Consider the following 57,671-nt stretch of genomic DNA (forward strand, 5'->3'; position numbering starts at 1 on the left):
CCCCCCCCCCCCCCCCCCCCCCCCCCCCCCCCCCCCCCCCCCCCCCCCCCCCCCCCCCCCCCCCCCCCCCCCCCCCCCCCCCCCCCCCCCCCCCGGTGCGCGTCAGTGGGTCTGCCGGAGCGCGGCCGCGAGCCGCTGGAAGGCGGTGGGCCGGGGCCGGTCCGGCAGGAAGTCCCGGATGCGCAGGGCGCACTCCTCGGGGGAGAGCAGGCTGGTGTCCACGTCCAGGTCGTGCAGGCCGTGGGAGTGGACGTGGTCGAACTGCAGGGCGGCCAGCCCGACTTGCCGGTCTCCGCGGTCACGTTCACGGCGCTCCAGCTCGGGCAGCGGACAGCGGACCCCGACCAGCACCGTGTCCTCGGGCACGAGCAGACCGATGAGGTCCAGCAGGCGCCAGCGGCGGCTGAGCGGATGGTCGACGACGACGTTGTTGCCGCCCGCGGCCATCCCGGCCACCGCGCGATGGAAGCCCTTGACGGTGCGGTCGATCTCCGCCTGGAGGTCCTGGCCGGGGACCGGATTGCCGCCGCGCATCCCGTGGAAGGCGTCCACCGGCAGGTGGAACCAGGTGCCGTCGAGCAGGTCGAGCAGGGCCCGCGCGATGCTGGACTTGCCCGAGCTGGACGTGCCGTTGAGCAGGATGACCGTGCCCCCGGCGGCGGTGCGGGGGATGCGCGCGTGCTCCGGGTCCGCCGTCGCGGGGACCGCCTCGGTCGCCATGGTCTCGTCCTTCCGTCCGCGGAGGTCCGGGCCGGGCCCGGTGCCGTGATCATCGCATGCGGCGCGCCGGCCCAACCTCCCCCGTCAGGCACGACGTTGAGCCCGAGGCATTGACGCGGCCATGCTCACACCCTAGCGTCTGACCGATTCATCGAACCTTGTTCGATATATCGATCAGAGTGTATCGATAGAACCGCGTCCCCCTCCGCGCGCCCCGACCGTCCTTGGGCCCCGCACATCCCTTGGAGCACGTATGGCCTCCCGCCTCCCCCTGGCCCGGCGTTCCTTCCTCGGCATGGCCGCCGCCACTCCCCTGGCCATGACCGGCGCCCTGAGTCTCGGCGCCGGTACCGCCCAGGCCGCCGGCTCGGCCTACGCGATGGCCTACTTCACCGAGTCGCCGAACGGCACCGGCACCGACTACGGCCTCCATCTGGCCGTCAGCACCGACGCGCTGAACTGGATGCCGCTGAACCAGAACAAGCCCCTCGTCACGCCGACCGAGGGCGCGCTGGGCCTGCGCGATCCCTTCGTCCTGCGCAAGCAGGACGGCACCTTCGTGGTCCTCGCCACCGACCTCAAGGGCACCGACTGGAGCTACGTCAGCCAGTACGTGCACGTGTGGAACTCCACCGACCTGCGCACCTTCACCGGCTACCACCGGCTGAAGCTGCACGACATGAACACCCACGCCTGGGCGCCGGAGGCGTTCTGGGACGCGGGACGGGGCCAGTACGCGCTCATCTACTCCGCCGTCGACTCCAGCGGCCACAACGTGATCATGGTGAACCACACCACCGACTTCGTCACCGCCTCGGCCCCGCAGGTCTTCTTCGACCCCGGCTACGACGTGATCGACGGCGACCTGGCCGTCGGGGTGAACGGCGTCAACTACCTGTACTTCAAGAAGAACCAGACGCTGGTCGGCGCCCGCTCCACCAGCCTCGACCCGGGCAGCTTCAAGGAGTTCAGCACGGGCGTGGCGCACGGCGGCACCGAGGCGCCCACCCTGGTGAAGTCGCAGACCTCCGGCACCTGGTACCTGTGGGGAGACACCTACACCCCGAACGGCGTCTTCTACGCCTGGCAGAGCACCGACCTGTCCTCGGGCACCTGGACCGCGCTGGACCAGAAGACCTACACCCAGCCGGTGAACTCCAAGCACTGCGGGATCACCCCGCTCAGCACCACCGAGTACGACAACCTCGTCGCACAGTGGGGCGCCCCCGCCTGGAACCGGCTCAAGTCCTACAACTACCCGGCCCGGTACGTGCGCCACTCCGACTACGTGGGCCGCATCGACCAGTACCCCTTCGACCCGTACACCGACTCCCTGTGGCAGCTCGTGCCCGGCCTCGCCGACAGCACCGGAGTGTCCTTCCAGTCGGTCACCTACCCGACCCGCTACCTCAGGCACTACAACTACCAGCTCCGACTGGACCTCAACGACGGCACGTCGACGTTCGCCGCGGACGCCACCTTCCACCGCACGGCGGGTCTCGCGGACGCGAGCTGGTCGTCGTTCCGGTCGCACAACTACCCGACCCGGTACATCCGCCACTCCGACTTCGTGCTGCGGATCGACCCGATCTCCACGGCCACCGACCAGCAGGACGCGACCTTCCGCGTCGGCTACTGAACCCCCACGCCCCAGACCTGAGCAGGGAACGCCTCCATGACGCACACCGTACGACCGCGCCGGCGCGTGAGACGCCCGGCGGGCCGGCTCGCCGGACTCACCGCCGCCTCCGTCGTCCTGACCCTCGCCGCCTCCGCCGCTCCGGCGCAGGCGGCGGAGGCGGCCGGGACGGCACCTGCGGCCGGGTCCGCCGAGATCACCGACGGCCTGGCCCTGTGGTACAAGCTCGACACCGGCTCCGGCAGCAGCGTGCCCGACGCCTCCGGGCACGGCCGGACCGGCACGGTGAACGGCACCGCCGACTGGTCGGCGTCCGGTCAGGGACTCGCCTTCAACGGTTCGGACACCTACATCAAGGTGCCCGACGACATCATGAAGGGCATGGACGCGATCACCGTCTCGACGGACGTGCTGATCGACCCCGCGCAGAGCACGCCGTACTTCCTCTACGGGTTCGGCAACTCCAGCGGCAGCAACGGCAACGGGTACCTGTTCGCCACCGGCAACTCCCTGCGCACCTCGATCGCGACCGGCAACTGGTCGACGGAGCAGACCACGAAGCCGGCGGACGGGCACAGCCTGACCCGGGGGGTGTGGAAGCACCTCAGCTACACCCAGACCGGCTCGACGGGTGTGCTCTACGAGGACGGCGTCGAGGTCGGCCGCAACACCACGGTCACCATCACGCCGGGCGCCATCGGCTCCGGCAGCACCACCGCCGACTACATCGGCCGGTCGGTCTACTCGGGCGACAAGCTGTTCAAGGGCCGCATCCGCGACTTCCGGGTCTACGACCGGGCCCTGTCCGCCTCCGAGGTCGAGCAGCTCGCCCTCCCCGTCGCCACCCAGGGCGTCGCCGACGACAAGGCGGCCCTGAGCCTCGGCGACACCAGCGCCGTCACCGCCGACCTGGACCTGCCGAAGACCGGCACGGCCGGCGGCTCCACGATCAGCTGGGCCGGCGACAACCCGTCCGTGGTGTCCGACAGCGGCAAGGTGACCCGTCCCGCCGCCGGCGAACCGGACGGCCACGCCACGCTCACGGCGACCCTGAAGAAGGGCACCGTCAGCGACACCAAGTCCTTCGACGTGACGGTCCTGCCCGCCTTCGACGACAAGACGGCCACCGAGCAGGCCGCCGAGGCCCTCACCGTCCACAACCTCGACGACGTACGCGGCAATCTCACGCTGCCCGCGCAGGGCGACTTCGGCACGGACGTCACCTGGTCCTCCGCCGATCCGGACGTGATCTCCGCCGACGGCATCGTCCACCGCCCCGCGCACGGCGACGGCGCCACCAGCGTCGACCTGACCGCCACCGTCACCAAGGGCGAGGCGAAGACGACCCGCGCCTTCACCGCGAAGGTCCCCGAACTGCCGAAGAAGGAAGCCCTCAAGGGCTACATGTTCAGCTACTTCACCGGCGAGGGCACCGCGGACGGCGAGCAGCTCTACGCCGCCCTGAGCAAGGGCAACGACCCCCTGCACTGGCGGGAGCTGAACGACGGCAAGCCGGTCCTGACCTCCACGCTGGGCGAGAAGGGCCTGCGCGACCCGTTCATCATCCGCTCCCCGGAGGGCGACAAGTTCTACCAGATCGCCACCGACCTGAGGATCTACGGCAACGGCGACTGGGACGCCGCCCAGCGCACCGGCAGCAAGTCCATCATGGTCTGGGAGTCCACCGACCTGGTCCACTGGACGAACCAGAGGCTGGTGAAGGTCTCGCCGGACAGCGCGGGCAACACCTGGGCCCCTGAGGCGTTCTACGACGCGAAGCTCGGCGAGTACGTCGTGTTCTGGGCGTCGAAGCTGTACGACAACGACGCGCATTCGGGCGACACGTACAACCGCATGATGTACGCGACCACCCGTGACTTCTACACCTTCAGCGAGCCCAAGGTCTGGATCGACCGCGGCTACTCGGTCATCGACTCCACGATGATCCAGCACGACGGCACCTACTTCCGTCTCTCCAAGGACGAGCGGAACAACACCTCCTCCACCCCCAACAGCAAGTTCATCTTCGAGGAGAAGAGCGACTCGATCCTGGGGTCCTGGAGCCCCGTCGCCGAGGGCATCGGCAAGGGCGCGATGAGCGCGGCCGAGGGTCCGCTGGTGTTCAAGTCGAACACCGAGGAGAAGTGGTACGCGTTCCTCGACGAGTTCGGCGGGCGCGGCTACATCCCCTTCGAGACGACGGACCTCGCGTCCGGGAACTGGACCCCGGCCACCGGCTACGACCTGCCGGCCAAGCCCCGCCACGGCACGGTCCTGCCGGTCACCCAGGCCGAGTACGACCGCCTGCTGCGCGCCTACCAGCCGGACCAGCTGGTGGAGAGCGTCGAGGACGTGCCGGTGAAGACGCGGATCGGTGAGGCGCCGGTCCTGCCGGCCACCGTGATCGCCACCTACGCCGACGGCGTCAAGCGTCCGGTCGCCGTCACCTGGGAGGACGTACCGGAGTCCCGGTACGCGCAGGCCGGCACCTTCACGGTGACGGGCAGCCTGCCGGACGGCGCCGCGACACCCGTCCAGGCCCGGGTCACCGTGTCCGAGGAAGGCCCCGACGTCCCGGCCGACCTGCTGCTGCACTACCGCTTCGACGAGAGCGGCGGCACCATCGCCCGCGACTCCAGCGGCCACGGCTACCACGGCACCTACGTCCACACGCCCGACTTCGGCACCGGCGTCGAGGGCGGCTCGTTCAGGATGTCCGGCGGTTCGAGCTCCTCGGCCACCTCGCCGTACGTCCGTATCCCGAACGGCGTGCTGAAGAACGCGAACAGCGTGACCGTGTCGACGTACGCCAAGTGGAAGGGCGGCGACAACTTCCAGTGGCTGTTCGGGCTCGGCCCCGACAGCGACAAGTACCTCTTCGCCACCCCCTCCAACGGCGGCTCCAGCCTCTACTCGGCCATCACGAAGGCGAGTTGGTCGGCCGAGTCGAAGCTGACGGCCGGCTCGCGGCTCACCCCCGGCGAGTGGCGGCACGTCACCGTCACCCTCGACGGCTCGACCGGCACGATGGTCCTCTACGTCGACGGCGTCGAGGCGGCCCGTACGACGACCACCATCAAGCCGTCCGATCTGTACGACGCCGGCAAGGACTACACCGGCTACATCGGCAAGTCGCTGTACTCGGCCGACCCGTACTTCGGCGGTGAGGTCGACGACTTCCGCATCTACGACCGGGCTCTCTCGGCCGCCGAGGTCATGGAGCTCAGCGGCAACACCGCGGGCATCGCGAAGGCCACCCACCCCGCGCTGAAGGTCGACGCGATCATCGACGACGCCGACAGCAGGATCACGCTGCCGATGAAGGAGGGCACCGATCTCACCGCGCTGGCCCCGGAGTTCACCCTCGCCCACGGCGCGGCGATCAGCCCCGCCTCCGGCAGCGTGCAGGACTTCGGCAAGCCGGTGACGTACGAGGTGACCGGGTCCGACGGGAAGAAGCGCACCTGGACGGTCTCCGCGCTCGTCATGAAGAGCCCGGTGCTGCCGGGCCTCAACGCCGACCCGAACATCGTCCGCTTCGGCGACACCTTCTACCTCTACCCGACGACGGACGGCTTCGAGGGCTGGAGCGGCACGCAGTTCAAGGCGTACTCCTCCACCGACCTGGTCCACTGGAAGGACCACGGCGTCGTCCTCGACCTCGGGCCGGACGTGAGCTGGGCGGACAGCAGGGCGTGGGCGCCGACGATCGCGGAGAAGGACGGGAAGTACTACTTCTACTTCTGCGCCGACGCCAGCATCGGGGTCGCGGTCTCCGACTCCCCCACCGGCCCGTTCAAGGACGCCCTCGGCAAGCCGCTGCTCACGGCCGGGGAGCGCCCCGGGCAGATGATCGACCCGGCGGTGTTCACCGACGACGACGGCCAGTCCTATCTGTACTGGGGCAACGGGCACGCGTACGTGGCGCCGCTGAACGCCGACATGACCTCGATCGACACCTCGAAGCTGAAGGAGATCACGCCGAGCGGCTACAACGAGGGCTCCTTCGTCATCAAGCGCAAGGGCACCTACTACTTCATGTGGTCGGAGAACGACACGCGGGACGAGAACTACCGCGTCGCCTACGCCACCGGCCCCTCCCCCACCGGCCCCTGGACCAGACGGGGCGTGATCCTCTCCAAGGACCTCTCCCTGGGCATCAAGGGCACCGGCCACCACTCCGTCGTCCACGTGCCGAACACCGACGACTGGTACATCGCCTACCACCGCTTCGCCATCCCCGGCGGTGACGGCACGCACCGCGAGACCACCGTCGACAGGCTGGAGTTCGACGCGGACGGTCTGATCCGGCCGGTCGTCCCCACGCTGACGAGCATCGACCCGGTGACCGTCGTCCACGCGGGACCGGACGCGCACGGCACCGAGGGCGACGCGATCCCGGTCACCGGCACCCTCTGGGGAGCCGGCGGCCCGGTGTGGACGGTCGAGGACGGGGCACCGTGCACGTTCTCCGACCCGGCCGCCCTCGCGACCACCCTCACCTGCACGGACGACGGCACCTACACGGTGACGCTGACCGGCGGCCGCAGCCATGACACGCTCACCGTCACGGTGGGCAACGCGTCACCGGTGATCACCGCGGCCACGGGCCCGGAAACCCCGGTCGCGGCCGGGCACCGCGCGGTCGTCACCGCCCGGTTCACCGACGCGGGCTCCCGTGACAGCCACACCTGTGCGGTCGACTGGCGGGACGGCACCGCGCCCACGTCCGGCACCGTCACGGCGTCCGGCTGCGAGGCCGCCCACCGCTACGCCGGTGCGGGCATCCGCCGTCCGGTGATCACGGTCGTGGACGACGACGGCGGCTCCGCCGGATCGACGCTGCCCGAGCTGATCGTGTACGACCGTGCCGCCGGACCGGCGGCGGGCGCCGGCATGATCGCCTCCCCGGCCGGGGCCTACCCGGCCCGGCCCACGCTGACCGGGCCGGCCACCTTCACCTTCGGCGCCGCGTACCGGACGGGGGCGACCGTGCCGAGCGGCGGAGCGGCCTTCCACTACCCCGCCGCCAGGCTGAGCTTCCGGTCTACCGGCTCGGACTTGCTGGTCGTCACGGGCTCCGAAGCCGATTACCAGGGCTCCGGCACGGTCAACGGCAGCGGGGGCTATGCCTTCCGCATCACCGTCACCAACGCGCCGGACACCTTCCGCATCAAGATCTGGAAGAAGTCGACCGGTGCGGTCGTCTACGACAACCTCACGGGCGCCAGGACCCATGGGATCACCTTCGGTGGCGCCGGTCGGCCTCCAAGGGCTGGGCACGGGCGATGAGGAGGGCCACGTCGTCGTACGCGGCCGGGCACCGCAGTTCCTGCAGCAGCCGGTCGCAGGTCTCCTCGGTGGAGCGGTCCGGCCGTGACAGCAGGCGCAGCAGGTCGGCCAGGCGCTCGTCGATGGGGTCGTGCCGGGTCTCGACCAGCCCGTCGGTGTAGAGCACCAGCTCGTCGCCGGGCGCCAGGTCGAGGGAGGTGGTGGCGAAGGGGACGCCGCCGACTCCCAACGGGGTGCCGGTGGGCAGGTCGAGCAGTTCGGGCGGCCTGCCCGCCCGCACCAGGACGGGGGGCAGATGGCCGGCGGAGGCCACCTGCAGCCGCGCGTGCCGCGGGTCGTACACCGCGTACACGCAGGTCGCGATGTAGGGGTCCAGGCCGTGGGTGATCCGGTCGAGGTGGGTGACGATCCGGGCCGGGTCGAGGTCCAGCCCGGCGAGGGTGGAGGTGGCGGTGCGCAGCCGGCCCATGGTGGTGGCGGCGGGGATGCCGCTGCCCATGACGTCGCCGACCGTGAGGGCGGTCCGGTCGTCGTCGAGGGCGATGACGTCGTACCAGTCGCCGCCGACCTCGCTGAAGGCCTGCGCCGGCCGGTACCGGGCGGCGACCTCCAGCCCGGGGTGGCGGGGCGAGAGCTGCGGCAGCAGGCTGCGCTGCAGGGTCTCCGCGGCGCTGCGGATGTGCTGGTGCAGCACGGCGTTGTCGATGCTCAGCGCGGCGCACGCGGCAAGTTCGCAGGCGAGGGCGAGGTCGTCCTCGTCGAAGGGCATCGGGTTGCGGGCGCGGGCCAGGCCCATGACGCCGATGGTCTGGCCGCGGGCGATGAGGGGCACGGCCATGTCGGTGTGCACCCCGGCCTGGGCGAGCATGCGGGCGGCGTCGGAGTCGGCGGCGATGCGGTCCAGGTCGCTGCCGCCGAGGTGGGTGATCAGCAGGGGGCGGCCGGTGCGGAGGCAGTGGGCCGCCGGGTGGTCGGTGTGGTACGTCGTGAGGCTGCCGGGCGGGACGAGGGCCTGTGCGGCGTCGGTGGGATAGGCGGTCTTCACCGCCAGGGCGCGCAGCAGCGCCGGGCCGTCGCCGATGTCGGTGCGACCGGTGCGCAGGAAGGGGTCGAGCAGGTCGACGGCGACGAAGTCGGCCAGGTCGGGCACGAGGACGTCGGCCAGTTCCCGTGCGGTGCGCTCCACCTCCAGGGTGGTGCCGATGCGGGCGGAGCCGGTGGCCATCAGGCGCAGCCGTTGCTGGGCCCGGTCGGCCTGTTTGGCCGCCTGGTAGCGGTCGGTGACGTCCACGACCACGTTGGCGACGCCCAGCACGTGCCCGAGGTGGTCCTCCAGCCGGTAGAAGGACACCGCCCAGGCGTGGTCGTGCTCCGGGTCGGCGGCGGTACGGCCCACCACCTGCTGGTCCACCATCGGCACGCCGGTCGCCAGGACCTTCTGCATGGCGGCCTCGGCGGGCAGGAACCACGGGCCGGAGAGGACCTCGCGGAAGCTGCGGCCCACGTGGTCGTCCACGGGGAGGCCGTGCATGGCGGCGAGGGCCGGGTTGACGACGACGTACCGCAGGTCGGTGTCCAGGACGGACAGCCCGATCGGGGCCTGGGTGACCAGCCGGGTGGAAAGCGCCAGGTTGCGCTCCACCTGCCACAGGGTGGAGCGGTCGGTGGCCAGGCCCAGGGCGTAGTGGTCACCGAGGTTGTCGGTGAGGCGCATGTTGCGGAACTCGACCATCCGCGTGCTGCCGTCCTTGGTGCGGACGGGGAAGGACCCCGCCCAGCCCCGGCCGGTCTCCATCACCTCGGCGAACAGCCGGATCGCCCCCTCCTGGTGCTCGGGGTGCAGGAGCAGCGGCGCCGCGTACTGCCCGACCGCCTCGCCGCGGGTGTACCCGAAGAGCTCCTCGGCCTGGGGGCTCCACATGTCGACCCTGCCGTCGGCCTCCAGCAGCACCGCGGCGACACCCAGCAGGTCCATCAGACCGCTGGGGGTCGGCCCCCACTGCAGCGGGGAGTCCGGCTGCTCCGGACGCCGGTTGGCTCGGCTCATCGCACTCGCTCCTTCCACCTGCCGACCCCGCCGGCGCGCCCGCATCGGCGCGTGCGGCGGGTGGAGCGGTCTTCCCGCAGGTCAGCAGCCCCGTCCACGATGCGGCACGGAACGTTCGGCGGCCAGGGTGACGCGCCGGGGCGGCACATGCGCCGGCCGGGCCCCGCATATCGGGCAACCACAACAGCCATGGTGCGCTCATCTCGCCGGGCCGGCCCGGTTTCTCACTCCCCGCCTACCCCGCACCGCGCGGTCCGTGTCCGGCTCGGGCGTCCGGGCGGGGTCAGCCGCGGGGCGGGGCGGTGCTGTTCCTGATCACCAGGCGGGTGGGGACGAGGTCGGTGCCGGGCCGGGAGCCGCCGCCGGAGCGGATCTGCCGCAGGACGCCCTCGACGCAGCGGCGGCCCACCTCGGCGAAGTCCTGGTGGACGCTGGTGAGGGGCGGGATGAAGAAGGCGGCGTCGGGGGTGTCGTCGAAGCCGACGACGCTGATGTCGGCGGGCACGGACAGCCCGCGCTCGTGGAAGGCGCGCAGCAGTCCCAGGGCCATCTGGTCGTTGGCGGCGAACACGGCGGTGCAGCCGGGTTCCGCGGCGAGCGCGAGGCCGGCCGCGTACCCGGACTCGGCCGACCAGTCGCCGTGCAGCGGCGGCGGGACCGGGCAGCCGGCCTCCTGCAGGACGGTCCGCCAGGCCTCGGTGCGGCGCTGGCCGGCGAAGGAGGTCTCGGGGCCGGTCACGTGCCACACGGTGCGGTGGCCGAGCTCGAGCAGGTGCCTGACGGCCTTGCGGGTGCCGTCGGCCTGGTCGGTGTCGACCACGCTGTAGCGGTCCCCGGCGTCGGAGTCCACGACGAGGACGTGGACGCCCGGGGGCAGCTGCACCGTGGCGGTGTCGAGCAGGTGGATCTCCATGATGACGATGACGGCGTCCACGGCCAGCTCGCCCATGCGCGTGAAGGCCCCCAGCACGTTGTCCTGCGTGGGCACGTCGACGGGGATCAGGGTGATGGCGTACCCCTCGGCCGCGGCGTGCGTGGCGATCGCCTCCACGGTGCGGCTGTTGCCCGTCGAGGACAGGCTGAACAGGATCACGCCGATGGTGTTGAACCGGCCGTACCTCAGGGCGCGTGCGGCGCTGTTGGGACGGTAGCCCAGCTCGCGCATCGCGGCGAGCACCTGCTCCCGGGTCGACGTGATCACCCCGGCGTGGCCGTTGGCGACGCGGGAGACCGTCTGCGACGACACGCCCGCGAGCCGTGCCACGTCCGCCATGGAGACGCCCTGCTTGCGGCGCCCGCCGGGCACCCCGGAGCCACCCCGCCGCGCGCCACCCGCGGGCTGCGCCACCCGCTGCTCCGGCTCGTTCAGATCCATCGGCCCACCACTCCCGCCTCCGCCTCGCACCGGATGGTACGCGTGGGAAACCTTGACGGCCGCTGGGGCGGATGCCACGATTCCGAGGCCTTCGAGTTTACGTAAACATCGCCGCGTGACCAGCCCGGGCGGAGATCCCGCCCGTTCCTTTTCGCGGGCCATGTTCACGTAAACATGGCGCCGTGGCCGGGTCGCACGACGACGCCCCCTCGTCCCCGCGAGCCCCCGGCCCGGCGTCGAGCCGCCTCTCCTGAAAGGGCACGTCCGATGCGCAAGACCCCCACCAGAGCCCGCCTCTCCTCCCGGGCCCGCGCCACCCTCGTGGCGGCTGCGATCGCCGCGCTCAGCGGCACGACCCTGGCCGCCACCCCCGCCACCGCCGCGGTGCCCGGCCACGGCACGACCCAGTTCCGGGGCGTCAACTGGGCCGACCCGCGCGACAACTACGCCAATGACCCCGTGGTGCTGTCCGGCCTGTCGCTCTCCGACAGCTACGCCCGGACCTACACCAAGGCGACCCGGGTGATCGCCGCGTTCCGGGCCAACCTGGGCGCCAACACCGTACGGATCCCCATCAACCCGTACACGGTGAACGGCTCGTACTGGAAGTCGTACCGCGGCGTCATCGACGCGGCGACGGACCAGGGCTTCAAGGTGATCGTCTCCTACTGGGAGGGCACGGGAGCCGACAAGGACGGCTTCATCGACGACGAGGCCACCTACTGGCCCATGTGGAACACCGTCGTCAAGGCCTACCAGCACAACCGGCACGTCTACTTCGAGCCGATGAACGAGCCGCACGGCTACACCGACAGCCAGTGGGCGGACATCGCCGCGAAGTGGCTGTCGACCTACCCGTCGGTCCCGCACGACCGGGTCTTCGTCAGCGGCGCCGGCTACAACGACCACGTCACCTCGGTCTGCGCGGACCCGCGCCTGAAGGGGACGTATCTGTCGCTGCACCACTACGGCTTCTGGAAGAGCTACGCGACGTACGACCAGTGGGTGGCCGACCTCAAGGAGCGCATCGGCGACTGCGCGGGCCGCACCGTCGCCGACGAGTTCGGCGCCCCGATGACGACGGGCCTCGACTACAACAGGCCGGCCCCCGACGACAACTACGTCAACTTCATCCAGGCCGACACCGACACCTTCCGCAAGCTCGGCATGGGCTCGGTGTACTGGCCCGGCCTGCGCACCGACGACACCTACTCGATCCAGAAGCTGATCGGCGACCCCGCCCGTCCCTGGCTGGCCACCACCAACCGGTCCGGCGCCGACCGCCTCGCCTGGGCCTGGGGCCGCGGCAAGCCGGTGCGCCCCTGACCGTCCCTTGCCTCCCGGCGGCCGCGCTGCTCGTCGAGCACCGCGGCCGTCCGCGTCGCTGCCCCGCCGGACCCTTGGCAGCACCGCCGCACCGCGCGGTGCTGCCTGCTGAACAGCGCGGCCCGGGCCCTCGAAGTGCTTCTCCATCGTCGCCACCCCGACCGGGAGCCCGGTCGGCGACCGGGTCCGACAATGCCCGGCTGCTGGATGATCGACGGACCTGGAACCTTCCCCGGCCTGCCCGCATCTAGCTGTGCGGTGAGTGAGGCAGGAGCGGTGACACCCGGGTCCCGCGGAGGAGCCTCACCCGGGGGGATGTCTCATGGTGAGGCGTGCAGCGGCGGTCGCGGCGCTCGCTCTCGTGGCGCTGCCGGCCGCCGTCGGCTGCGGTGCGGTCGACAGCACCGGCACATCGTCGGACACCCCGCTCGCCGCCTGCGGAACGCACCAGCTGAGCTGGAGGTTGACTCGTCTCCCGGGCGAGCCGGACCACACGCCGACGGCCACGCTGAGCGCCACGAACAAGGGGGCGAAGGACTGCGCCTTCGACGGCTACCCGGCGCTCGACGTCTACGTGGGCAAGGGGCCGGACGTCGCGGCGCGGCCGAAGAAGGGCGCCAAGCCGGTCCATCTGGTGCTCCGGCCGGGCCACGGGGTGACGTTCCCGGTCTTCTACGCGCCGTCCGCCCTCCCGGACGGAAGCTGTTATCTCCCGGCCGGCGACACCCCCAGCATCTCGGTGCGGCCGCCGCATCCCACCGCGCGTGACGGCTCCCTCCTCCGGCTGTCCGACGCGAAGGGACGTCCCGAGCGGGTGCAGGTGTGCGGCCTCGGCATGCGACTCGGCTCGCCCGAACCGCGCTGAGCGGCCGCAGCCCCTCCGCCCGTCCCTCGAACGCCGCGGGCCGTCCGGCCCGCCCTTCTGGAGAAGTCTGAATTGCTCGCCACACGCATACGGTTCGGCGCCGTCGCAGCGCTGAGCGCCGCCGCCCTGCTGCTGGTCGACGCCGCGGCGTCCCGGGCCGGCACACCCGGCCCCTCGGCACCGGGGGCGTCGGCCTCCCCGCCCGCCGCGGGGTCCACGGCTCCGGTCACACCGCTGCCGGCCGCCGACGACGACTGGACGGGCGAGGCCGCGATCCGTTTCTGGACCAAGAAGCGGATGGGGGCGGCCACCGACCCCTCGGGCCGCGGCGCACCGCCCCGGGGCTGGACGGCGATCCGGCAGCAGGCCTCCTCCGGAGGGCTCACGGGGCAGCACTTCAAGGGCATCAAGTCCGTCGGCATGCTCTTCGACACGGGCCTCGGCATGCGGGGGCACGCCTGCTCGGCCGCCGTGGTGCGCAGCACCGGGCACGACCTCATCCTCACCGCCGGGCACTGCGTGGGACAGCACGCCATGTTCGTGCCCCGGTACGACGCCACCAAGTCGGCGGCGAACCAGCCGTACGGTGTCTGGGCGGTCAGGAAGTGGTTCCGCGACAAGAGGTACGCCTCGGACAAGAGCAAGAACTCCGACCTCGACTTCGCCTTCGCGAGTCTGAAGCCCAACGGCACGCGCAAGGTGCAGGACGTGGTGGGCGCCAACACGCCGGCGCGCACGCCCGGTTTCGCCAACAAGGTGACCGTCGTCGGCTATCCGAAGGTCGCACACAACCCGCAGGACCAGGCGTTCCGCTGCCCGGACGTCACCACGACCGCCGCGCTGCGGGGGTACGACCAGATGCGGATCGACTGCGGCGGCATGTGGGGCGGGGTCTCCGGCGGACCGTGGTTCTCCCGGTTCGACGCCTCCGGCGACACCGGCACCATCATCGGCAACGTCGGCGGCTACAACGGCGGCGGCCCGGCGGTGCCTCCCACGGATCCCCGGTACAACGAGATCACCTACAGCCCGCTGTACGGCGACCGCTTCTTCCAGCTCTACGCCGACGCCCAGCAGGGCATCAACCCCGACCACGGCCCCTACACGCAGCCGCCGCTGCCGTACACCATGGGCTTCGGGTCGACCTGGAAGCACGCGAAGCTGCTGGCGTCGGGCGACTTCAGCGGCACCGGCCGCAGCGACATGGTCGTGGTGTGGGACGACGGCGAGACGACCCTGTACACCGGCGACGGCGAGGGCCGCTTCGTGCGCGAGCGGCGGCTGCTGGCGAAGAACTCCCGCTGGAAGGACGCCAGGGCGATCACGGCGGGCGACTTCACCGGAACGGGCCAGTTCGATCTGCTGGTCCGGTGGGTGGACGGCGCGGTGACGCTGTACGGGGACGTCGGCGCCCGGGGCCTGGACCGGGCCGGCACCCGGATGACCGGGCCCGGCGGCACATGGAAGCACGCGGTCCAGATGACGGCGGGCCGCTTCACCGCAGGCGGCCGCGTCACCGACCTGATCGTGCGCTGGAGCGACGGCGAACTGACCCTCTACACCGGCGTGGGCGCCGGCACCTTCGGCCGGGAGCACCGGCTCAAGAGCCCCAACGGCCCGTGGAAGAAGGCCTCCCTGCTGACGAGCGGCCAGTTCTCCGGCCACGACACCTGGGACCTGCTCGTCCAGTGGTCGGACGGTGAACTCGACACCTACCCCGGTACCACCGCCTCCGGCCTCGGCACCGAGTCGCGCATCAGGAAGCCGAGCGCACTGTGGACCCGCAGCAAGGCGATGACCACCGGCGACTTCACCGCCGACGACCACACCGACGACCTCGTCGTCCGCCGGGACAACGGCGAGACCACCCTGTACCCCGACACCACCACGAGCCGCCTCGGCAAGGAGACGCCCCTGGTCCCATCGTCCTGATCCGCCCGCGAAAGACGGGTGCCGAACAAGTACCTGCTGAAGCTGTCCCCGCTCCGGCCGGAGTTCCGCCGGGGCATGCTCCACGCGGTCAATCCGGTCGGTGTCGTCTCCTTCGTGGCCGCCTCGGGCCTGTCGATCGCCCTGTACTTCCACCTGCTGGGTGACACCCCGCAGCCGTACTCCCCCGTCGCGGCGGCCGTGATCGACTTCGTCGTCACCCCGCTGATGGCGGTCGTCACCCAGGGCAGGTACTACCTGCGCCGCACCGACGACGGCATCGCCGAGCCCCTGCTGGACCCGGACGGCAACCCGAGCGCGGTCACCCTGGACTGCCATGTCTGCCACCAGCCGTACGAGCGCCCGGACCTGGCGGCCTGTGCCACGCACGACGCGGTGGTGTGCTCGCTGTGCCTGAGCACCGACACACTCGGCGACCACGTGCTCCCGGCCACGGCTGCCGGCCGTCACCCGTCGCCGTAGTCCTCCACCAGGGTGCCGATGAGCGCGAGCAGGGCGCCGGCCCGGTGCCGGTCCTCGCGCTGGGCACGCAGGGCCTCGTCGGCGGCCCGGAGCCGGGCCAGGGCGACCGGGTCGCCGTCGTCCAGGGCGTCGAACAGCGGCTGGGTGACCAGGTCCAGGCACTCGGTGAACAGCCGGCGGGTGGCGTCGGCCGGCGGGGCGGGGTCCGGGTCGGTGAAGCCGGTGGTCAGGTACCGGACCGGGTCGGTCAGCCGCCAGCCGACGACGGTGCCGTGCTGGACCAGGAGCGCCACGTCGCGTGCGATGCCGATACAGGCCTCCAGTGGCGCCTCCAGGACGTCGAGATCGCGCAGGCAGACCAGCATGCCGTCCCCGGGAACACGGCACATGGCCAGGCACATCTCCAGCCGGAAGTCCCGGGCCTCGTCCGCGTGGAGGCCGCCCGGGCGGACCGCGGGGATCACCGGGACGCGCCTGGAGGTCTCGGCCTCCGCGGTCACGTACGGCAACTGGAACTCCGCACCGACCAGTTCCCGGCTGTCGGGGTCGAACCGGGCCACGTCGGGGGTGTCCCACAGCCATGGCCCGCTGCCGAACGTCGCCGCCAGGAACCGTTCGCGTTCCTGCGCGTCCGCGTAGGGCCCGAGGTCCAGGGAGTTGCCCGCGAAGCGAGGGGTGATCTGCAGCGGAGCGTCCGTCACCGTGGCACGCCAGTCGCCGTCGAAGGTCAGTTGCATGGTCAGTGCTGCCTCATTTGATCTGTACGGCGGGGGGCATGAATCCGTCCTTGCCCGGGATCCTTCCCTCCACGATGTCCTCGTGGGTGATCGGCGCGCCGGGGTCCGTGGGCTTGCCGCCCAGCGCCGTCGCTCCGGACTCTCCCCTGATGCCCGACGGCCCGTACGCCGTGATGGCCTGGCCCGCTTCGGAGCCGGGGCCATGGGTCACGACGACGTCCTCGCCCTGCCGGAAGATGAGCTTTCCGGCCGAGCCCGACGACTGGTACACCGCGTCCGGGTTCTTCAGGATCTCCAGGACCCGTTCGTCGCTGAAGCCGTGCATGCTGTCCCCGTGGTACTTGGGGTGTTTGCGGAACGTGCCGTCCTGCGCCCTCTCGATGACCCCGTCGGCGGTCTTGACGCTCCGTTGCCTGGCCTTCTCCTCCTTCGTGTACTTGGGCATCAGCCCCAGCGGGTCGCACCCCGCGTACGGGTTGTCCGCATAGCCGACGGGGTTCGGCGCGGGGGCCAGGCCCAGCGGGTCCGGGGAGGCGTAGCGGCCGGTCTCGGGGTCGTAGTGGCGGAAGCAGTTGTAGTGCAGGCCGGTCTCGGGGTCGTAGTACTGGCCGGGGAAGCGGAGCGGGGTGTAGGCGCTGCTGTCCGCGGCCCAGGCGGTGGTCCCCCAGAGCGTGCTCCGGGTGCGCCAGGCGATCTCGCCCCTGTCGTCGATCAGTTCGGTCGGCGTGCCGATCAGGTCGGTGGCGATGGCGAAGAACCGCCGGTCGATCTCCTGCTGCCGGCTGTCGGCCGTCAGGAGGCGCTCGGTCTGGGCGAGGGGTACGACGTCCCGGTGGTCCCAGGTGAGGGCGACCGTGTGCGGCAGGTCCGGCCGGTGGCTGGTCTGTTCGCACAGGGTGAGGCCGTCCCAGGTGAAGCGGACCTCCTCGACCACGCTCTCGCCGTCGGCCGCGAGGCGATCCACCGCACCCCGCCCGAACGCACCGACCACAGGCCCCCGTCGGCCACCGGCACCAGCAGCACCGAGCGGCGCATCTCACCGACCAGGGCGCGGGGGTCGTCGCCTCCCCTTCTCCGCTCGGCGATGCGCTCGACGAGCGCCGCGTTCGGCTGTTGCACGGTTCCTCCCCTGCCGTAGGTGACGGACGACACCGTAGTTGGGGACGCGCGGGAAAGAGCGCGTGGTTCACCCGGAGGCCGGCCGGGTCGCGGTGGACCGCGCCTGGCCGTCCGCGGTGTCGCCGGTGACGTCTCCCGGCGTCACGCGACCCAGGCGTCGGTGAGGTTCTGGACCGCGGAGCCGTCGGTGTCGGCCAGCTTGGTGGCGACGAAGGCGCGGGCCCAGTCGGAGGTCTGGATCCTGAACGCGGGCCGGTCGGCGCTCAGAGCCTCCAGCACCGCCTGAGCCGCCCCGGCCGGGGTCTGCGCGCTGCCGTCCAGGAACTGCGGGACCGTGCGGTCGATGTAGTGGCGCAGCGCGTCGGAGTAGGGGCCGGCGTCGATCGGGGCGTCGATGTCGAAGCCGAGGTTGTTCACGAACTCGGTGGCCACGGCACCGGGTTCCACGAGGGACACGCTCACCCCCAGCGTCCGGGCCACCGGGGCCAGACTCTCCATGTAGCCCTCGACGGCGAACTTGGCGGCGCAGTACGCCTCGTTGAACGGCTGGCCGATGACGCCTCCCACGCTGGTGACGGTGATCAGACGGCCGCCGGTGGCGCGCAGGTGCGGGAGCGCAGCCTTGGAGACGTTCAGCACACCGAAGAAGTTGACCTCCATCACCGCGCGGACGTCCGCGAGGGAGTCGTTCTCCAGGGTGCCCACATGGCCGGCGCCCGCGTTGTTGACGACGGCGTCCAGGCGGCCGTGGTCCGCGATCACTCCCTCGACGGCTGCGGCGACGGAGGTCTCGTCGGTGACGTCGAGCCGACGGATGTCGAGCTCGACGCCCGCTTCGGCGGCGGCCTTGCGCAGCGCGTCGGCGCGGGTGGTGTCGCGGAGGGTGGCGACCGTGCGCCAGCCACTGCGGGCCGCGGCGACGGCGGCGGCGAGGCCGATGCCGGAGGAGGTGCCGGTGATGAGGACGGTGCGGGGGGTGGTGGACATGGTGATGCCTTTCAGCCGTTTATGTGCGTGCACACACAACCATAGAGATATGTGTGTGCACACGCAACCCGCTTATACTCCCGCCATGCCGAAGAAACTCCCGCAGGCCGAGATGCCCGCCGCCGACTACGCCTTCTACGGCCTGGTCTGGGCCGGGACCGTGCTGACCGAGCGCGTCGACCGGGCCCTCACCAAGGCGCACGACCTGCCCGTGTCCTGGTTCGAGGTCATGCTGTGGCTCGCGTCCAGCCCCGAACCGGTGCCCGCCTCCGTCCTCGGCAACAGCACCATGCTCAGCCGCAGCCAGGTCTCCCGGGTCGTGGACGCCCTCCAGGCGCGAGGGCTGGTGGCCCGCACCCCGTCGGCACGGGACGCGCGGTCGGTAGAGGTCTCGCTGACCGCCGAGGGCCGCCGGGTCTTCGCCGAGGCCGACGCCACCCGCCGCGAGATCCTGGCACCGGTCTTCACCGACCTCCTCGACGCCGAGGACCTCGAGGCCCTCGGCACGGTGTGGCGCAAGCTCAAGGCGGAGAAGGAGCGGCTGACGCAGGAGCCGGCGGCCGACCCCGGCCGGTCCCGCCGGTGAGCGAGGCCGATCAGGTTCGGGGGGCGGGGACGCCGAGGGCGAACAGAGCCGTGTCGTCGTTGAGGCCGGTGCCGAAGCCCTTGAGCAGCTCGGTCAGCGCGGCGATCACCACGTCGGGCGCGGCCGGCGCGTGCTCGGCGGCGAAGGCGAGCAGCGCGTCCTCGCCGTAGAGACTGCCGCGGGTGGGGCCGGTACGGGCCTCGGTGAGGCCGTCGGTGTAGAGCAGCAGGGTGTCGCCCGGTCCCAGGGTGGTCTCCGCGGTGACGAAGGGCGCGGCCGGCAGGGCACCGACGAGGAGGCCCCCCGGGGTGGGCAGGAAGCCGGCCCGGCCGTCGGCGCGCAGGACGAGCGCCGGGGGGTGGCCTCCGGAGGCCAGGCGGACGGTGGCGCGGTCGTGGCCGGGCGCCGGCTCGACGATGCCGAAGATGCAGGTGCAGTAGCGGGGGTCGCCGTCGGCCGTGTACCGGTCGTGCAGAACGGTGTTCAGCGTGGTGAGCGCGGCCTCGGGCTCGGGGTCGTGATGGGCGGCGGCGCGCAGGGTGTAGCGGGTCAGCGAGGTGAGGGTGGCGGCCTGGGGGCCCTTGCCGCACACGTCGCCGAGGAAGAAGGCCCACCGGTCGCCGCCGATGGGGAACAGGTCGTAGAAGTCGCCGCCGAGCTGGTCGGGAGAGGCCGTGTGGTAGTGGACGGCCGTCTCCAGCCCGGGCACGGCCGGGAGGATGTCGGGCAGCAGCGACTTCTGCAGCACGGCGAGCGCGTCGGCCAGCCGCTCACGGTCGGCCTCGGCCTGCCGCCGGGCCCGCTCCGCCTCCGCACGGGCCTGTTCGGCCTCGCCATGGGCGCGTTCCGCTTCGGCGCGGGCGCGTTCGGCCTCGGCGCGGGCCTGTTCGGCGTCCTGGCGCCGGCGCAGCAGTTCCTCTTCGTAGGCGCGCCGGTCGGAGGCGTCGACGACGGTGGTACGGATCAGCAGGGGCTCGCCCTCGCTGCCGTACTTGACGACGGAGGAGACCAAGACCGGCAGCCGGCCACCCTGGGAGGTCTTCAACTCCAGCGCGATGCTGCGCAGTTGGCCCTGCATGCGCAGCAGCGGCGCGAAGTGCGTCTCGTGGTACATCTTGCCGCCGACCGTCAGCAGGTCGGCGAAGCGCCTGCGCCCCACCACGTCCTCGCGGCGCAGCCCCAGCCAGGTCAGCAGCGTGCCGTTGACCTTGGCGATGGTGCCGTCCATCAGCGTGGACAGGTACCCGCAGGGCGCCGATTCGTAGAGGTCGTCGGCGCTGTCCTCCAACAGGGCGGTGAAGGCCGCGTCCACGCCCTTGTCGGCCTCCCCGCCGTCGTTGCCGGGGGGATCGGGCGGGCCGTTCGTTGGGCACATCACGGCCGGCTCTCCAGGAAGTCGAGAATGGCCTCGGCCGTGGCCTCCGGGGCGCTCAACTGGGGGCAGTGTCCGGTGGCGTCGAGAGTGACCAGGCGGGAGGTGGGGATCGCCGCGTGCACGTAGGCGCCGACCTCGCGCGGTGCGATGACGTCCTCGGTGCACTCCAGGATCAGTGTCGGCACGGACACCTTGTGCAGATCGTTGCGGCTGTCGGACAGGAAGGTGGTGCGGGCGAAGACGCGGGCGATGTGGGGGTCGGTGGCGCAGAAGCTGTTGGTCAGCTCCTGGCCCAGCTCCGGCCGGTCCGGGTTGCCCATGATCACCGGGGCCATGGCGGAGGACCAGCCCAGGTAGTTCGACTCCAGGGAGGCCAGCAGCTCGTCGATGTCCTGCGCGCTGAAGCCGCCGTGGTAGCCGTCGCTGTCGATGTAGCAGGGCGAGGGCGTCACCATCACCAGCGCCCCGATCCGCTCCGGTGCGGCCAGGGCGGCCAGGACGCCGACCATGGCGCTGACCGAGTGCCCCACGAAGACGGCGTGCTCGAGGTCCAGCGCCGCGCAGACCTCGATCACGTCCTCGGCGTAGCCGTCGAGCGCGGAGTACCGCTCCTGGCTCCATGCCGACAGGTCCGAGCCGCCGGAGCCGACGTAGTCGAACAGCACCACCCGGTACCGCTCGGCCAGTGCGGGCACGACCAGGCGCCACATGTTCTGGTCGCAGCCGAACCCGTGCGCCAGCACCACCACCGGCGCGCCCGCCGGACCGGTGACCGTCACGTTGTTCCTTCGGCGAATGTCCATGTCAGCCATCCTGCCACCTGGCACGACCCGGCCGGGAAGGTGATCACGCACCGCTCCGCCGGAGCCGGTCGAACGGCCGAGAGCAGCGCTGCGTGACGGTCACGGAGCTGGTAATCCGTGGGGGACGGGTACCGACGGGAACGGAGACCGGATGATGGCAACGACGGTGGGCGGGACCGGGTCCGGTCCGGCGGCGGACGGTCTGCGGCTGCCGGGCGTCGTGCTGGGGGTGGGGCTGGGCGGATTCGTCGACGGCATCCTGCTGCACCAGCTCCTGCAGTGGCATCACATGCTCAGCAGCACCAACCACGATCGCATCGGCGTGAAGTACTACGACCCCCACACCGTCTCCGGGCTGCAGATGAACACGGTGTGGGACGGCGTCTTCCACGCCGTGTGCTGGATCGCGGTCCTGGTCGGTCTGGCCGTGCTGTACTCCCGGGTGACCCACGGCCGGCGCGCGGTGTGGACGTCCGGCAAGCTGTGGGGGTGGATCCTCGCCGGGTGGGGGCTGTTCAACCTCGTCGAGGGCGTCCTGGACCACCACATCCTGGGCATCCACCACGTGCACGGCGGCCCGCACCAGACCTGGTGGGACCTCGGCTTCCTGGCCCTCGGTGCCTTGCTCCTCGTCGGCGGCCTGCTCCTCCAGCGCGGTGCCCGGCCCTTCGACCCCGGCGCCGGCGATCCTCCGCGCGCGGCACGGGAGAGCTGATGCGCCACGACGGTCATCCCCTGCACTCCGGTGGGGGCAGCGGCCTGCTGGAGATCCTGTCGCCCCTGCTCGTCGTGCTGGCGTGTGCCGGGGGGTATTTCGCCCTCGTCCACCGGGCGCGGCGGCGCAACCCGGTGCAGGGCTGGAGCGCCTGGCGCACGGCCGCCTGGATCGCCGGGCTCGTCCTGTCGGCCGTGGCGCTGCTGCCGCCGCTCGCGCCCTTCGCCCACCGCGACTTCCGGGGCCACATGACCCAGCACATGCTCCTCGGCATGTACGCCCCGCTCGCGCTGTGCCTCGGCGCCCCGGTCACCCTGCTGCTGCGGACCCTGCCCGTACGCCGTGCCCGCCGGGTGACCGCGGTGCTGCACAGCCGCCCCGCCCGCCTGCTCACCCACCCGGCCGTGGCCCTGCTGCTGTCCACCGGCAGCCTGGTGGTGCTCTACTTCACGCCGCTGTACGGCACCGCCATGGCCCATCCCGCCGGGCACTGGCTGCTGCACGCGCACTTCCTGCTGTCGGGCTGGCTGTTCGCCCACGTCATCGCCGGTCCCGACCCCGCTCCGGCCCGCCCGGGCGTGCGCACCCGCCTGGTGTACCTGGGTTGCGCGATCGCCCTGCACGCGGGCGTCTCGCAGTTGATGTACGGCGGCTTCTGGGTCGACATCCACTCCCCCGTCCCCGAGGTCCGGGGCGGCGCGGAGATCATGTACTACGGCGGCGACATCGCCGAGCTCCTGCTCGCCGCCGCTCTGGTCGCCACCTGGCGGCCCGCTCCCCGCGTCCGGACCTCCGGCGGCGCGTCCCCCGCGTACCGGCCGGCGCGCGGGTGACCCCGCCGGCCGGTCGGCGGGGCGGCCGGGGCGCCCGTGCCCGGCGTCTCAGCCGCGGGCCGCCACGTACAGCGTCTGGGTGCCGCGGCCGAGCGGGCCCTTCTCGTCGTGCAGGGCGGACTCGGCGAGGCCGATGCCCGCGCCGTCCACCGTCGTCCGGGCGTCCAGGCAGACCCACTCGCCCTCGGGGTGGCGGTGCAGGACGACGGTGAGGTCGGCGTTGACGAAGACGTAACGGCGGAAGTCCAGCTCGGCGCTGACGCCGTTGCCCGAGTCGGCGGCGGTGAGCACCCGGCTCAGCGGTGAGATCTCCTCACCCGCGACCAGCGGGACCCGCATGCGCATCCACGCCGTGGCCGGGCCGGACTCGAGGAAGGAGCCGGCGGCGAAGCTCACCTCCATGGCGGTGTGGTAGCCCTGGTCCCACGGAACGGGGAAGAAGTCCTTCGCGGGCACGGCCCCCGGTCCTGGCACCTGCCGGCCGGCAGACACCTCCGGCACCGAGTCCGGTGCCGTCTTCATCAGCAGAGCCGTCGCCCGCATCACCTCCTCACCGCCGTCCGGTGTCAGGGAGGCCTCCACGCGCTCGACGGTGCGCCCGGCGCGCAGGACCCGCGTGGTCACGGTCAGCGGCCGTATGGGAACCGGGCGCATGATCTCGTAGGTGAGCCGGGCGACCCGCATCTCCGGCCGGGCGCCGGGTCGTTGCTCGACGGCGAGCCCGAGCAGGGCGGCGGGCGGGCCGGCGTGCTGGGAGCCGGCGTCCCACGGGCCCCGGGTGTAGGCGGTGGGGACGAACCGGTCGTCGGCCTCCCGCTCGTAGAAGGCCTCGGCGTGCGACGTCGGCATGGCTGTTCCTCCCTGGCGCGAGGGCTGCCGGTCCACCCTATAACCAAGCGCTTAGTCATGTCAGCGTCCGGAGGCCGCTTGGTGCTCGGCTCCCTCTCCACCGGGGGCGATGCGGGCCAGATCGGTCATCAGCGAGTGCAGCCACGACACGGTCGCGTAGTACAGCCTCGGTGCGCCGGGCGGTTCGGCGGCAAAGCCCGCCTGGGCCGGGTCGACGAGCGGCATCGGTGCGGCCGGGGTGTCTCCGCCGGGGTCCAGTGCGGCCGACACCAGCAGCATCCGCCCGGCGACCCGGTCCCCCAGCCCGCCGACCGATGCGGCCGCCTCCGGTCCGAGCCGGGCGAGCGGCGGCTGCAGCAGGCGGTCCGCGCCCCACAGGGTGTGGTGTCCGGCCATGAGCGTGGCGTGCCAGTCGACCTCCGGGAGCGGCGTCCCGCGTCTCCTGCCGCCGAAGGGCGTCGGCTCGCTCTGGTACTGCGCGTGCGCGGACTCCGCGAGGACCAGCGCGTGCTGCAGCGAGCCGTGGCGGGGCGCCCCCGACGGCGCGGGCACCGCTTCGCCCTCCGCCACCGAGGCGCCGGCCGCCACCACGATCTCGGCCGCCCGGCGCAGCAGCTCCGCCGCCGCCCGGCGCAACTCGTCGTGGGCCCCGCGGGGCCAGGCGAGCAGGCCGAAGACCGCGCCGATCGCGCTGCCGACGAGCACGTCCAGCATCCGCACCTCCGCCAGTCGCCAGGTCGGCGGCGCGAGCTGGGCGAACACGAGGGCCACGAGCACGGTGAACAGACCCTGTGCCCAGCCGACCCCGCGGACCGGACCCACCGTGAAGGCGAACAGCATCCACAGCGGCAGTACCGCGGCGTAGACCGTGGTGTGGGGCCCCACCAGGGCCAGCGACCCCGCGGTCACCAGGGCACCGGCCAAGGTGCCGGTCAGGGCGAGGCGGATGGTGCTCCACGTCTCGTCCATGGTGGTCCGGGTCAGGGTGAGCGTCGCGAGCGTGGCCCAGAAGCCGTGCGGCAGCGTGTCCACCCCGGCGACGAGTCTGGCCGCCGACAGGGCCACCGCGAGACGCACCGCGTTCTGGAAGAACACCGACCGCCGCTCGGCATGCCCGCGCAGCCGGTGCCACCACAGGCCCGGCGCCCGGCTCCTGGCGTACCAGAACCGGCCCGCCGGCACCTCCGCCACGGCGTGCCGCCCTCGCACGGCCACCTCGGCCGCCGTGCCCATGGCCAGCGCGGCGTCGGCGATCTCCAGCACGGCGGCGTGCCGGCGCAGCACGGCGGGCGGGAGGTCCGCCCGGTGAGCGGTTCCTGCCGCGGTTCCCTCCGCGGTTCTTCCCGCGGGGCCTTCCGCGGGGCCTTCCGCGGGGCCCACCGACGAGGCGGACAGGTGGGCGCGGGCCGCGGCCAGGTCCCGGTACGGCGCCACCGGCGGCGGTCCCGCCTCCAGGCACGCCGCGGTCGCCGCGGCCAGTGCCGCCACCGCGCGCAGGACGGCGGTCACCGCCGGACCGGGGTCCTCGCCCGGCGTGGCGGGCAGCTGCGCCAGCCGGCTGAGCAGGGCGCGGGTGGCCAGACCGGTGTGGGCGAGAGCCCGGTCGCGCACCCCGGGGCCCGCCGGACGGTCGGCCTCCGGCACGGTCAGGGACCGCAGTGTCCGGCCCGCATCACGGGCGCCGGAGATGTCGGGCGGGGTCAGGGCGTACGGGGGTGCGCCGAGGAGCGTGGCGCAGTGGGCGGCGGTCCGCGCGGCGCGCGCGGCCCGGCTGCGGTAGGGGGGCGGGGCGGGCTCGGGCAGGACCAGCGCCTCGGCGGCGGTGAGCAGGAGCAGCCCGGTCGTCGTACCGATCAGCCGGTCGCCGAGCGAGCCGGGATCGTACGGCGGGAAGGACGGCAGGATGTACAGGAGCTGCAGGCCCGGTGCCGCGCCTGCCGGGCGCGGTCCGCCCACGGCGACGAAGGCCAGGGCGAAGCCGATCACCAGCATGCCGGCGACCGCGCTCCAGGTGCGCACCGACAGCCAGGTGCCGGCGACCACGAGCAGCCAGCACACCGGCACGGCGCGCAGCACCACCTCGGCGCGCTGCCGCCCGGTGCCGGGGATCCTGGACAGTCCGCCGAGCGCCACGGCGGCGAACAGGGCGTAGGTGGCCGCGACCGGACGGCCGAGCCCGTACCGGAAGGCGTAGAACCCGGCCGTGGCGCCCACCATCACGCGTACCGCCCCGCGGGCCGCGCCGGCGTAGGCGCCCGCTCGGTCACCGGCTGGGACACCACCCACCCCTCCAGCATCAGCCACCTCAGGGCGCCCGGCACCTCCCCGCCGGGTGCGTCAGGCTGCGGGAGGGCGCGTCAAGTGGCGCTGGACCCAGTCGGCGGCGGCCCGGCGGAAGAGGAGCCGGTTGTCCGCGCGGCGGAAGTCGTGGCCCTCCTGGCGCAGCATGAGGAGTTCGGCCTCCAGGCCGCGCTCGCGCGCCGCGCGCACGAACTGCCGGGACTCCCCCACCGGCACATTGGTGTCGTGTTCCCCGTGCACGGCGAGCACCGGGACGCGCAGCGCGTCGATGCGGCTCATGGGGGACAGCGCCCGCAGCAGGTCGCGGTCGCGGTCGGGGTGCCCGTACTTGTGCGCGGCCGACTCGGCGATCCACGGCTCGGTGCCGGCGAAGAACGTGTTCAGGTCCGACATCCCGCAGACCGCCACCCCCGTGCGGAACAGCTCCGGATGCCAGACCAGGGAGGCCATCGTCAGATAGCCGCCGTACGAGCGGCCCATCACCGCCAACCGCTGGGGGTCGGCCAGGCCCGCCACGACGACGTGGGCCGCGCAGGCGGCGACGTCCTCGATCGCGGCGAACCGCCGGATGCCGAGATCCGCGTCCACGAAGGAGCGACCGTAGCCGGAGGACCCGCGCACGTCGGGGGCGAAGACGTCCAGGCCCCGGCCGAGCAGCTCGTGGTAGAGGGGCTGCAGGACGGGACGCTCCTGCTCCTCGGGACCGCCGTGCAGGTGCAGGACGCAGGGGGCGGGCTCGCCCGGGGCGCGGCCCGGCGCCCTGTAGTACCAGCCGCCGAGCGCGAGTCCGTCCTGGGCGACGGGACGGACGGGAAAGGGCTGCACCGGCGGGTGGCCGGCCTCGGGGACCGCGTCCTCGTCGCGCGAGGACCAGGGGGTGCGCCGGGCCGTGGCGTGCGGCAGCCACCACACGCCCGGGCGCCGTCGCGATCCCGACAGCGCCACGACGGGACCGTCGGGGTCGGAGGTGAGGGCCACGCGGGTGACCACCTCGTGCGGCAGGGCGATGCCGCGGGACGGGCCGACCGGGGCGCCGGCGGCCGGCTGGACGGTGACCCTGCCGTCCCCGTCGGGCAGCGCGGCGGGCAGCGTGATGACCTCCAGTTCGCTGACGCCGCGTACGTTCCAGGACAGGACGGCGCTGTGGCCGTCGCGGTGCAGGGTCAGCAGTTCGAGGTCGCAGTCCGGGCGGGCGGCGGCCGGCCACTGCGCCAGCCGCTCTCCCCGCGGGCCGAGCCGCACCGCGAGCAGGGCGGCGTACTCACGGTCGCTGTCGCTGCGCAGCCACAGGGTGCGTCCGTCCGGTGCGAAGCCCCCGATCCACGGGTCGCCGTCGGCGGCGCGGACGGCACAGGTGACGGTCAGGTCGTCGCGGCGCACGACGAGCGCCTCACGACTGCCCCGGGGGCCGCGGCGCAACAGGGCGAGGGTGCCGTCGCGGCTGAGCGCGCACAGGCGCAGGGTCGGTGCTCCGGCCTCGCTCGCGACCAGCACCGGGGCGGTGGTGCCCTCGGGGTCCACGAGGTAGGCCGCCAGCGCCCGCGGGCCGGGTTCCCGCGACGGGGTCGTGCGGGGCCCGGGGAGCAGAGTGCCCCGCTCGTGGGGGGCGGCGGTGAGCGGCGTTCCGCCGAGGAGTACGGCGCGGCCGTCACGGCCGGCCCAGTCGCCGGTGTGGGGCGGTGCAGGGAGGCCCGTCGTCGCCCACGCTTCCGGGCCGGCCGGGACGTGGCCCGCGGGCGCGGGTTCGGTGACCGTCACGGCGACGGCCGAGCCGTCGTGGGTCCAGCAGCCCAGGTAGGCGGAGGCGCCGGGCTCGCCGCCGGCCAGCAGGCGCCGCCCGGTGCCGTCGGGCCGGACGCACAGGACCCGGGTGAGTTCGCCGCCGCCGGGGGCGGTGGTGTAGGCGATCCACCGGCCGTCCGGCGACCAGGACACCTCAGTGACCGGGTCGGGATCGGCGTCCAGCAGCCGGGCCTCGTCGCCGTCGACCGGGCCGGTCCACAGCTGCGGAATCCCCGTCCGGTCGCAGATGAAGGCGACGTGCCGTCCCCCGGGGTCCGTGGAGGGGTACCAGCAGCCGTGCGCGGTGAGCCGCTGCGGTACGTCGTGCGGGGCGGCGGCGTCGGTGAGGAGCACGCGCTCCGGTGCCGCGCGCGGCAGCGTCGCCGTCGCGCCCCCGGCCGGGTGCGGCTCGGCGGGAGCGGACGCGGGTGCCGTGACCTCACCCCATGCGGTGTCCCCTCCGTACGCGGTCCGGTGGGGGGCCGTACCCGTGTCGCCGTCCGGCTCCGCCTGCGGGGCGGTACCGGCGCCCGGCGGCGCCGGCTCCCGCGTTCCCGGGGCCGTTCCGGTCAGCGGATTCCGTGCGTCTGCAGCCATGTCTCCAGCAGCGCTACCTGCCACAGTGTGTTCGCTCCTCGCCTGGTGCGGTGCGCGTTGGGTGCGTCGAGCAGCTCGGCGACGTACTCCTGACGGAAGACGCCACGCTTCCTGGCCTCCGGGCTGGTGAGGGCCTCGCGGACCCGGTGCAGCACCGGGCCCGCCATATGCTTGATCGCCGGGACCGGGAAGTACCCCTTGGGGCGGTCGACGACCTCCGCCGGGAGGACCTTGCGTCCGGCCGCCTTCAGGATCCCCTTCCCGCCGTCGGCGAGCTTCAGGTCGGGCGGGCAGGCGGCGGCCAGCTCGACCAGTTCGTGGTCGAGGAAGGGCACCCGGGCCTCCAGGCCCCAGTCCATGGTCATGTTGTCCACGCGTTTGACGGGGTCGTCGACCATCATCACGTGGGTGTCCAGCCGCAGGTCGGCGTCCAGCGCCGTGTCGGCGCCCCCGGCCGCCATGTGGGCGCGCACGAACTCGGCGGAGGCGTCCCGATCGGCCAGGAAGCCGGGCTCGAGGATGCCGGCGAGCTCGCTGTGGGACCGGTCGAAGTAGGTGTCGATGTAGGCGTCGGCGGCCCGCTGCCGGGGCACGCCGGCCATCGCCGGATACCAGTGGTAGCCCGCGAAGACCTCGTCGGCGCCCTGGCCGCTCTGGACGACCTTGACCTCCTTGGCGACCTGCTCGGACAGCAGGTGGAAGGCGACCACGTCGTGGCTCATCATCGGTTCGCTCATCGCGAGCACCGCGGACTCCAGCGCCCCCGAGACCCGGTCGGACGGCACCATGAGCTGGTGGTGCCGGGTGTCGAAGTGGCGCGCGACGAGGTCGGACCAGTGGAACTCGTCCCCGTCCTCGCCCCCCTCGGACTCGAACCCGACGCTGAAGGTGGCGAGGTCCTCCTGACCCTGCTCGGCCAGCAGGGCCACGATGAGGCTGGAGTCCAGCCCGCCGGACAGCAGCACCCCGACCGGCACATCGGCGACCATTCTGCGGCGCACGGCGGTGCGCAGCGCGTCCAGCACGGCGTCGGTCCAGTCGTCGGCGCTCAGGCCGGCGTGCTCCGGGCGGCGGGTGTAGGAGGGCTGCCAGTAGCAGTGGTCGCGCCAGGTGCCGTCGGCCTCGACCACGCGCACCGTGGCCGGGGGCAGTTTGCGCACGCCGGTGAGGACCGTGTGGGGTGCGGCCACGGTGGCGTGCCAGCTGAAGTACTGGTGCAGGGCCACCGGGTCGAGGGAGGTGTCGACGTCGCCGGCCGCGAGGAGGGCGGGCAGCGAGGAGGCGAACCGCAGCCGGTCGGGCGTCTGCGCCAGGTACAGCGGCTTGATCCCGAGCCGGTCGCGGCCCAGGACGACGCGCCCGCTGTCCAGTTCGACGAGGGCGAAGGCGAACATGCCGTAGAAGTGCTGGACGCACTCGGTGCCCCACTCCTGGTAGGCCTTGAGCACGACCTCGGTGTCGGAGTCGGAGAAGAACTGGTGGCCGCGCGAGCGCAGTTCGTCGCGCAGTTCGCGGTAGTTGTAGACACAGCCGTTGAAGACGCCCGCGATCCTGGCGCGCGGGTCCGCCATGGGCTGGGCGCCGTTCTCCGACAGGTCGATGATCTTCAGCCGGCGGTGGCCGAGCGCGATCGCTCCCTGGGACCACACGCCGCGGCCGTCCGGGCCCCGGGGTGCCAGCCGGTCGGTCATCCGTTCCACCGCGGCGATGTCGGGTCGTTCGCCGTCGAACCGTATCTCCCCGCTGATCCCGCACATCAGTGGGTCCTCCTTCCCTTGCCCTCGAACCGCCCGGGTTCTGCGGTGCGGCGCGTGGCCTGCGGTCCGGCCGCGCGCCGGGGGCACGGGCGGTCGGGGGTCGAGGGATCCTGCGTGGTGTGCATGGGGGTACGACTCTCCTTGATCGGTCGGGGCCGCCGGTCGTGTGTCCCGGTGCGCGCGGGCACGGGATGCCCGGGGCGTGGGCCGCGGGCGGACGGGCGGCTCACGCGCTCGGTGCCGGTGCCGCGGTGTCGCAGTCGTGCGCCTGTGGCCCGGCGTCCAGTCGGGAGGTGAGGCGGCCGGGCCGGGCCGGCGGGCGTCCGGCCGGCCGTTCGCCGCGGGTCTCGGCGACCATCAGGTCGACACCGGCGAGCAGGTCCTCGGCCTGGGCGGCCCGGCGCATGCGGTGCGCCGCGCTTCCGACGGCCAGTGCCTCCTCCAGCAGGCCGTGCACGGCGTCCCAGTCGCCGGACGCCTCCAGGGCCGGACGCAGCCGGGCCAGCATGCGCGCCAGCACGGAGGGGGCGGGCGCCGCGCTCCGGCTGACGGGGTCGACGAGGTGGCCCTCCAGGCCGGAGCGCGCGGCTCGCCAGGTGGCGGCCCGCAGCCAGTCGTGGCGTCCTTCGCACAGGGGGCGGCCCGCCTGTTCCAGGCGCTCGCAGGCGTCGCGCACCAGGGCCCGGAAGAGGCCCGCCACCAGTACCACGGTCTCCACCCGGGGGCAGGCGTCGCAGATCCGCAGTTCCAGTGTGCGCTGGTGGGCGGAGGGCCGGACGTCGTGGTACATCATGCCGGCGTCGCTGATGACGCCCGAGCCGATCAGTTCCGCGACCGTCCGGTCGTAGTCGGCGGCGTCCGGGTGGCAGCCGGCCGGTCCCGCGGTCGGCCACCGCTGCCACAGCATGGTCCGCCAGCTCGCGTATCCGGTGTCGGCGCCCAGCCAGAACGGTGAGCTGGCGGAGAGGGCCAGCAGCGGGGGCAGCCAGGGCGACACCAGGCACATGGCGCGCACGGCGGTGTCCCGGTCGGGGACGTCGGCGTGGATCTGCGCGCTGCAGATGAGCTGTTCGTCCGCTACCCGGCGGTAGTCGTCGGCCATGTGCTGATAGCGGGCGTCGGCGGTGACGCTGCGGGACTCGGCCCGGACCAGCGGCACGGTACCCGCGGCCACGACGGCGAGCCCGAGGTCGGCCGCCGCCGCGTCCAGGCGGCTGCGCATGGCGGCGAGGTCCGTGTAGAGCCCGTCCAGGGTGTCGTGCACGGCGCTGTTGCTCTCCACGACCGACTGGTGCAGCTCGCTGGTGAAGCCCGGTCTGCGCAGGCGGCCGAGCAACTCGGTGCCGCGGGGGACGAGATGGCCGCTCTCCACGTCCACGACATGGAATTCTTCTTCTGCTCCGAGGCGTGGTGTCACGGCTTCTCCCCTGCGAGTGGACCACAGCCGCCGGTGCGCTGACCTGGTGGTCCGCACCGGCCGGTTGACGGACTCCGGGTTCCCGTATCGACCGCGGCCAATCAACCACTGTGCACATGTGACGCATGCATCTCAGGTGAGCGCCTGTCCACGCTGGATCGCCGGACGCCCACCGAGGTTGATCGGGTGACCCGGAGTCGGCTCCCGCACGGTGGTGCTATCAAGGGTGTATGGAGGAAATCTCCGGGCGCCCTCGGAGCCCGGAACGTCATCCGCCCCGACCCGGACGCTCGCGCGAGCGTCGCGCTTCCCTGCTGGACGTGCGCAGTGCGGCCGGGCAGGTGTTCCTTCTCCAGGTCGTCATCGTGGTCCTGCTGGTGGTGGCCGCGGTGGTGGGCATGCTGCTCCAGACGGCGCGCGACGCCCTGCAGCAGGGGCGACGGGCGTCGGTCGTCGCGGCCCAGACGTTCGCGAGCGCCCCGGGCGTGGCCAGGGCGCTGCAGGGCCCGGACCCGTCAGCGGTGCTGCAGCCGCGGGCCGAGAAGGCGCGCAAGCGCGCGGGCATGGACTTCATCGTCGTCATGAACACCGACGGGATCCGTTACACGTATCCCTATCCGCGGGAGATCGGGAAGAAGTTCGTCGGCACCATCGGCCCGGCCCTGCAGGGCCGTACCGTCGTCGAGCAGGCCGGCGGGCCGCCGCTGCCCGCCGGAGAGGGCACGGACGTGCAGGCGGTGGTCCCGGTGACCGACCCGCGCGGCAAGGTGGTCGGCCTGGTGTCGGCCGGGCTCACGGTCCGGAACGTGGCGGCACTGTGGCTGCCGGAACTGCCGATCATCCTCGGCACCGGCGCGGCCGCGCTGGCGCTGGCCATGGCGGGTACCACGCTGGTGTCCCGGCGGCTGCGGCGGCAGACGCACGGCCTGGCCCCGGTGGAGCTGGCGCAGTTGTACGAGCACCACGACGCGGTCCTGCACGCGGTGCGGGAAGGCGTGCTGATCACCGGGGCCGACGGACGGCTGCTGCTGGCGAACGACGAGGCGATGCGCCTGCTCGGTCTGCCGGCCGACGTGCAGGGGCGCCCGGTGCGGGAGCTGGACCTGCCCGAGCCGCTCCTGAGCCTGCTGACGTCGCAGGAGGCGGTCACCGACGAGGTGCATCGCGCCGGGGACCGGCTGCTGGCGGTGAACAAGCGGCCGACGTACCGGCCGGCCGGCCGGGGAGGCAGCGTGGTGACCCTCAGGGACACCACGGAGCTGGCGGCGGTGTCGGGGCGGGCCGAGGTCGCGCGGGAGCGGCTGAAACTGCTGTACGAGGCCGGGGTGGGCATCGGGACGACCCTGGACGTGGGGCGTACGGCCCAGGAGCTGGCCGACGTGGCGGCGCCGCAGTTCGCCGACCTCGTGACGGTGGATCTGCTGGAGGCGGTGCTGCGCGGGTGGGAGCCGACGGCGGAGGGCTGGCGGCACCTGCGCCGGGCGGCCATCGGCGGCGCCCAGCGGATGATGCCGGTGTACCCGCTCGGCGAGGTGATCACGTTCTCGGTGCACGCCCCGCAGATGCGGACGCTGCAGGAGGGCCGGGTCATGCTGGAGCCGGACCTGCGGCAGGCGCACGGCTGGCGGGAACAGGATCCGGGGCGCGCCCGGAAGGCCCTGGAGTGCGGGCTGCGGTCCCTGGTGACCGTGCCGCTGCGGGCCCGGAACGTACCGCTGGGCGTGGCCAACTTCTACCGCACGGTGGATTCCCCGGCGTTCGAGCCGGAGGATCTCACCTTCGCGGAGGAACTGGCCGCGCGGGCGGCGGTGGCCATCGACAACGCGCGGAGGTTCACCCGGGAGCACGCGATGGCGGTGGCGCTGCAGCGCAGCCTGCTGCCGCGGGGGCAGCCGGAGCAGGACGCGCTGGAAGTCGCCTGGCGGTATCTGCCCGCCGAGGCGGGGGTGGGCGGGGACTGGTTCGACGTCATCCCGCTCCCGGGCACGCGCGTGGCCCTGGTGATGGGCGACGTCGTCGGACACGGGCTGCACGCGGCGGCCACGATGGGACGGCTGCGCACCGCGGTGCACAACTTCTCCACCCTGGACCTCCCCGTGGACGAGGTGCTCGGGAACCTGGACGAACTGGTCGTCCGCATGGACAACGAGGAGGACACGGGCGACGACGCGGACGGCCACGAGGGCGAGGGAGTGACCGGAGCGACCTGTCTGTACGCGGTCTACGACCCGGTGGCGGGGGTCTGCACGATGGCCCGCGCGGGACACCCGGAGCCGGTGGTGGTGCACCCGGACGGGACGGTCGCATGTCCCGGTGTGCCGGCCTCGGCGCCCCTCGGCCTGGGTGGCGGCCCGTTCGAGACCGCCGAGCTGTCGCTGCCCGAGGGCTCCCAACTGGTGCTGTACACCGACGGCCTGGTGGAGAACCGTGCCCGCGACATCGACGTCGGGATGGAGAGGCTGCGCAGGGCGCTGGACGGGTCCGGCGACCGGACTCCGGAGGAGACGTGCCAGGCGGTGATCGACGCGCTGAAGCCGTCCCCGTCCTCCGACGACATCGCGCTGCTGACGGCGCGTACCCGGATGGTCCCGCCCTCCTGCGTGGCCGAGTGGAACGTGCCGCCGGACCCGGCAGTGGTTCCCTCGGTGCGGGCGCGCTGCCGGGAGACGTTGCGGGAGTGGGGGCTGGAGGAGATCGGGTTCGCCACGGAACTGATCGTCAGCGAGCTGGTCACGAACGCGATCCGGTACGGCTCCCCGCCGGTCGGCGTCCGGCTGCTGCTCGGGCGCTGCCTGATCTGCGAAGTGTCCGACGGCAGCGGCACCTCGCCCCGCCTGCGACGGGCGGCGACCACCGACGAGGGCGGCCGGGGGCTGTTCCTGGTGGCCCAGTTCGCCCAGCGGTGGGGCACGCGCCACACGTCCCACGGCAAGGTCATCTGGGCGGAACAGCTCCTCGACGAGGACGCCGCCCCCGTCGCGGGCCCCGCACCGGTCGACTTCCTCCTCGACCAGTTCGAGGACCCCGGCATGTGAGCGCGGACGGTCGCCCGCCCCCGCTCGTCACCGCCGGTGGCGCCCGGGGCGGAGCGGGGTGTCGGCCGCCGGCCGCTTCGCCTCCTGCGGCCACCGCCCCTCGTCCCCCTCCCCCGCGTGCGCCCCGACACCCGGCAGGAGCACCGGCTCCAGTCGGACGCGTTGCTGATCGGCGAGATAGCGCTCCAGTTCCGGGGGCCGGTAGGTGTCGTCCGTGTCGTGGCGGTTCTTGGCCGGCACGGCCAGGAACTCGTTTCCGTCGAGTCGGCCGTCGTCGTCCGTCGCACATCCGATGGGCCGGTGCAGCGGTCTGACCAGTCGGTACAGCTTCGTCCGGGAGCGGTGCAGCATGCCCGAGGCGTCCGGTTCCACACGGAAGTCTGCGCTCTCGTCCGGCTTCATCTCACTGGGCCCGACCGCACTGAGCACCTCGTCGTCGAACTCCAGCCCGTATCTGCGGGCCTGGTCGACCATCCACAGCAGGGTGATGTCGGACAGCCCCGTCTCCTTGTATCCGCCGCCGACATCGCAGTGCACCCCGGCGAACCACACCTGCCTCAGCTCCTGGCCCTGGCCGGCGGCGCCGGGCTGCTGGTGCCACAGGGTCGGCCGGAACGCCGCGCGCTGTTCGTCGACGGCCAGCGCGTGGAAGGCCGCCTTGACCCAGCTGCTCAGCTCGGTGTCGTGGAACGCCCAGCGGCTGTTGAACCGGTTCACGACGGGCTGGAGCCACCGGGGGCCCGGCACCGGCAGTCCGAGGGAACCCACCGTGTCCCACACCCCGATGAAGTGGATCTCCGTCTCGCGCGCGTACGAGCGGCGGAACAAGGTGGAGGCCACGCCGTTGGGCTTCTCGATCCGGTCGCGGTACAGGGACCAGGCCTCCGGGATCCGGTCGGCGTGGTCCGGGCGCACGATGCCGCAGTTGCGCACCAGGCCCGCCAGGCTGCGGGCGGTGAACGCGCCCCGGCTGAAGCCGAACAGGAACAGTTCGTCGTCGCTCTCGTACGTCTCGGCGAGGAAGCGGTAGGCGTCGAGGACGTTCCGGGAGAGTCCCCGGCCGAACGCGCCGCCGCGCAGACGGTCCCACCGGTCGGTGCCGACGCCGCTGTGGTAGTAGACGCGCTGGTCCTTGCCGGAGGCGAGTCCGGAGCGCACGGACAGGGCGATCTTGGTGACGTTGGTCTTGCTGGGCTGGTCGGCGAAGTTCCAGGTTCCGTCGCAGCAGACGACCAGACGCTTGGTCATGATCATCCCTCCTGGCGTGTGAAGTGCCTGTTCCGGGCAGGCGTGCGGGTGGCTTGCAGACGGTGGACCGGCAGGCCGCGGCAGCCCGGCGGCCGTGGCGGGTGCGGGTGCTCGGGCAGCAGGTCGAGGTGGTGCCTCGCCTGTGCGGCGGCGGGGCTGCGGGGGAAGTGCGCGAGGACCTGCTGCCAGATGTCGTGGGCGCGGTCGGTGTCCTGCCGCCGGCGCCAGAGGTGGCGGGAGCGTGCCCGCGCCTCCAGCGCGCAGGCGAGATGCGCCCATTCCCCGGCGTCACCGCCGGAGTGTTCGACGGCGCTCTCCAGCAGCCCGACGGCCTCGGGGAAGCGGCCTTCCCGGTAGGCGACCCAGCCGCGGGCGTCCTCGCAGGTCGCGAGCCCGCTGGGGTCCAGGACGCTGGAGGCGCTCCGCAGAGCCCCGTCCGCCATCAGGTGCGCCTCGTCGAGCTTGATGCCGTGCTCCGCGTAGAACATCGCCAGGCGTGCCGTGAGCGTGACCAGCGTGGTGCGCAGGGCCCGTTCCTCGTCGGTGCCCCGCGCGGTCGCCAGTCGGGCCGAGCAGGCCTCCTGCGCCTCCAGCAGTTCCTGCTCCACCTCCCGGGGTTGCTCACTGCCGGCCACCAGACGCGCGAGGCGCTCGTGGATCCGGGAGGCGTCCGGCTGCTGTCTCGTGGCGTCGATGGCGCGCAGGGCGCCGACGGCTTCGTCCGAGCGGCCGAGGAGGTCGAGCACGGTGGCCAGTTCCTGGTGCATCTGCGCCTCCACCCCGGCGCCCAGGGAGACTTCGCGGGTGGCCGTGACCAGCTCCTCGCGGGCCCGGTCGAGGAGCAGGTCGCTGTCGCCGTCCGGTGACGTCCTGGCCTGTCGGCGGTAGGTACGGGCCAACTCGAGCCGGGCGACGTCCCGTTGCTCTCCCGCCGGCAGCAACTCGATCAGGCGGAGCAGCGTCTGCTCCGCCAGGTCGTACTGGGCCCGCTGGTCGCGGTAGAGCCGGGCCAGGGTGAAGCGCGGGTAGGCGTACAGCGGGGCCAGTTTCAACGCGTCACGGCAGTCCCGTACGGCATCGCCGATGCGGCCCTGACGCGCGTGCACCGCGGCCCGCCCGGCCGTCGCGCGCGCACGCGGGGACAGATCCGGCGGATCGGCGGACAGCTCCGTCAGCCGCTCCTGGCCCAGGCGACCGGTGCGGTAGCGGGGGCAGACGGTCTTGGGCGACCTGTTGACGGCGGCGTCGTAGGACTCGATGGAGCGCCGGTAGTTGTCCGAGGCCTCGTCACGGAGCCCCGCGTCGCACTGGGAGTCCCCGAGGGCCGCGTGCGCGTCGGCGAGTTCGACGTACCACAGCGAGGGCTTCTCCACGTGGGCACCCGATTCGTCTCCGACGGCGTCGGTGAGCAGGCGGACCGCCGACTTCCAGTGCGCGCGCTGTTCGTCGGAGGGAGGGGTCATCAAGGCCAGGGAGGCGTGCAGCAGACCCGTCTCCCGGTCGGTGAAGGACACTTCGGGCCGCGATGCCCCGGATTCGCCGCGCAGTTCCTCGATTCTCCGCAGTGCCGCACGCAGGCCCGGCTCGTGGAAGGTCTGCCGTGCCCGGCGGGCGTCGGCCCATGCCCGGGCCCAGCGCAGACTGAAGCGTCTCTCCCAGCCGGGGGTGCCGGGGGCGGTGCCGTCGTCCGGCGGCCACTGCTGGTCGACCGTGCGGCGCAGGTCCTCCCTGTCCGGCTCGAGGGCCAGCGCCTTGCCCGCGAGCGCCCGGCCGGCCCGTTCGTCGGGGACGACCAGCGCGAGCAGGAGCCATGCCACGGCGTCGTCGGGGTGCTGGTGGGCCGCCAGGACGAACAGATCGGTGGCCAGGTCCCGAGCCGCACCGCTGGTCTGTGTGAGGGCGGTGAGGCTGCCGACGTCCTTCACGGTGACGTGGTGGTTCTGGGGGTCCCGCTGCAGGGCCTCCAGATAGGCGAGGCGCGCCCGGTCCTCGCGGCCGTACTGCAGGAGGATGCGGCCCCGCAGCGCGTGGAGTTCCGGCATGTCGGGGGCCCAGCGGATCGCGGTACGCACGCGTCGCCCGGCCCGGCCGGCACGGTACCGGCGGACCGGGCCGCCCCCGCTGCCGGCGAGTTGCAGCCAGCACTCGGACTCCCGGCCGACGACGTGCGCGATCCGTTCCGTCAGCGGCCGGACGGCGGTGGTGTCGCCGTCCCGCACCAGCCTTCGCGCCCGCTCGTCGATCAGATACTGCTCCGTGTGCCGAAAACAGCGAAGGGCCTGTCGCACCCTGCGGTTCGACTGCCGGGTGCGCGTGTGCTGCTGGTGGCCGCCGTGCTTCAGGAGCGCCTCGCCGATCCAGTACGAGGCCAGGCCGTCCTCTCGGCCGCGGGTGTGCGACGGCCGCTCGAGGGCGCTGCGCGCCGCCTGGACCGCCTGCTCCAGCAGCTCGGTCCGCTTGCCGGCGTCGACGTCCGGACGGTCCGCCTGCTCGAGGAACGCCCTGGCCAACTGCACCCGGGCGGGAGCCAGCGCCGGGTCCAGCGCGACCGCCTTCTGCCACATGAGCACCGGCCCGCTCCACACCGCCTCCGACACCGGGAGGTCGATCTCGGTACGGACGCGGCGCTGTTCGCGGTAGACGAGTCCGAGGTTGTGGTACGCGGCGGCGTACCCGGGGCTGTGGGCGAGTGCGGCGCGGAAGTGGTCCTCCGCCTCGTCCAGGTACTGCAGCACCCCGTCCCGCTGGAAGCGCCGATAGCTCTCCAGGCCGTCCACCAGCCGCTGGAAGCTGTCGAGGTCGGCACCCGACTCCGCCGCTCCGGGCCGCTCGAGCTCGATGCGGTGCGCGAGTTCCCTGGCCAGCCGGGCATCGGCGCCGCGGAGGTCGCCGTCGATGCCGACCTGCACCGACCACGAACGGCCCCCGCGCAGGCCGGACTGGGTCGCGACGGCCTGCAGCACCCCGTCCGCCTCGACCAGGGATCCCTGCAGCGTGGTGCCGAAGAGCCGCTCCAGCCAGGCGATCACGGTGCCGACCTGAAGGGTGAGCGGACCCAGGGTGAGCGTCCCGACCTCCGTCGGCCGGATGTCTCCGCCCAGCCCGGCGGCCGCCACGCCGGTTTGGAACGGCACGCGGGCGGACGACCGGCGCACCATGTCGCCCCGGTTGCCGGCCGGGTTGAGCACGTCGGCGGGCGTCATGAACGGTTCCTGGCGCACCAGTTCCACGATCCGCCGGATCTCGCAGTCCAGGAGCTCGGCGAACCCCGCGGCGACGGCGGCCGCCGGTCCGGTGCCGTCGTCACCGGCCAGGTTCTTGAACGGCAGGATCCGGACCGGCCGGGAGCGGCACAACGCGGCCGCCAGCAGGATCACGGCGAGCGCGACACAGGCCCAGGCGGCAGGAGACATCTTCTGGACGAAGTCCCGGTCGGTCGCGATCAGGACGACGAGCAGCACGAGCGCGGCGGCCGCCAGGAGCAGGAACTTGTTGACACCGCGCAACGCCCACCACCACAGCAGGCCGATCCGCCGAGGCCGGTGCGCCCGGCCGAACGGCCCCCGGACGGCGATGCGGACGGTCTCCCTGCCGAGCTGCTCGAGAGAGGGCATGACGCGCGCGCCTCCCACCCGCGACCGCGGGCTACTTCTCGTCGAAGACGAGATCTTCCGGCTCGTGCGTGAGCTGCACGGTGTTGCCGTTGGTGACGTCGACCACGGTGCCGAATCCGGTGGACTGCCCGCTGGAGACGATGAACAGCCGGTCGTCCCGCTGCTCCAGATACGCCGGGAAGCCCGCGAGTGAGGGATGCCCGTCATTGAGTATCAGGTAGTCGGCCAGGCGGCGGAACAGCTTGGGCAGCAGCACCGACGAGTCGGTCAGCGAAGCCAGGTCGTCGACCTTGGCGCCACTGCGCGTCTCGTCCCTCGGCCACAGCCCCTTCCCGGCAGTCCGGGCTTGCACCGCCGCCTGTGTCATGGCGTCGCGCAGGTCGACGAAGAGGTTGCGGTAGAAGGTCGGATAGGCCAGGCCTTCGGTCAGCTGGTGGTGATTCACCGTCTGTTTCAGGGTCTCGACGCCGACACCGACGAAGGTGCCGCTGTCGCCCAGTCCTGGGTCGCCCCGGCCGGCCAGGGCCACGCACCGCCCGTGCACGTCCGCGTTGCGGGTCAGGATGTAGCCGGGCCGGGCATCGGGGCTGCCGGACGTGACGACGCCATGGTCGTCGCGCTGTACGTTCTCGAACCCCAGCCAGGTGAGCAGCTCTTCGGCCGCGGCCCCGGCGAACGGCGGGGGCTGGTGCAGCTCGGGGCCGTGGAGCGGGCGGTAGTGCGTCTCCAGGGTGTCGATCCCGTCCAGTCTCAGCTGCGCGCCTCCGGCGTGGTTGCGCTGCACGCGCCGGCCTTGCAGCCGGTCCCACTCCGTCGGGTCGGACGGGTAGAACCGCACTGAGTCACCGTCAGGGCTCGCCCCGTGGATCTTGTATTCGCCTTTGATCAGCAGCATGGTCATGACGGCTCTTCCTCTCGGTTCGTTTCGGGATGGTTCTGATGAGAGAACAGCCATTTCCATCGTCTCTCCGGGGGCACCGGGCGTCCACCCAAAAAATTGGTTGACCCGTCAAACAGCGGAGGGGGAAAGGATTATCGACAACTGTTCGGGCCGAGAGGCGCTGTTGGCGCGGGAGTGGAGGGATACTGGAGGTCGGGGAGGTTTCCCGCCGACCTCGCGTTCATCGCCTCAGGCAAGTGAAGAGAGGTGGTGTCGACGATGTCTTCCCGCTCACCTAAATGGGTCGTCCCAGCACTTCACGCATTGACCATTGCCATTGCGCTGATCATATTCGGGATGCTCATCGACACATTTATCGCCAATGCGACGAACCGTACACAGAATGTGGGGGCTTCGATCATCGGCGTGTTCGGCGCGCTGGTGCTGGCTTTTCTGGCACTCGCGAGTCCCGGAGCTCTGGAAGAACTCTCATTCGGTCCGTTCAAGGCCCGATGGCGCATCAGCCAGATCGAATCCACGGTCAAGTCGATCCAGATGGCTGTCGTCGGACTGCTCAACCGCCACGAGCGCAGCCACCTGAGAAAACTGGCCGGCGAGCGCGACGACCTGGTGGAGCCCAACCGGGACATGTTCAAGCAGCTGAAGCGCCTCCAAGAACTGGGCTACCTCAATCCACGGTTCGGCCAGCCAGACCTGTCGGAACTCGAGGAGAAGATGAGGTATACCAAGTACTTCCGCCTCAGGGACTACCTTGAAATCACGAGGATGGGAGAAGAGTATCTGCGGATCTACCGGGAATCGACTCCGCCGATAAAGGTCGGCTCGACCGGGGAAGTCAAGATCGACGGAAAGTCGTACGGCAAGGCCGAGAACTGGCACGGCATCGTCGACGACGCCCTCGACGCCGGCTGGATCAAGGAGCCGGACTACGAGGACGTGACCTGGGCGACCGGCGTGCCGGAAAGCCTCAAACCCAAGGGCTGACCCGCATGGCCCCTGACGTACCACCAGGCATGGGTGCGATGCCCTGCCCGCACGGCACCGGCTTCCGGGTCTGGGCGCCGCACGCCGAGGGCGTGGACGTGGCCGGATCGTTCGACGGATGGGCAACGACGCACCCGATGACTCCCGACGGCGGCGGATACTGGTCCACCCGGGTCGCCGCCGCGGGGCCGGGCGACGAGTACAAGTACCTCGTCACCACCCAGGGCGGCGCGCTGTGGAAGATCGACCCGTACGCCCGCAGGCTGACCGACTCGACCGGGAACGCTGTGATCGATGCCGCGGACTTCGAGTGGGGCACGGACGACTGGCACTGCCCGGACTGGGACGAGCTCGTCATCTACGAGGTGCACGTCGGCACCTTCAACCCTGCCCCGGACGGCAGGCCCGGTCGGCTGTCGGGCGTGGCCGAGAGACTGGACGAGCTGGCCGACCTCGGCGTGACGGCGATCGAACTCATGCCGGTGACCGAGTACGCCGGAGAGGTGTCCTGGGGCTACAACCCGGTGTCGGCGTTCGCCGTGGCGGGCGCCTACGGGTCCCCGACCGACCTGAAGGCGTTGGTCGCCGACGCCCACGAACACGGCCTGGCGGTCCTGGCCGACGTGGTCTACAACCACCTCGGCTGGGCCGATCTGGACGCCGGACTGCGTCGCTTCGACGGCTGGTACGAGAACGAGGGCGACGGCATCTACTTCTACAACGACTGGCGCGGCGGCACACCATGGGGTCCGCGCCCCGACTACGGAAGACCCGAGGTCCGCAAGTACCTGCGCGACAGCGCACTGTCCTGGCTGGAGGAGTACCGCATGGACGGCCTGCGCTGGGACGCCACCGCATTCATCCGCAACGCCGGCGGCAGCGACGAGCAGGCCGAAGAACTCCCCGACGGCTGGGCTCTGCTGCGCTGGGTCAACGACGAGATCCATGCCCGGCAGCCATGGAAGATCAGTATCGCCGAAGACCTGCGCGACGACCCCAGGATCACCGCTGGCACCCCGGCGGGCGCCGGGTTCGGCTCGCAGTGGGACAGCGGGTTCTGCCACGTTCTGCGCGCCGCGCTCACCGCCGCCGAGGACGAGCAGCGCAGCATGGGACACGTACGCGACGCGATCGAGCACCGCATCGGTGACCGCGCGCTCTCCCGGGTCGTCTACACCGAGTCCCACGACGACGTGGGCGGCGGCAACGCCCGCGTCCCCGAGGCGATCCGTCCGGGCGACGCCGAGGGCTGGTACTCCAAGAAGCGCTCCACGCTCGGCGCCGCCGCCGTCATGACCGCGCCCGGCATACCGATGCTCTTCCAGGGACAGGAGTTCCTCGCGACCCGGCCGTTCGACGACCGCACCCCGCTCGACCGGGCCGGGCGCGATCGCCATCGCGGCATCATGCGGCTCTACGGCGATCTCATCGCCCTTCGGCGCAACCGCGACCACACCACCGCCGGACTGCGCGGCGACCGGGTGGAGGTGTATCACTGCAACGACACCGACAAGGTCCTCGGCTTCCACCGCTACGCCCAAGGCGGTCCGCGGGACAGCACCGTCGTCGTGCTCAACTTCGGCCATCGCGGCTATGCCGACTACCGGCTCGGCCTGCCCCGCGCGGGAGTGTGGCGCGTCCGTTTCAACAGCGACTGGGGCGGCTACGATCCCGAGTTCGCGGACTCACCCAGCTTCGACGTCGAGGCGGACGGCAACGGGCAGGACGGACTGGCCTGGGCAGGCGGCATCGGCGTCGGCCCCTACAGCGCCGTCGTCCTGTCCCAGGACCTGTGACGACGGCAGCGCCACGGTCGGGGCCAGGGCGGCCGGCGTCCGGCACGGCCGCGCGGTCGACGCCCCCCAAGATTTTCGCCCTGGTGTTCGGACCGTCGGTCCCGGCGGCGTCGGTCCCGCGGCGGCGCGGCGAGGACCATCTGGTCGACGCAACCCCGGACATCCCACGTCCGGCGGATGGCGGAGGAAGTGGATCACCACGGACGATGGTGCTCGACCCCATGGCGCGGCAGGCACGGTCCTGACTCCGCGCCGCCGTGTACAGGGCCGCCGGTGCCGGCGAGGGAGGCACTCGGCGGTGTCCGCCGGTCCCGCGCCGGTCGTCACCGCCGACAGGCGTGACCATGGCATCCGGCCGACGTCAGGAGGTGATGACGTGAGTGCTTCCCCCGGGCCCGACTCCGGCGCGGACGCGCACGCGCACCGGCAGTCGCTGACCTCGCGGCGGTCGCGGGTGGCCATGGTCGCGATCGTGCTGGTCCTCCTCACGACGACGGTGTGGCTGGCCCGGTTCGGTCTCGTGGACTTCCTCCACGCTCTGACCTTCCCCGGCCGCGTCACCGGTGCCCTCCTGCTGGCGATCTCGCTCACCACGCTCCTGGCAGCCGCCGCGGTGCTGGACCACTGGCTCCGGCGCAGCTTCCCGTACTCGGGTCTGGTGGCGATGGTCGGCGCGTTCGCGGCCCTTCTGACCAACGGGATGATCCTGGCCAAGACGGTGAAGGACGGCGACTCCACGGCCTTCCCGGTCCTGTTCGGTGCCCTCACGGCGGGTTCGGCATGGGCGCTGTTCGCGGTGTGGCGGACCTCGGTCACGGTCCCAGGTCCCAAGCGGGTGGCCGCCGCGGTGATCGTGTCGTCGATCATCGCGATCGGCAACTTCGGCTACCAGAACCTCTATCAGCCGTACCAGCGGGAAACCAGGCCCCTCATCACGCTGTCCGTGGGGAAGCCCGTGCCGAGCAAGGACCGCAAGGCGTTCGCCGTCCCGGTGGACGTCACGCTGCAGAACCACGGCGAGTTCGGTTTCTACGTGCTCGGCACCGAATTCCACGCCATGGGCAAACGGGTGCCGCTCGCGCCGAAGGACCGGCTCCGCGACAAGTGGCGGACCGATGCCACGCAGTGGACCAAGGGCTCGGAGGTGAACCCGCTCTCCCGCCGGGAGATCCACCAGCCGGGCGAGTTGGTGGAGGCTCAGCCCTGGATGCCCTACGGCGAGTGGATCGAGCCGGGCGACACGTTCGCCACGCGCATGCTGGTGCAACTGCCCATGGACACGCCCTACGACCAAGTGGCGTTCTACGCCACCGCCAGCCTCGCCCGCAAGGACCGGCTCGCACTGGAGCCGCCGCTTCACTTCGTCGCGCTCTCCTGGGGCAGTGGCAAAGCCCCCGCATGGGTGAAGCAGCAGCAGAAGCAGGGAGTCGACTCCCTCATCTACCGCGCCCGGGTGCACGAGAACAACGCGCTCGACGAACGCACAAGGGACCCGCGCTACGTCACCGTGTACTGGAAGTTCGGCACGCACGGCGCCAGTGTGGCGACCACCGTCACGCGTGAGGGCGAGGAGAACCACATGCCCAGCGCGGCGGAAACCCGCGAGGTGGTGAGCCGTTACGGACTCGCCGACCTCCTGTCGGGCCCTGTCGAGCTGAGTCTGTGGGAGATCAAGAGCCGGCGGTGACGGGCTCCGCCGCGCCGGGCGCGGCGGAGCGCCGGTCCAGTCCCTCCAGCCAGGCGATCAGGGCGAGCGAGCTGTTCAGCCGGTCCCAGGAGGAGGAGTCCCCCCTGCCGAGCCGAGCCTCCCGCAGCGCCCGGCACAGCATCTCCACGTCGAACATCTCCGCGATCAGCGGATGCTCGGCACCGCGGCACAGGGCGACGAGTTCGTCGCCGTGTCTGCGCAGGCCACGGGCGTAGAGGGCGTCGAAGGGCACCTTGGCCGTCCGGTCGCGGATCGGCGCCGGGAGGAGGTCCGCCATCGCCTCGCGCAGAACGGCCTTGGGGCGGCCCGGATGCGCCAGGGCGTCGGCGGAGAGGCGGCGCATCGTGGCGACGACCTCGGGGTCGAGGAACGGGTGCGTCAGGAAGAACCCGTCCTGGTGCGCCCGGTTCCAGGACAGCAGGTCGGGAGCGGCCGTGTAGGTGACCGCGTCGTAGAGCGACCGTTCCGGCCTGCGGCCGTACACGAAGCGGCTCTCCGCGACGGCGGCCTCCCGGTAGCCGTGGGCCCGCGCGAATCCGGATCGCAGCCATCGGGGGCGGTGGAAGGCGCCGAGGCCGCCGAGCACCGTTCCGCCGTGGGCCAGTGCGGCGACCCGCTCGGCCGTGAGCGGAAGAGCCGGCTGGACCACGTAGTCGTGCACGACGTCCCGCACACCCCGTTGGCTGCGCGCGGCCCAGGCGCGTGCCTGCTCGGTCATTTGCCGGAGGTGTCCCGTGCGGGCGAGCCGGTGCAGGTGATACGGGTTGGCGTCGGCGATCGGATCGGCCCCGCAACCGGTGAGGAGGGTGTCACAGCCCCGTTCCGCGGCGGCGGCGTGCAGACGGCTCCAGAACGGGGCGCGGAAGGCGTGCGCGTGAGGCTCGTCCGCGTCACCCGCGTGCTGGGGGAAGTCGTCGAAGTCGGCCACGTCGTCGGCGTCGACGATCACCGGGCGGGCCGCGGGCGCGTAACGGAGGATCTCCTCCGTCGCGGCGTCGAGGTAGGGCTGCTCGGTGGCGAGCTCCCCGTGGGAGAAGCGCCCGGTGAGCAGCACCAGGCCGCCGGGTCCGCCCTGTTGCGCGGTGCGCAGACGTGCCACGAGCAGTGCGACACCGGCCGAGTCGGTGCCGCCGGAGACGTGACATGCCGTCATGGTGCCCATGCGGCGCCCCACGGCGTGCTCCAGTGCGAGGCGCAACTCCCGCGAGGCCCCACTCGCACGGGGGTCGCACGATGCCGGCACGGGCGGGTCGTCGGCCCGGCGGATGCGCCCCGGTGTGCGACCGCGCAGCCGCCCGGTCGACGAGAGCTCCACCACCTCGCCGCCGAGGACGCGGTGCACCCCGGCGAAGGGGGTGAGGTCCGTGTGCGGTTGCGCCATGTTCCCGGTGAGGTACCGGCAGAAGTAGTGAGGATCCAGCTCCGAGGCGTTCCCGAGGCGGCGGGCCGAGGTGCTCACGGCGGTCACACGGCCGCCGGACTCCCTGAAGAACAGGGGAATGCGTGCCTGCTCGTCCCGTGCCAGCAGGATCCGCTCCCGGGAGACCACGACGGCCGCGTAGTCGCCGACCGGCAGGAGCGGGGCGGCTGCCTCGCGGCCGAGGCCGTCGAGAAGGTCACGTGCGCCCGCCACGCGGTCGCGAACCGAGCCGGCCCAGCCGACGACGGCGACCGTGCCGGTCGGCGAGGACACCGTCGTCACGAGTCCCTGACGCGCCATGGCATCGGAGGTGCGGAGCCTCGGTGCGCCGCCTGCCCACTCGAGGCGGAGAGCCTCCACGTCACTGTCCTCCGCCGTCGATCAGCAGCACCGGGGTGAAGGCGTGCCCTAGTGGATCGGCGTCGGGGATGCACAGGCCGGCCGAGACCGTCCAGGCGTGCAGGGCGAGCGGGTGCTCGCGCAGCCCGACGTGCAGAACAGCCTTCAGCCCGCGCCGCCGCAGCAGCAGGAAGGCCGTCACCGCCTCGGACTTGCAGTCCCCGTTGACGAGCCAGCTTCTGCCGCTGTGCTTGCGCACCGCCTGCTTCAGCCGCCGGACCTCGTCCTCGGAGGGAAGGTCGGCTCGCGTGTACTCCGGGACCATCACCGACAGCAGCCGGAGGGCGCGCCCGAATCCCACGGTGTGGACCAGCAGGTGCACCGCGTGCAGCCACAGCCCGACGCGGGCGTCCGCGCACGCCTTCGGGCAGTGCCTCGCGCACCCTGCGCGAACGAGAGCGGCGACGAGGTCGGCGCGTTCCTCGGAGCCTGCGCCGGCGGCGGCGAACTCCCGTACCTCCGTTGTCGTCAGGCCGAGAAAGCGGGTCCGCTTCCAGTCCGCGATCAGCACCCCGTTCGACATCCGGGTCACCCGGCAGTGCGGTGACAGGAACTGTGCCATGGCCTGCAGGGCATGGGTGTCCTCTGCCACCGCGAACCTCCAGACTCACCCCGGGATCGTGTCAGGACTGGTATCCGTGACCGTCGTACATTCCGCCGCTGAAGCCTCGGATGAGACGGCCGTTGCCGAGCAGGACGAGCCGGCAGGGACGGCGACGCCGAAGAAATCGGATGAACATCGCCCACCTCCAAGATCAGGCAGGACCGATCAATTCCAGGCTACGCCTCCGGGAATGGCCCGCAACCGGGCTACGGTCTCCGCCTGGAAGCCGCATGGCACGTACGGACAGCCTCGCGACATGCGAACGGCAACGGGGTGCGCAACCATGGTCGAGGGGGCTCGGCGGTGAGGAGATCCCGCGCGCTCCCCGACTCGTTACGAGCGCGGCGATGCCCTCGGGGCGGCACCGGCCGGCGCCGCCGCCCGCATCCTCGACAACGCACGCGACGGCGGTTTCCGCATCACTACAGCGTCCCTGGCACGGCGTGCGGGCAACGGCGCGAACCCGCGTAGGAAGGGCATGGCGCAACCATGAGCAGGACAGATGCGTACGAGCGGTACGAGGGCGGCAGCGCGGAGGCCGAGCGGCTGCTCTTCGAGAAACTGGCCGAGGAACTGATGCGTGTCCAGGCCGGGAACAGGAAGTCCGGCGGGGCAGCGGCCTTCGCCAGGACCTTCCATGCGAAACCGGTGCTCGGCGTGGAGAACGCCCGGCTGAGAATCCACGACCAGGTGCCGCCCGAGTTGCGGACCGGCTTCGTCCGGCCCGGCGCCGAGTACCCGGTCACCGTCCGGCTGTCCAACGCCAGTGGCACGCCGCAGGCCGACTCCCTGCCCGACATGCGGGGTGCGGCGCTGCGCGTCGAGGCCTCCGACGGCACGCACGACCTTCTCATGACGAACTTTCCGGTGTCCCACGCGCGCAACGCCCGTGAGTTCGTGGCGTTCGCCAGGGCGATGGCGGGTGCCCGCACCCGCCCGCAGAAGGCGTTCGCGCTGTTCGTCAAGCTGCCCCTGACCGTCGGCGGGCCCACCGCCGCCCGGATGCGCCGCAACGTGCGGGCCGGTGCGCGCGGCGACGTACGCAGCCTGGCGCTGGAGACGTACTGGAGCCGCGGCGCCATCCTGTGGGGTGAGGCGGGGCCGGTGCGCTACCAGTTGCGCCCGGCGCGCGGTGCACCCGACGCGCCCGTACCGTCCCCCGCCGGCCCGGACCGTCTGAGCCGCGAGCTCGCGCAGCGCCTGGCCCGCGGCGACGTCGTCTTCGAGCTTCTCGTACAGCGCTTTGTCAGCGAGGAGGCGACCCCCGTCGAGGACGGCTCGGTGGAGTGGCGGGAGGAGGTCGCACCCGCGGTGCCCGTGGCCACCCTGACCATCCCCCGCCAGGACATCGGCACCGCCGAGGCCCGCGCGGCCGCGCGCAGGATCGAGGAGCTGGCGTTCAACCCCTGGCACACCACGGAGGAGTTCCGCCCGCTGGGCAATCTCAACCGTGCCCGCAAGGCCGCCTACGAGGCGAGCAGCGCGCAGCGGCTGGGGTACCGCTTCACCACGGAGGAGCCGTGGCGCAACAAGGTGCTGGGCGCTCCGGTCGGCGCCGCGTTCCGCGTCCTCAACCGGTGGGTGCCGTGGTACCGGCTGCCGTTGCCGGTCGGCCTGCTCAACCTCGTCTTCCTGCGCAAGACGTTGCGCAGGCAGAACCTCATCGACACCGATCACCACGAGGCACCGCCGCGGACGGTCCCTGTGCCGCCGCCGATCGACGAGTCGCTGCGGGTGGCCCGCAGTTACGACGGCACGTTCAACGATCTGTCCGCCCCCGGGATGGGGGCCGTGGGCGCGGCCTTCGGCCGCAACATGCCGCCCGTGCTGCGCCCGGACCTGTTCGACCGACCCAGCCCGTACGAGGTCAGCAGGCTGCTGCTGCGTCGTGACGCGTTCCTGCCCGCACGGTCCCTGAACCTGCTGGCCGCCGCGTGGATCCAGTTCCAGGTGCACGACTGGGTCAACCACAGTCGCTACCCGACGGGTACCTCCGACGTGGAAGTGCCGCTCCCGCCGGACGTGGAGTGGCACAACACCCCGGGCGGTCCCGCGGAACACGTGATGCGCTTCGCCGAGAACGTGTCGACGGCGACGGACGGCATGCCGGTCCACTTCGCCGACTCGGCCTCGCACTGGTGGGACGGCTCGGAGCTCTACGGCGGCGACGAGAAGGCCGCCCGCTCCCTGCGCGACGCCGACGGCGGCGCCGGACTGCGCCTGGAGGACGGCCATCTGCCGCTCGGCCCGAACGGCGTCCCGCTCACCGGTGTGCGCGAGAACTGGTGGCTGGGGCTCAGCGTGATGCACACCCTCTTCGCCCGGGAGCACAACGCGGTGTGCGCGGCGCTGCGGCGCGAGTATCCGCGGATGGAGGAGGAGCGTGTCTACCACACGGCGCGGCTCGTCGTGTCGGCTCTCATCGCCAAGATCCACACGGTGGAGTGGACACCGGCGATCCTCGCCACCGAGGCGATCGACATCGCGCTGAAGACCAACTGGCAGGGCCCGCCCGCCAAGTGGCTGGAACGTCTGGGGCTGTGGCTGTTCGAAGCGCACTCGCTGACCGGCATTCCCCGGACCGTGCCCGACCACCACGGCGCGCCGTACTCCCTGACCGAGGACTTCGTCACCGTCTACCGCATGCATCCGCTGATCCCGGACGACTTCGAGATCTGCGACCACCGTTTCGGGCGGCGGCTCGACCTCCTCGGCTTCGACGACGTCCAGGGAGCCGAGGCCGAGCCCCTCATGCGCAAGACCGGGCTGCCGGACTCGCTGTACTCGTTCGGCATCGCCCATCCGGGCGCGATCACCCTGCACAACTTCCCGCGCGCACTGCAGCACTTCGAGCGGGACGGCGAGATCATCGACCTGTCCGTCGTCGACCTGGTGCGTACCCGCCGCCGCGGTGTCCCTCGGTACAACGACTTCCGGGCCGGTCTGCACAAGGAGCGCATCCGCCGCTTCGAGGACCTGACGGAGGAACCCGAGACGCTGGCGCGGCTGAAGGAGCTCTACCGGTCGGTCGACGAGATCGACACCATGGTCGGGTTGTTCGCGGAGAACCCCCCGACCGGATTCGGGTTCAGTGACACGGCCTTCCGCGTCTTCATCCTGATGGCGTCCCGGCGGCTGCAGAGCGACCGCTTCCTCACCGTGGACTACCGTCCCGAGCTCTACACCCCGCTCGGCATGGACTGGATCGAGCGCAGTGGCATGACCGAGGTCATCCTGCGGCACTGCCCCGAGCTGGCGAGCTTCATGCCGCGCGACGCAAGCGCGTTCGTCCCGTGGCGCCCGGTGGCGACGCCCCACAACGGCCCCCGCACCACGGAGTCCTGAGTCGGTCGGAGGGCGCCCCTGACATGGGCGCCCTCGAGACAAGGAGAGGACCATGACGGTGTCCACCCGGCATCGGGGTCTCGAGGCGCTGCTGGCGCGGCCGCTGCTGGAAACCATATGGCGGCGCCGCACCCACCGGGTCGGCCGGGGTGCGGCCGTCCCCGCCGGCTCGATGAGCTTTTCCTCGTCCGACGGCCCGCTCCCGCTCGGCGAGCTGGAGGAGGCGGTGCTGATCGCACTCACCGGCTGCACCGGACTCACCATGCCGGACCGGCCGTTCGAGGATCCGCGCGACGGCAAGCCCATCATGGCCAAGCCGAACCTCAACATGGCCGGCCGGGCGGCGGGCAGCCCCGACAACGCGCAGGGCACCCACTTCTTCCTGATCAACGACAGCGGCACCTACTACCTGCGCAAGCTGCCGCCGTCCCCGGACGCCTCCTTCGAGCCCGACGCGCTGGTGGAGCGGGCCCGGCAGGCCAAGGTGCGGGTCCTGGACCACCGCCTGGACGTCGCCGCGGACCTGCGCGACTTCCCGGCCTACCTGGACTCCAACCGCGTGCTGTCCAACCTGCCGGGCAGCACCGTCCTCCTGCCGGTCGTCGACCTCTCGCACCAGTACATCAACGGCCTGATGTACCTGCTCACCCAGCCGGACGGGGCCCGGCCGACGCTCGTCGACGACCGCAACTTCTACCGCCCCGCCGGGGTGCGCAGGTGGGTGCGCAACGGCTTCCTGAACAAGGACCTCAAGCTGCCGCTCGGTGTGCTGGGCCCGCTGCGGACCCAGATCGAGGCCGAGCTGCTGCTGCAGAATCTGATGCTGACGGCGGACGCCATGGGGCTCGGCGCGTGGATCCATGCCTCGATCAATCCGCAGATCATGCTGGGCGACCCCAAGTTCTCGGCCCGGTACGGGCGGATGCTCGGCTTCGACTTCGTCACCCCGCGCTGGCGTCCGCTGGACCTGCCGCGCTGGCAGCTTCCGCTGCCCAGGTTCGCGACCGCGCGGTCCCATCCGGTCGGGCTCAGCGTCGGCGGCGAGCCGCTGATCAGGGCGGCCTGCCCTCCGTACCACCCCTCGATGTCGGAGGCCGTCGACGCGGTCGTCCGGGGGAAGTTCGGGCCGAAGGGCATCTATCACGACAAGGATCTCTTCACGGGCATCTACCGCGACGACTACGGGCGGCGCTACCTCGCCGAGGCACGCGAGTACGACCGGCGGGTCGTCGAGTGCGCCCGCGACGTGTGCGAGTACCTCCACGCCACGCACGGCCGGTTCCCCGCACACGTCGACGCCATCCAGGTGCCCGGCATCTGGCTCCAGGTGCATCATCCCGAACTCGGCTACTACGAACGGTATTTCCGGGACGGTCTCACCGAGGCGCACCGGGAGCACGCCGGGCTGTGGGACACCTGACGGCTCTGGCGGTCACCGTAACGACCCCGAAACGTGACCCACAGCGCCTTACGATCCATTCCGACCAGTCGGTATCGTGCGCGGCCAGCCCGTTCCTTCCCAGTCCGCGGAAAGGCCCTGCCATGACATTCGCCGACGAGAACCGATATCCGCCCTCGGAGTCCGGATGGCCGCCGCAGCCCGCCGGCGAGCGCTACTCCCGCTGGGAGGAGCCGTACGCGTACGAGACGCTCGAGGACCGTACCGGACTCGCCGCCCTCCGCTCGGCCTACCGCCGGCTCCGCCGGGTCTCCTCGCTCGCCGCGCTCGGCTCCTTCGTGGTGTACGTGGTCCTGTCCTGCGGTGCGCCGGGCCTGATGGGATCCAGGATCGCCGGGGAGCTGAGCCTCGGCATGGCCCTGGGGGTCCTGCAGCTCGTCGTCGCCTTCGCGGCGGTCTTCTGGTACGGGCGCAGCGCACAGCGCAGGGTGGATCCGCTGGCCCGCGCCGTCAGGGAGCGGACGGCGGCTCCCGGCGTCCGGGGCGCGGGAGCGGCGAGGTGAACGACTTCAGCTCCGGGACGCAGGCCACCGTCCTCCTTCTGTTCACCGCCCTGGTCACCCTCACCCTGCTGATGTGCGTGATGGCGGGACCGGACCGCGACGACCTGGCGAACTTCTACACCGGCTACCTCAAGCTCACCCCGCTCAAGAACGGCCTGGCCATCGCGGGGGACTACATCTCGGCCGCCACGGTGCTGAGCACCTCGGGAATCGTCGCGCTCGCCGGGTACGACGGCTACGTCCTCGCGGTCAGCACCGCCCTGTCCCTGGTCCTGCTGATGTTCCTGCTGGCCGAACCCCTGCGCAACGCCGGCCGGTTCACCATGGGCGACGTCCTGGCCCGCACCATGCCCGGGCGGGCCGTGCGGGTCGCCTCCTGCGCCGTGACCCTTGCGGCGACCCTGCCCTTCCTGGTGGTCCAGCTCTCCGGGGCCGGATCGCTGCTCACCTTCATCCTCGGCCTCCCGCACGTGACGGGCGCCAGAACGGTGTGCATCGTCATCGTCGGCAGCCTGATGATCCTGTACGCCGCGCTCGGCGGCATGCGGGGCACGGCGCTCATCCAGATGATCAAGATCGTGCTCCTGCTCGGCACGAGCCTGCTCGTCGCCGTCCTCGTCCTGCACCGCTTCGACTGGAGCCCGGGCGAGCTGCTCAGGGCGGCCCAGCACGGCAGCGGCGCGGGCCCCGCCTTCCTGCAGCAGGGCCTGGAGCTCGGCACCTCCCCCGGCGAGCGGTTGGACTTCATCGGGCTGCAGATCACCGTGGTCCTCGGTGTGGCCTGCCTGCCCCACATCACCATGCGTCTGTACTCCGCGCAGGACGCGCCGGCCGTGCGGCGCTCCATGTCGTGGGCGGTCGGCACGGTCACCACCTTCTGCCTGCTCGTGATCGTCATGGGCACGGGCGCGGCGGCACTGGTGGGGTCGCGGTACATCATCGCGGCCGACCCACAGGGCAGGACGTCGCTGCTCATGCTGTCCCAGACGCTCGGCGGGCCACCCGGCTCCGCGGGCACGACCCTTCTCTACTCGGCCGTGGCCGGCATGGTCTTCATCACCCTGCTGTCATCGGTCGCGGGGATGACCCTGGCGGCGGCCTCGTCACTCGCCCACGACCTGTTCGCCCACGCGGCGCGGCGGGGACGGGCCGAACCGCGTACGGAGATGACGGTGGCGGTGTGGTCGAGCGCGGCCGTGGGCACCGTCGCCATCAGCCTCTCCATCCTGGTGCAGAACTGGAACGTCGGCGTGCTGACCACGCTGGCCATCTGCATCGGGGCGTCGGCGGTCGCACCCGCGCTCACCTACTCCCTGTTCTGGCGCGGGTTTACGCGCACCGGCCTGCTCGCGTCCCTCTACGGCGGGGCGGCCTGCGCGCTGCTGCTGATGGTCTTCTCACGGGCCGTCTCGGGAACACCGTCCGCCGTCTTCCCGAACGCCCACTTCGACCTGTTCCCGCTGCAGTCCACCGGGCTGGTCTCCGTCCCGTTCGGCTACCTGGCGGGCTGGCTGGGCAGCCGGCTCGACCACTGGCGCCGCGCCGCCGCCGGGCGCGAGCACCGGCGGCTGTACGAGGAGAGCGAGGCACAGCTGCTCGCCGCGGCCGAATGACGTGCGGGCCCGGGCCGCTCCGGTCGAACGGTCCGTCAGGCGAGCGTGCCCGCCAGGGGTTGTTCGGTCCACACGGTCTTGCCCTCGCGGGAGTACCGGGTGCCCCAGCGCTCGGCCATCTGGGCCACCAGGAACAGGCCGCGCCCGCCCTCGTCGGTCGTGCGGGCGCGGACCAGGTGCGGCGAGGTGTGACTGGTGTCGCTGACCTCGCACACCAGTGACCGTTCCCGGATCAGCCGCAGGGTCGCGGGGCCGCCGGCGTAACGGTAGACGTTGGTGACCAGTTCGCTGGCGATCAGCTCCGTGGTGAACGCCAGGTGCTCCAGACCCCATTCGGACAGCTTGGCCGAGGTCAGTGCCCGGGCCCGCGCCGCGCTGGCGGGCTCGGGCGGCAGCTGCCAGGAGGCGACGTCGTCCGGTGGCAGCCTGCGGGTGCGGGCGATCAGCAACGCCACGTCGTCGGCGGGGTGCGCGGGCACGAGTGAGTCGACCACCGACTGGCAGGTCCGCTCCAGCGGGTCCGCCGGACGGGTGAGCGCCGCGCACAGCTTGGTCAGGCCGAGGTCGGCATCGGTCCGGCGTTCGCCGATGAGTCCGTTGGTGTAGAGGCACACCAGGCTTCCCTCGGCCAGTTCGATCTCCCGGGACTCGAACGGCAGCCCGCCCAGGCCGAGCGGAGGACCGGCGGGCAGGTCGAGCGGTGCCACCTGTCCGTCCGGAGCGGTCAGCACCGGTGGCGGGTGGCCGGCGCGGGCCACGGAGCAGCGCCCGGAGACCGGGTCGTACACCGCGTACAGACAGGTGGCGCCGACGACCTGCTCCCCCACGGGCCGTTCACCGGCCGCCTCCTGTTCGACCGCGAGCAGGTCGACCAGATCGTCCAGGCGGGAGAGGACCTCGTCCGGTTCCATGTCGAGGCTGGCCAGCGTGTGGACGGCGGTGCGCAGCCGGCCCATGGTGGCGGCAGCGTGGATGCCGTGGCCCACCACGTCGCCGACGACGAGGGCGACCCGTGTCCCGGACAGGGGGATGACGTCGAACCAGTCCCCGCCCAGGCCCGGGGCCGCGCTGGCCGGCAGATAGCGCAGGGCCACCTCGACGGCGGACTGGTCGGGAACCGCCCGGGGCAGGAGGCTGCTCTGCAAGGTGAACGCGGTCTGCTGCTGTTGGGTGAAGCGCCGGGCGTTGTCGATGGCCACGGCGGCGCGCGCGGCGAGTTCCTGGGCGAGGGTGAGATCGTCCGCCTCGAAGGGATCGGGGCGACGCGAACGCCACAGGGTCATCACGCCCAGCACCAGGCCGCGGGCGGCGACCGGCACCACGATCAGGGAGTGGACACCCAGGTCCGGAGCGTGGGCCCCTTGGCGGCCTTGGGTGGAGAACCAGTCGGGTGGCAGAACCGGTTCCAGGACGGCTCGCCCCTCGGCCAGGCATCTGTCCTGCGGTGTGCCGGGCCCGAACTCCACCGGCTCCCCCTGCGGGTGGGGCGGGCCGGGCCGCTGCGCGCCGACACTGCTGGCCCCCACGCGCACCACGGGACCGGCCAGGGCGTGGGCCGGTTCCGCACCGCGCGTCACCGGCTGCAGCAGGTCCACCGACGCGTGGTCGGCGAGGTGAGGCACCATCACCTCGGCGAGTTCCCGGGCGGTCTCCCCCACGTCGAGGGTGGTTCCGATACGGCTGCCGGCCTGGTCCAGAAGCGCGAGCCGGCGCTGTGCCCGGTGGCGTTCGGTGATGTCCTCGATCATCTCGGCCACGCCCAGGATGTGGCCGGAGGGATCCTTCATCGGGAAGGACGAGACCATCGCGACCCGCTCCCGCGCCGGATCCCACTGCAGGCGGACGAACTGCTCGGAGTAGACCATGGGCTTTCCGGTCTCCAGCACCCGGCGCACCCGCTCCACGGCCCTGTGCGCGTCGTCGGGGAGAAGGAAACAGCCGGTGGGCAGCCCGCGGAACTGCGCTGCCGGAACGCCGCTGAACCGTTCGATGGCCCGGTTGACCCGCAGAAGCCTCAGGTCGGGTCCGTGGACGACCAGGCCGATGGGGCAGCGGCGGTACAGCCCGTCGAGCACCGCGCGGTCCCGCTGCCACTCCAGGACGTCGGCGGCGAGTGCCCCGGCGACGAGCCACTCACGGGTCCGGTCGTCCCGGGCGAGCGGCTGGGCCTGGAGCCCCATCTCCACGGGCCGTCCGTCGCGGTGCCGCACGTTCAGCATCCCGAACCAGCCGTCGGCTCTCGTACAGCTCGCGGCCGCCTCCCTGACGGCCGACAGATCGCGCGGATCGACCAGGGTTTCCAGGGCCGGCCGGCCGATCACGGCTGCCGCCGGGTGGCCGAGCAGCTCGTGGGCCCGCCGGTTCCATCCGACCACGGCTCCCCGGTCGTCGAGCACCGCCAGGGCGGCCAGGTGCGGGGCGAACGGATCGTCGTGGCTTGCGCTGGGCTCCGTCGTCCACTTCTGCACGGCTCGACACCACCTTGTACGGTCACCGGTCCTGTGCCGCAGATCCGCACCCCGGCCGGCTTCCCGGCGCCGCTGATCTGCTGATGCCCTGTACGGCTATTGAAACCCGGTGAGCAGGCGCGGTCGCGCCCGCCGCGCGGCATGGCGTGGCGGAGTCCTCGGATCACCTCCGTCACGGGCGTCCGGGGCCGGGCGGATCAGCGGTGTCCGGGGAACCGCAGGGCGTTGGCCCAGAGCCGGGTGACCGTCGACACCAGCTCCTCGAAGTCGCCGTCCCCGTCGTCGCGGAGCACGAAGGCGTTGTAGGCCATGACACTGACCATGCCCGACAGCGCGCGGGAGGCGATCATGGGATCGACCTCGCGGTCCGCGACGCCCCGCGCCTGCAGATCGGCGATGCCGCGGGCATTGCGCCGGATGAACGCGTCCGCGCGCCGGCCGCGGAACTCGCGGAACTCCGGCTCCACCTGCGCCACCTGCTCGAGCAGGGCCATCAGCTTCGCGTTCCGCCGGTAGGCCTCGAGGTAGGCGCGGTTGCTCGCCTCGAGGACCGCATAGGGATCGTCGGCGTCCTCCACCCGGCCCATGCCGGGGTGCATCATGTCCTCCTGGGCCTCCAGGAGGACAGCGGCGAGCACCTCTTCCTTGTTGGCGAAGTAGGTGTAGAAGGACCCCGCCGCGCACCGGGCCTCCTGGGTGATGTCGGTCAGCCGGGTGTCGAGGTAGCCGTCCCGTTCGAACACCTTGCGCGCAGCCTTCAGCAGGGCGGCCCGCGTCCTCGCTCCGCGCTGCGTGGTCGGCGGCTCGCGCAGGTGGGAGAGGGGCGCCACAGGCGGCACCTTCTCGCTGTCGATCTCCTCCGGCGCACGGGTGTCCATTCCCGGGACTGTACGTGAACCCGACGTCATCGTCATGTGATCGCGAAGCGCTCGGCGAGTTGGCGGCGGGTGTCGGCGGCGCTGGTGTGCAGCACTCCCCCGATGCCGAGCCGCGCCGCTCCGTCGAGATTCTGCTGCAGATCGTCGATCATGACCGCCGCC

36 protein-coding genes and 2 pseudogenes (1 of these 38 running past the window's edge) are annotated in these 57,671 nt (G+C 72.2%); 17 read left to right on the plus strand and 21 right to left on the minus strand.

Annotation, left to right across the window (positions count from 1 at the left end):
• Positions 1-102: 102 nt before the first annotated feature.
• Complete coding sequence (locus ACZ404_RS34875) at positions 103-720, minus strand: chloramphenicol phosphotransferase CPT family protein (protein ID WP_468447048.1); 618 nt, start codon at positions 718-720, stop codon at positions 103-105.
• Positions 721-973: 253 nt separating this feature from the next.
• Between ACZ404_RS34875 and ACZ404_RS34880 the strand changes: the two genes are divergently transcribed.
• Complete coding sequence (locus ACZ404_RS34880; protein ID WP_468447050.1) at positions 974-2,359, plus strand: glycoside hydrolase family 43 protein; 1,386 nt, start codon at positions 974-976, stop codon at positions 2,357-2,359.
• A gap of 36 nt (positions 2,360-2,395) precedes the next feature.
• Complete coding sequence (locus ACZ404_RS34885; RefSeq protein WP_468447052.1) at positions 2,396-7,651, plus strand: family 43 glycosylhydrolase; 5,256 nt, start codon at positions 2,396-2,398, stop codon at positions 7,649-7,651.
• Here the strand turns inward: ACZ404_RS34885 and ACZ404_RS34890 are convergent.
• Positions 7,602-9,698, minus strand: coding sequence for a SpoIIE family protein phosphatase (locus ACZ404_RS34890; RefSeq protein WP_468447054.1), 2,097 nt, complete (start codon positions 9,696-9,698; stop codon positions 7,602-7,604). The two genes, ACZ404_RS34885 and ACZ404_RS34890, sit on opposite strands and share 50 nt — an antisense overlap.
• Before the next feature lie 283 nt (positions 9,699-9,981).
• The gene (locus tag ACZ404_RS34895) at positions 9,982-11,073 is read right to left on the minus strand and encodes a LacI family DNA-binding transcriptional regulator (protein WP_468447056.1); all 1,092 of its coding nucleotides are present in this window, start codon (positions 11,071-11,073) and stop codon (positions 9,982-9,984) included.
• 267 nt (positions 11,074-11,340) lie between these two features.
• Here ACZ404_RS34895 and ACZ404_RS34900 point away from each other — a divergent pair, with 267 nt between their 5' ends.
• The 4 genes and pseudogenes from ACZ404_RS34900 to ACZ404_RS34915 all read left to right on the plus strand — a co-directional run.
• Entirely contained in the window at positions 11,341-12,399 is a 1,059-nt protein-coding gene (locus ACZ404_RS34900) for a cellulase family glycosylhydrolase (RefSeq protein WP_468447058.1), read from the plus strand.
• 322 nt (positions 12,400-12,721) lie between these two features.
• Complete coding sequence (locus ACZ404_RS34905) at positions 12,722-13,264, plus strand: DUF4232 domain-containing protein (RefSeq protein WP_468447060.1); 543 nt, start codon at positions 12,722-12,724, stop codon at positions 13,262-13,264.
• A gap of 72 nt (positions 13,265-13,336) precedes the next feature.
• Positions 13,337-15,196, plus strand: a complete 1,860-nt coding sequence (locus tag ACZ404_RS34910; protein WP_468447062.1) for an FG-GAP-like repeat-containing protein — start codon at positions 13,337-13,339, stop codon at positions 15,194-15,196.
• Positions 15,197-15,220: 24 nt separating this feature from the next.
• Positions 15,221-15,676: pseudogene (locus ACZ404_RS34915) on the plus strand (allantoin permease); the annotation flags it as partial.
• Here ACZ404_RS34915 and ACZ404_RS34920 read toward each other — a convergent pair.
• The 3 genes and pseudogenes from ACZ404_RS34920 to ACZ404_RS34930 form a co-directional block, all read right to left on the minus strand.
• The gene (locus ACZ404_RS34920) at positions 15,661-16,413 is read right to left on the minus strand and encodes a hypothetical protein (protein ID WP_468447064.1); all 753 of its coding nucleotides are present in this window, start codon (positions 16,411-16,413) and stop codon (positions 15,661-15,663) included. The pseudogene ACZ404_RS34915 and the gene ACZ404_RS34920 sit on opposite strands and share 16 nt — an antisense overlap.
• A gap of 13 nt (positions 16,414-16,426) precedes the next feature.
• Positions 16,427-17,386 (minus strand): annotated as a pseudogene (locus ACZ404_RS34925) (RHS repeat domain-containing protein); the annotation flags it as partial.
• Positions 17,387-17,673: 287 nt separating this feature from the next.
• Complete coding sequence (locus ACZ404_RS34930; protein WP_468447066.1) at positions 17,674-18,519, minus strand: SDR family oxidoreductase; 846 nt, start codon at positions 18,517-18,519, stop codon at positions 17,674-17,676.
• Between the two features lie 85 nt (positions 18,520-18,604).
• Between ACZ404_RS34930 and ACZ404_RS34935 the strand changes: the two genes are divergently transcribed.
• A complete protein-coding gene (locus tag ACZ404_RS34935; protein WP_468447067.1) occupies positions 18,605-19,105 on the plus strand; it encodes a MarR family winged helix-turn-helix transcriptional regulator in 501 nt (166 codons plus the stop codon).
• A 10-nt stretch (positions 19,106-19,115) separates the two neighbouring features.
• Here ACZ404_RS34935 and ACZ404_RS34940 read toward each other — a convergent pair whose 3' ends face one another.
• Positions 19,116-20,480, minus strand: a complete 1,365-nt coding sequence (locus ACZ404_RS34940) for a PP2C family protein-serine/threonine phosphatase (protein WP_468447069.1) — start codon at positions 20,478-20,480, stop codon at positions 19,116-19,118.
• Positions 20,480-21,283, minus strand: coding sequence for an alpha/beta fold hydrolase (locus ACZ404_RS34945; RefSeq protein ID WP_468447071.1), 804 nt, complete (start codon positions 21,281-21,283; stop codon positions 20,480-20,482). Before ACZ404_RS34945 ends, ACZ404_RS34940 begins: the two co-directional genes overlap by 1 nt.
• A gap of 154 nt (positions 21,284-21,437) precedes the next feature.
• Here ACZ404_RS34945 and ACZ404_RS34950 point away from each other — a divergent pair, with 154 nt between their 5' ends.
• Positions 21,438-21,998, plus strand: coding sequence for a DUF2243 domain-containing protein (locus ACZ404_RS34950; RefSeq protein WP_468447073.1), 561 nt, complete (start codon positions 21,438-21,440; stop codon positions 21,996-21,998).
• Entirely contained in the window at positions 21,998-22,831 is an 834-nt protein-coding gene (locus ACZ404_RS34955; protein WP_468447075.1) for a cytochrome c oxidase assembly protein, read from the plus strand. The genes ACZ404_RS34950 and ACZ404_RS34955 overlap by 1 nt, the downstream gene beginning before the upstream one ends.
• Before the next feature lie 48 nt (positions 22,832-22,879).
• Here the strand turns inward: ACZ404_RS34955 and ACZ404_RS34960 are convergent, their stop codons facing one another.
• The 5 genes from ACZ404_RS34960 to ACZ404_RS34980 all read right to left on the minus strand — a co-directional run bounded on the left by ACZ404_RS34960 (position 22,880) and on the right by ACZ404_RS34980 (position 31,534).
• The gene (locus ACZ404_RS34960; RefSeq protein WP_468447078.1) at positions 22,880-23,680 is read right to left on the minus strand and encodes a thioesterase family protein; all 801 of its coding nucleotides are present in this window, start codon (positions 23,678-23,680) and stop codon (positions 22,880-22,882) included.
• Between the two features lie 60 nt (positions 23,681-23,740).
• Entirely contained in the window at positions 23,741-25,966 is a 2,226-nt protein-coding gene (locus tag ACZ404_RS34965) for an FUSC family protein (protein ID WP_468447080.1), read from the minus strand.
• 51 nt (positions 25,967-26,017) lie between these two features.
• Positions 26,018-28,360 (minus strand): S9 family peptidase, encoded by a 2,343-nt coding sequence (locus tag ACZ404_RS34970; protein ID WP_468447081.1) that lies wholly within the window; start codon positions 28,358-28,360, stop codon positions 26,018-26,020.
• Positions 28,333-30,117: an N-acetylglutaminylglutamine amidotransferase gene (locus ACZ404_RS34975; RefSeq protein ID WP_468447083.1), complete on the minus strand. Its 1,785-nt coding sequence runs from the start codon at positions 30,115-30,117 to the stop codon at positions 28,333-28,335. The genes ACZ404_RS34970 and ACZ404_RS34975 overlap by 28 nt, the downstream gene beginning before the upstream one ends.
• 226 nt (positions 30,118-30,343) lie before the next feature.
• Positions 30,344-31,534, minus strand: a complete 1,191-nt coding sequence (locus tag ACZ404_RS34980) for a carboxylate-amine ligase (RefSeq protein ID WP_468447085.1) — start codon at positions 31,532-31,534, stop codon at positions 30,344-30,346.
• 230 nt (positions 31,535-31,764) lie between these two features.
• Between ACZ404_RS34980 and ACZ404_RS34985 the strand changes: the two genes are divergently transcribed.
• A complete protein-coding gene (locus tag ACZ404_RS34985; RefSeq protein WP_468447087.1) occupies positions 31,765-34,569 on the plus strand; it encodes a SpoIIE family protein phosphatase in 2,805 nt (934 codons plus the stop codon).
• A gap of 27 nt (positions 34,570-34,596) precedes the next feature.
• Here the strand turns inward: ACZ404_RS34985 and ACZ404_RS34990 are convergent, their stop codons facing one another.
• Genes ACZ404_RS34990 through ACZ404_RS35000 form a run of 3 tightly spaced genes read right to left on the minus strand, consistent with a single transcriptional unit; the run spans position 34,597 to position 40,332 of the window.
• Positions 34,597-35,817: a DUF2235 domain-containing protein gene (locus tag ACZ404_RS34990; protein ID WP_468447089.1), complete on the minus strand. Its 1,221-nt coding sequence runs from the start codon at positions 35,815-35,817 to the stop codon at positions 34,597-34,599.
• A gap of 2 nt (positions 35,818-35,819) precedes the next feature.
• Entirely contained in the window at positions 35,820-39,431 is a 3,612-nt protein-coding gene (locus ACZ404_RS34995; RefSeq protein WP_468447091.1) for a tetratricopeptide repeat protein, read from the minus strand.
• 31 nt (positions 39,432-39,462) lie between these two features.
• The gene (locus ACZ404_RS35000; RefSeq protein WP_468447093.1) at positions 39,463-40,332 is read right to left on the minus strand and encodes a nuclease; all 870 of its coding nucleotides are present in this window, start codon (positions 40,330-40,332) and stop codon (positions 39,463-39,465) included.
• A gap of 336 nt (positions 40,333-40,668) precedes the next feature.
• Between ACZ404_RS35000 and ACZ404_RS35005 the strand changes: the two genes are divergently transcribed.
• From ACZ404_RS35005 to ACZ404_RS35015, 3 genes are all read left to right on the plus strand, one after another.
• Positions 40,669-41,316 (plus strand): hypothetical protein, encoded by a 648-nt coding sequence (locus ACZ404_RS35005; RefSeq protein WP_468447095.1) that lies wholly within the window; start codon positions 40,669-40,671, stop codon positions 41,314-41,316.
• Positions 41,317-41,321: 5 nt separating this feature from the next.
• Entirely contained in the window at positions 41,322-43,112 is a 1,791-nt protein-coding gene (locus ACZ404_RS35010) for an alpha-amylase family glycosyl hydrolase (protein ID WP_468447097.1), read from the plus strand.
• Positions 43,113-43,488: 376 nt separating this feature from the next.
• Entirely contained in the window at positions 43,489-44,799 is a 1,311-nt protein-coding gene (locus ACZ404_RS35015) for a hypothetical protein (RefSeq protein ID WP_468447099.1), read from the plus strand.
• Here ACZ404_RS35015 and ACZ404_RS35020 read toward each other — a convergent pair.
• Both ACZ404_RS35020 and ACZ404_RS35025 read right to left on the minus strand, forming a co-directional pair.
• Complete coding sequence (locus ACZ404_RS35020; RefSeq protein WP_468447101.1) at positions 44,783-46,540, minus strand: asparagine synthase-related protein; 1,758 nt, start codon at positions 46,538-46,540, stop codon at positions 44,783-44,785. The two genes, ACZ404_RS35015 and ACZ404_RS35020, sit on opposite strands and share 17 nt — an antisense overlap.
• A gap of 61 nt (positions 46,541-46,601) precedes the next feature.
• Positions 46,602-47,231 (minus strand): lasso peptide biosynthesis B2 protein, encoded by a 630-nt coding sequence (locus ACZ404_RS35025; RefSeq protein WP_468447103.1) that lies wholly within the window; start codon positions 47,229-47,231, stop codon positions 46,602-46,604.
• 501 nt (positions 47,232-47,732) lie between these two features.
• On the opposite strand from ACZ404_RS35025, the gene ACZ404_RS35030 reads away from it, so the two are divergent.
• From ACZ404_RS35030 to ACZ404_RS35045, 4 genes are all read left to right on the plus strand, one after another.
• Positions 47,733-50,588, plus strand: a complete 2,856-nt coding sequence (locus ACZ404_RS35030) for a peroxidase family protein (protein ID WP_468447105.1) — start codon at positions 47,733-47,735, stop codon at positions 50,586-50,588.
• Between the two features lie 52 nt (positions 50,589-50,640).
• Positions 50,641-52,008, plus strand: coding sequence for a hypothetical protein (locus tag ACZ404_RS35035; RefSeq protein WP_468447107.1), 1,368 nt, complete (start codon positions 50,641-50,643; stop codon positions 52,006-52,008).
• Between the two features lie 122 nt (positions 52,009-52,130).
• Positions 52,131-52,550 carry a DUF485 domain-containing protein gene (locus ACZ404_RS35040; RefSeq protein WP_468447109.1) on the plus strand — a complete coding sequence of 140 codons (420 nt, stop codon included), beginning with the start codon at positions 52,131-52,133 and terminating at the stop codon, positions 52,548-52,550.
• The gene (locus ACZ404_RS35045; RefSeq protein WP_468447111.1) at positions 52,547-54,163 is read left to right on the plus strand and encodes a sodium/solute symporter; all 1,617 of its coding nucleotides are present in this window, start codon (positions 52,547-52,549) and stop codon (positions 54,161-54,163) included. Before ACZ404_RS35040 ends, ACZ404_RS35045 begins: the two co-directional genes overlap by 4 nt.
• Positions 54,164-54,198: 35 nt before the next feature.
• Here ACZ404_RS35045 and ACZ404_RS35050 read toward each other — a convergent pair whose 3' ends face one another.
• The 3 genes from ACZ404_RS35050 to ACZ404_RS35060 form a co-directional block, all read right to left on the minus strand.
• Complete coding sequence (locus ACZ404_RS35050; protein WP_468447113.1) at positions 54,199-56,631, minus strand: SpoIIE family protein phosphatase; 2,433 nt, start codon at positions 56,629-56,631, stop codon at positions 54,199-54,201.
• Between the two features lie 197 nt (positions 56,632-56,828).
• A complete protein-coding gene (locus tag ACZ404_RS35055; protein WP_468447115.1) occupies positions 56,829-57,509 on the minus strand; it encodes a TetR/AcrR family transcriptional regulator in 681 nt (226 codons plus the stop codon).
• Between the two features lie 32 nt (positions 57,510-57,541).
• Positions 57,542-57,671, minus strand: partial view of an HAD family hydrolase gene (locus ACZ404_RS35060; RefSeq protein WP_468447117.1) — the 3' portion only. Its footprint extends 494 nt past the window's final position; only the last 130 of its 624 coding nucleotides appear in the window; the start codon falls outside the window, past its right edge — the gene reads right to left on this strand; it ends in the stop codon at positions 57,542-57,544.

Source organism: Streptomyces sp. NPDC030798, from assembly GCF_055572275.1.

Excerpts from the sequence above, each read along its gene's own strand:
- ACZ404_RS34890 (WP_468447054.1), bottom strand. The coding sequence starts at position 9,698 with ATGAGCCGAGCCAACCGGCGTCCGGAGCAGCCGGACTCCCCGCTGCAG.
- ACZ404_RS35040 (WP_468447109.1), top strand. The coding sequence starts at position 52,131 with ATGACATTCGCCGACGAGAACCGATATCCGCCCTCGGAGTCCGGATGG.
- ACZ404_RS34875 (WP_468447048.1), bottom strand. The coding sequence starts at position 720 with ATGGCGACCGAGGCGGTCCCCGCGACGGCGGACCCGGAGCACGCGCGC.
- ACZ404_RS34880 (WP_468447050.1), top strand. The coding sequence starts at position 974 with ATGGCCTCCCGCCTCCCCCTGGCCCGGCGTTCCTTCCTCGGCATGGCC.
- ACZ404_RS34930 (WP_468447066.1), bottom strand. The coding sequence starts at position 18,519 with ATGTCCACCACCCCCCGCACCGTCCTCATCACCGGCACCTCCTCCGGC.
- ACZ404_RS34920 (WP_468447064.1), bottom strand. The coding sequence starts at position 16,413 with ATGCAACTGACCTTCGACGGCGACTGGCGTGCCACGGTGACGGACGCT.
- ACZ404_RS34995 (WP_468447091.1), bottom strand. The coding sequence starts at position 39,431 with ATGCCCTCTCTCGAGCAGCTCGGCAGGGAGACCGTCCGCATCGCCGTC.
- ACZ404_RS34975 (WP_468447083.1), bottom strand. The coding sequence starts at position 30,117 with ATGTGCGGGATCAGCGGGGAGATACGGTTCGACGGCGAACGACCCGAC.
- ACZ404_RS34885 (WP_468447052.1), top strand. The coding sequence starts at position 2,396 with ATGACGCACACCGTACGACCGCGCCGGCGCGTGAGACGCCCGGCGGGC.
- ACZ404_RS34960 (WP_468447078.1), bottom strand. The coding sequence starts at position 23,680 with ATGCCGACGTCGCACGCCGAGGCCTTCTACGAGCGGGAGGCCGACGAC.
- ACZ404_RS35010 (WP_468447097.1), top strand. The coding sequence starts at position 41,322 with ATGGCCCCTGACGTACCACCAGGCATGGGTGCGATGCCCTGCCCGCAC.
- ACZ404_RS34950 (WP_468447073.1), top strand. The coding sequence starts at position 21,438 with ATGGCAACGACGGTGGGCGGGACCGGGTCCGGTCCGGCGGCGGACGGT.
- ACZ404_RS34990 (WP_468447089.1), bottom strand. The coding sequence starts at position 35,817 with ATGACCAAGCGTCTGGTCGTCTGCTGCGACGGAACCTGGAACTTCGCC.
- ACZ404_RS34985 (WP_468447087.1), top strand. The coding sequence starts at position 31,765 with ATGGAGGAAATCTCCGGGCGCCCTCGGAGCCCGGAACGTCATCCGCCC.
- ACZ404_RS34945 (WP_468447071.1), bottom strand. The coding sequence starts at position 21,283 with ATGGACATTCGCCGAAGGAACAACGTGACGGTCACCGGTCCGGCGGGC.
- ACZ404_RS34935 (WP_468447067.1), top strand. The coding sequence starts at position 18,605 with ATGCCGAAGAAACTCCCGCAGGCCGAGATGCCCGCCGCCGACTACGCC.
- ACZ404_RS35035 (WP_468447107.1), top strand. The coding sequence starts at position 50,641 with ATGACGGTGTCCACCCGGCATCGGGGTCTCGAGGCGCTGCTGGCGCGG.
- ACZ404_RS35030 (WP_468447105.1), top strand. The coding sequence starts at position 47,733 with ATGAGCAGGACAGATGCGTACGAGCGGTACGAGGGCGGCAGCGCGGAG.
- ACZ404_RS34905 (WP_468447060.1), top strand. The coding sequence starts at position 12,722 with ATGGTGAGGCGTGCAGCGGCGGTCGCGGCGCTCGCTCTCGTGGCGCTG.
- ACZ404_RS34895 (WP_468447056.1), bottom strand. The coding sequence starts at position 11,073 with ATGGATCTGAACGAGCCGGAGCAGCGGGTGGCGCAGCCCGCGGGTGGC.
- ACZ404_RS35055 (WP_468447115.1), bottom strand. The coding sequence starts at position 57,509 with ATGGACACCCGTGCGCCGGAGGAGATCGACAGCGAGAAGGTGCCGCCT.
- ACZ404_RS34900 (WP_468447058.1), top strand. The coding sequence starts at position 11,341 with ATGCGCAAGACCCCCACCAGAGCCCGCCTCTCCTCCCGGGCCCGCGCC.
- ACZ404_RS35000 (WP_468447093.1), bottom strand. The coding sequence starts at position 40,332 with ATGACCATGCTGCTGATCAAAGGCGAATACAAGATCCACGGGGCGAGC.
- ACZ404_RS35020 (WP_468447101.1), bottom strand. The coding sequence starts at position 46,540 with ATGGCGCGTCAGGGACTCGTGACGACGGTGTCCTCGCCGACCGGCACG.
- ACZ404_RS35005 (WP_468447095.1), top strand. The coding sequence starts at position 40,669 with ATGCTCATCGACACATTTATCGCCAATGCGACGAACCGTACACAGAAT.
- ACZ404_RS34955 (WP_468447075.1), top strand. The coding sequence starts at position 21,998 with ATGCGCCACGACGGTCATCCCCTGCACTCCGGTGGGGGCAGCGGCCTG.
- ACZ404_RS34970 (WP_468447081.1), bottom strand. The coding sequence starts at position 28,360 with ATGGCTGCAGACGCACGGAATCCGCTGACCGGAACGGCCCCGGGAACG.
- ACZ404_RS34940 (WP_468447069.1), bottom strand. The coding sequence starts at position 20,480 with ATGTGCCCAACGAACGGCCCGCCCGATCCCCCCGGCAACGACGGCGGG.